This is a genomic window from Streptomyces sp. TBY4, assembly GCF_024213195.1.
In the GTDB taxonomy this organism is placed as follows: Bacteria; Actinomycetota; Actinomycetes; order Streptomycetales; family Streptomycetaceae; genus Streptomyces.
This window is the reverse complement of the sequence record NZ_JANAVF010000026.1, coordinates 1-56644: the sequence shown is the minus strand read 5'-3', so window position 1 is coordinate 56644 and position 56644 is coordinate 1. Positions and strand designations below refer to the sequence as shown.

The window sequence follows — 56644 nt, the reverse complement described above, 5'->3', positions numbered from 1 at the left end:
TCACCGGGGGCTCCGGAGCGTGTCGGTCGGGCTCGGTCAGAGGGCTTCGATCACGTAGTCCACGCAGGCGGTGAGCGCCTGCACGTCCGCCGGGTCGATCGACGGGAACATCGCGATGCGGAGCTGGTTGCGGCCGAGCTTGCGGTAGGGCTCGGTGTCCACGATGCCGTTGGCGCGCAGCACCTTGGCGACCGCGGCCGCGTCGATGTCGTCCGAGAAGTCGATCGTGCCGATGACGGCCGAGCGCTTGGCGGCGTCCACGACGAACGGGCTGGCGTACTTCGACGCCTCGGCCCAGCCGTACAGGTGGGCCGCGCTGGCCGACGTACGGCCGGTCGTGAACTCCAGACCGCCCTGGCTGTTCATCCACTCCAGCTGCTGGTCCAGCAGGAAGAGGGTGGAGAGCGCCGGGGTGTTGTACGTCTGGTTCTTCAGGGAGTTGTCGATCGCCGTCGGCAGCGAGAAGAACTCCGGGATGTGCCGGCCCGAGGCGTGCACGCGGGCCGCGCGCTCCAGGGCCGCCGGGGAGAACGCCGCCAGCCACAGGCCGCCGTCGGAGGCGAAGGACTTCTGCGGGGCGAAGTAGTAGACGTCGGTCTCGGTGATGTCCACCGGCAGACCGCCGGCGCCCGAGGTCGCGTCCACCAGGACGAGGGAACCCTCGTCGGCGCCCGCGACGCGCTTGATCGGCGCCGCGACACCCGTCGAGGTCTCGTTGTGGGTGTACGCGTACACGTCCACGCCCGCCTCGGCCACCGGGTCCGGGTGGGTGCCCGGGTCGGAGGAGATCACCGACGGGGCGTCCAGCCACGGCGCGGACTTCGCGGCGCTGGCGAACTTGGAGGAGAACTCACCGAAGGTGAGGTGCTGCGACTTCCGCTCGATGAGACCGGCGGTCGCGATGTCCCAGAAGGCGGTGGAGCCGCCGTTGCCCAGGATCACCTCGTAGCCCTCGGGGAGGGAGAAGAGGTCCCGGAGGCCCTGGCGAACCGATCCGACCAGGTTCTTGACCGGAGCCTGGCGGTGGGAGGTTCCGAGCAGGGAGGTACCGGTGGCGGCGAGGGCGTCCAGCGCCTCGGTCCGCACCTTGGAGGGGCCCGCGCCGAAGCGTCCGTCGGCGGGCTTGATGTCAGCGGGAATCTGGATCTCGGCCACAAGCGGAGCGTATCCGGTCCGGGTCCACGCCTTGGAGCCGCGTCCACCCGATGAGATGACGCGCGTAGAGCCGGGAGCTGCTCGGAGCGGCCGGGAGCCGGTGGCCGGGAGCCGGTGGGACGCTGTCCGTCGTGACCTCACCCGGTGAACGCGAAGAACTCGAACGGACCCTGCGGAAGAACCTGCGCGGAGAGGTCGACTTCGGCGCCGCCGCCCGGGCTTTGATGACGATGGACGCCTCGAACTACCGCCGCGTCCCCGTCGGCGTGGTCGCCCCGCGCGACGCCGAGGACGTGGCCGCCGCCCTCGCGGTGTGCGCGGAGGCCGGGGTCCCGGTCGTCCCGCGCGGCGGCGGCACCTCCATCGCAGGCCAGGCCACCGGGACCGGCGTGGTGCTGGACCTCACCCGCCACATGGACTCCCTCGTCTCCCTGGACCCGGCCGCCCGCACCGCCGTCGTCCAGCCCGGCCTGGTCCTCGACCGGCTCCGGGACGCGGCCCGCCCGCACGGGCTGACCTTCGGGCCGGACCCCTCCACGCACTCCCGCTGCACCCTCGGCGGGATGATCGGCAACAACGCCTGCGGGGCCCACTCCGTGGCCTGGGGCACCACCGCCGACAACGTCGCCGAGCTGGCGGTGACCACGTACGGCGGCTCCGCCCACCGGCTCGGCACCGGCTGGGAGGGCGCCCCCGACGGGCTGCGGGAGCTGGTCTCGGCGAACCTGGCCGTCCTGCGCACCGGCATGGCCGGCGGCTTCTCGCGGCGGATCTCCGGCTACGGCGGACTGGACGCGCTGCTCCCCGAGCGGGGCGTGCAGGTGGCCCGGGCCTTCTGCGGGAGCGAGGGCACGCTCGGGGTGGTCACCGAGGCGGCGGTACGGCTGGTGGAACTGCCCGCCGCCCCCGCGCTGGCCGTGCTCGGGTACGCCGACGAGAGCGCGGCCGCGCAGGCCGCGGCGGGGCTGCTCGGGTACGGGCCGCTGACGGTGGAGGGGATGGCGGCCGACCTCGTGGGCGATGCCGCCTCCGGCCTGCCCCGGGGCGGGGCCTGGCTGTTCGCGGAGATGCGCGACGAGGGCGCGGCACGGGCCCTGATCCGTGCCTCCGACGCCGTCGACGCCCTCCTCCTCACCGACCCGGCGGCGCAGCGCGCCCTGTGGCGGATCCGCGAGGACGCGGCGGGCACGGCGACCCGGATGCCCGACGGCACCATGGCCTGGCCGGGCTGGGAGGACTGCGCGGTACCGCCCGCCCGGCTCGGCGCCTACCTGCCGGAATTCCGGGCCCTGCTGGCGCAGCACGGGCTGCGCGGATCCCCGTACGGCCACTTCGGCGAGGGCTGCGTGCACGTACGGATCGACTTCGACCTGGTGACGCCGGAGGGCGTGGCCCGCTTCCGCGCCTTCTCCTACGACCTCGCCGACCTGGTCGTAGCGCACGGCGGCTCCCTGTCCGGGGAGCACGGGGACGGGCAGGCGCGGGCGGAGCTGCTGCCGCGGATGTACGGGCCTTCGGTGATCGATCTCTTCGAGTCCGCCAAGCGGGTCTGGGACCCGGCGGGCGGCATGAACCCCGGCATCCTCGTCCGCCCGGCACGGCTCGACGAGAACCTCCGCTTCGCGGTGCTGCCGAGCCTGCCCTTCGCGGGGGAGGTGGCGCGGTGCGTCGGCGTCGCGAAGTGCCGGTCGACGGAGGTCGGGGGCCCGGGGGTGATGTGCCCGTCGTACCGGGCCACGGGGGAGGAACGCCACTCCACGCGGGGGCGGGCGCGGCTGCTGCACGAGATGCTGGCGGGGGAGGTGCTGCGGGACGGCTGGCGGTCGGCGGAGGTCGCCGGGGCGCTGGATCTGTGCCTCGGCTGCAAGGGGTGCCGCAGCGACTGCCCGGTGGGGGTGGACATGGCCGCCTACAAGGCGGAGTTCCTCCACCGCCACTGGGCGGGCCGGCTGCGGCCGCTGTCCCACTACGCCCTGGGCGGGCTGCCGTTCTGGCTCCGCCTGATCGCCGGGCTGCGGCTGGCCGGGCCCCTGAACCTGGTGTCCCGCGTCCTCCGCATCCCGGGCCTGGAGCGGGCCCGGGCCCTGCCCCGGGTGGCCCGGACCCCGTTCACGCGTGCGTGGCGCGCGGCATCCCGCTCCGCGGGGGGAGGTCCCCTACCCGCCCTTCGCCCGTTCCCCGGGCTGCGCCCGGACCCCTCCCGGGGCTCCGCCCCGGACCCCGCGCCTCAAACGCCGGCGGGGCTGGATTCGGCCGCCTCCGGCGAAAACCCAGCCCCTCCGGCGTTTGAGGCGCGGGGGTCCGGGGGCTGGCCCCCGGGAACGGGTCCGGGCGGCGCCCGGGGAACGGTGGAAGGGCGGGTAGGGGACGGCCGCCCGCAGGGCACGCCCGGGACAGTCGTCACGGTGTGGCCCGACACGTTCACGGAGTACCTCGCTCCCGAGGCCGGCCACGCCGCCGTGCGGGTGCTGCGGGCCGCCGGCCTGGAGCCCGTGGTGCAGCCGGGCCGGGTGTGCTGCGGGCTGACGTACATCTCCACGGGCCGCCTGGACACCGCCCGCAGGGTGCTCCGCCGCACCCTGGACGCCGTAGGCGACCCGCAGGGGCCCGTCACCGTCCTCGAACCGAGCTGCGCGGCAGCGCTGCGCACCGATCTGCCCGCTCTGCTCCCGGAGGACCCCCGCGCACCCCGCCTCGCAGCGGCCGTCCGAACCTTCGCCGAGACCCTGGAGGAGTACGCCCCCGACTGGCAGCCGCCCCGCCTGGACCGGCCGGTCGCCGGCCAGACCCACTGCCACCAGCACGCCGTCCTCGGCGACGGCCCCGACCGGCGGCTGCGCGAGCGCGCCGGGCTGACGGGAGGGCTCAGCGGCGGCTGCTGCGGCCTCGCGGGCAACTTCGGCTTCGAGCCCGGGCACCACGAGGTCTCCGTGGCCTGCGCCGAGGAACAGCTCCTGCCGTCGCTGCGGGCCGCCGCGCCGGGTACGGAGGTGCTGGCGGACGGGTTCTCCTGCCGGACCCAGATCGCGCAGCTGGCCGGCGGCCGGGCCCGCCACCTGGCGGAGGTACTGGCGGAGGGCCTGCCGGAACCGGGCGTACACCGGATGTAAGGCAAAACACGGACGCACGCTCCTTACTCACCCCCTAATCTGGATAAATGCCCGCACCTTCCTCCCACGCCCCCACGAGCACCGCGCCCGCCCAAGCGAAGCCGGTGGCGACCGCCCCCGCCGACGGCTCCTTCCGGGCCCGCTTCGGCCCCGTCGCCCTGGTGGTCACGGCGGGCGTCTCGGTGCAGTTCGGTGCCGCCCTCGCGGTGATGCTCATGCCGCGGGCGGGCGCGGCCGGCGTGGTCACGCTGCGCCTCGCCGCGGCCGCGCTGGTGCTGCTCCTCGTCTGCCGGCCCAAGGTGCGCGGCTACTCCCGCGCGGACTGGTCGACCGTGGTGTGGTTCGGCGTGGCCATGGCCGGCATGAACGGGTTCATCTACCAGGCCATCGACCGGATCCCCCTCGGCCCCGCCGTCACCCTGGAGGTGCTGGGCCCGCTGGTGCTCTCCGTCGTGGTCTCCCGCCGCCTGCTGAACCTGCTGTGGGCCGGGCTGGCGCTGGCCGGGGTCGTCCTGCTGTCCACCCACGGCGGGGGCGGCCTCGGCGGGCTCGACCCGCTGGGCGTGGCCTTCGCCCTCGCGGCGGGCGGCATGTGGGCGGCGTACATCGTGTTCAGCGCGCGGACCGGCCGTCGGTTCCCGCAGGCGGACGGGCTGGCGCTGGCGATGGCCGTGGCCGCCGTACTGTCCCTGCCGCTCGGCGTGATCGAGGCCGGCTCGGCCCTGCTGCACCCCAGCACCCTGCTCCTGGGCGTCGGCGTGGCCGTACTGTCCTCGGTCCTGCCGTACACGCTGGAACTGCTGGCCCTGCGCAGGCTCCCGGCGCCGACCTTCGCGATCCTGATGAGCCTGGAGCCCGCGATCGCCGCGACGGCCGGGTTCCTGATCCTGAACCAGGCGCTGTCGGCGCTCGACGCGGCGGCGATCTCGCTGGTCATCGTGGCGAGCATGGGCGCGGTCCGCTCGCAGACCCGGCCGCGCGAGCCTCAGCTCCAGCCTCAGCCTCAGCCTCAGCCGAACTGATCGTAGAAGGCGGTCTTGAGCTGGAGCGCCCGTTCCTCGGTCTCCTTGAAGCCGGCCGTCCTGTCCGCCCAGTCCGCCCCGTCCGTCCGGCCGAGGAGCTCGGTCACCCGCGCGGCCAGCCGGTCCGAGTGGGTGTCGGACAGCAGGGAGACGGTCGCGAGCGAATGCGTCTTCGCGTCGTGGACCAGGTGCGGGTGGTAGAACCGCGAACGGTTCCGGCCGCCGTCGCTCCCGTCGGCGAACAGCGGCCCCATGCGTTCCCACAGCCGTCCGTACTCGACGGAGACCAGCACCTCGCCCCAGAAGCGCAGGAAGGTCAGCAACCGCAGGTCGGCGTCGTCGCGGCCACCCGCGTCCGCGATCAGTTCGAGGGTGTCGGTGATGGCGCGCAGCGTCGCGGCCGTGGGCCTCGACGCGACCAGGGCCTCCCTGGACACTCCGAGCCGGCGCAGGTCCTGCGTCATGTCCTCGCGGTGCGAGGGGGTGTGCCCCTGGCCGCCCGGGTACTCCTCGCGCAGGATGATCCGGGCGATCCGCAGCCCTTCCCCGTCCCGCAGCAGGTCGATGGCCAGGTCGTAGGACGGGGTGAACGCGAGCGACACGAACCGCCGCTGGAGCAGGAGCGCGGCGAAGTCCTCGTCGGGCAGCCGGGTGACGCCCGCCAGGACGGGATGCTCCTCGAAGCGCGCGATCAGCCCGTTCTCGAACCCGTCGAGCTCGTGCAGCTCGTGCAGCTCGCCCAGCTCGTGCATGGCCGTACCTTTCCGTGGATCTGGATCTGGATCACCAGGTGATGTTTCGGAGGGACTCCCGCCAGTCGGGCAGCGCCACGTCGCGGCCGATCTCCCACAGCGTGTCCAGCTCCTTCTGGACCTGCCGCCCCATCGTCGTGTCACTGCCGTCGATCTCGGTCTGGGCGGAGTTGATCGCGAGCTGGCGGTGCAGGAACGAACTGACCAGAAAGTGCTCGTCGGCCTTGTGCACGGCGATGGACGGCAAGGAGTTGTACACCCGCACCCTGAGCAGGGCCCGGGCCGCGGGCCCGACCCCGCTGTGCAGCTCCGCGAGACCGGCCAGGCACATCTCCACCCGGGCCTTCACGTCCAGCGCGAGAGCGGGATCCCGTACGGAGCGCAGCGCCTCGTCGCGCAGTCCCGCCACCGGGGAGGACGGGTAGAGGAGCATGATGCGCACCGGGACGCCGTGGTCCACCAGCGCCTTCTCCAGCGCGGGCTGGAGGTGTTCCAGGTTGGGGATGAAGGTCTGCAGGATGGCCACCTCCTGGGTGGCCCCCTCCACGAACGCGTTGAAGTGCACGTCGGGGAACTCCGCGTGCACCCGGATCACGCCGAGGTAGTTCTCCTGCTTGAGCTGCTGCGCGACGGTGTCGATGTCCAGCTTGGCCAGCTGTGACTGGAAGCTGCTGTCGAGCCGGGCGACCTGCGTCCTGAGGGTCTCGTCGAGGCGGGTGACCTGCGCCTCGACCACGTCGAGCTTGCGCAGCCGGTCGATCTCCAGGAGGAGGAACACGGTGACCGTGCTCAGGATGAGCAGCGTGACCTTGGGGAGCGCGCCGCCGGGTGCGAGCGCGTCGAGCCACCCGAGGAGGTCCGCGATCAGGACCACGACGCCCGATGTGGACATCAGGGCCAGCGCGATCCGTTCCACCCGATAGCGAACGTCGACGACACTCATCTCGCTCCAGCCCCCGTGCCCCGTACTGTCCCGTGCCCGTCGTGGTCGGCGCTGACGCTATACCGACTCCCGTTGTTCCAGGGAGGTTTGAGGTGTTGTCGGGGGAGTGGGCGGGGCGAGTTCAGGCCAAGCGGTCCTCCCCGCCCACCGTCCCGTAGCGGGCCGCCGTCGCGGCGGCGGCCACTCCGATGCGCCGGCGCAGGGCCGGTGGGGCGAGTACCTCCGCCTCGGCGCCGAGTGCCAGGAACTGTGCCTCCGCCTGTTCCTGGGACTCGATCGGCAGGACCGCCCGGGTCCACCCGGGCAGTTCGGGATCCGGGGTCCCGGTGGCGGCCAGGGCCCTGGCCTGGGCGCCGGTCAGCCGGGCGGCCGCGCGCGCGGAGACCCGTACCTCCGCCTCCTCCGGGTAGAGCCGCTCGTGGAACTCGGCCTGGGTGCGCTGCCAGTGGGCGGCCAGCTCGAAGCCCTCGGGGAGCGCGCACTCCTCGCCGGTCTCCCGCACCGCCAGGATCTGGTCCACGCGGTAGGTGTACGGGGGGCCGGCGGGGCCGGCCGTGTCGGGTGCGGTGGCCGTGGCCGCGACCAGGTACCAGCGGCCCGCCTTCAGGACCAGGCCGTACGGGGCCAGCCGCCGGTCCACCTCGTGGGGCGCCTTCCAGCGCCGGTACCGGACCTCGACCACCCGGCCCCGCCACACCGCGTCGGCGACCCGCGCCAGGTGCGGGGTCTCCTCGTGCTCCGCGTACCAGCCGGGCGCGTCCAGGTGGAAGCGCAGTCGCATCCGGTCGGCCTGCGCGCGCAGCTCCGCGGGCAGGGCGGCGCGCAGCTTGAGCTGGGCGGTGGACAGGGCCCGGCCGAGGCCGAGTTCGGCGGCCGGGCCGGGCAGGGAGGTGAGGAAGAGGGCTTCCGCCTCGCCCGCGGCCAGGCCGGTGAGGCGGGTTCGGTAGCCGTCGAGGAGCTGGTAGCCGCCGCTGTGCCCGGCGTCGCCGTACAGCGGCACGCCGGCGGCGGCCAGCGCCTCCGCGTCGCGGTAGACCGTACGGACCGACACCTCCAGCTCCTCGGCGAGCTGGGCGGCGGTCATCCGGCCCCGGGTCTGGAGCAGCAGCAGGATCGAGAGCAGTCGGCTGGACTTCACGTGCACTTCACTGCCACAGGATGTCAGTGGAGTGCTCCTACGGTTCCCCCATCAGCACGGAGAAAAGCTCTTGGGGAGACCGCACATGTACGACTTCGACTTCTTCGCCGGTACCTGGGACGTCACCAACCGCTGGCTCACCGACTTCCTGGACGCGGACAGCGGGTGGGAGGTGTTCCCGGCGGTGTCCCGGGCCACCCGCCACTTCGACGGTGCCGCGAGCATCGACGAGATCGAGTTCCCGACGAAGGGCTTCGCGGGACTGACCCTGCGGCTCTACGACCCCGAGTCCGAGCGGTGGAGCCTCAACTGGGCCAGCCGCCGCACCGGAACGCTCTTCCCGCCGGTCACCGGATCCTTCGACGCGGCCTCGGGCACGGGCGTCTTCGAGGGCGAGGACACCTACGGGGACAAGGCGGTCCGGGTGCGGTTCGTGTGGTCGCGGACGGAGACGGACTCCCCGCGCTGGGAGCAGTACTTCTCGGCCGACGGGGGCACGAGCTGGATCCACAACTGGACGATGAACTTCAGCCGCCGAGCGGCGGTGCCCGCCGGCGCCTGACGGCGCGGGGCGGCGAGGCGGGCCGACGGGGGAGGTCTGCCGGGGCCGGCCTGCGGGGCGGTTGGGCGGGGCGGGCCGGGCCGGGCGGGGTGACGGGCCGGTCGGCGGGGCGGGCCGACGGGGGAGGTCCGTCGGCGCCGGCCTGCGGGGCGGTTGGGCGGGGCAGGCCGGGCGGGGCGAGCAGCCCGAGCGCTGTGCTCAGCCCGCGCGACCGGCACGTGCTCGACCAGCTGGCCCGGGCACGACAGCACCGCGACCCCAGCCCGGCCGGGGGTGTGGGCGGGACAGGCCGGGCCGGGCGGGGTGACGGGCCGGTCGGCGAGGCGGCGGGGCGGCGAGGCGGGCCGACGGGGGAGGTCTGCCGGCGCCGGCCTGCGGGGTGGTTGGGCGGGGCGGGGCGAGCAGCCCGGGCAGCCCGAGCGCTGTGCTCAGCCCGCTCGACCGGCACGTGCTCGACCAGCAGGCCGGGGCACGACAGCGCCGCGACCCCAGCCCGGCCGGGGGTGTGGGCGGGGCGGGCATGTGGTCGTCAGTGCAGCCCGAGTGCTGTGCTCAGTGCGTGGGGCCGCTGCTCGACCGGCAGGTGTTCGACCAGCCGGACCGGGCATCCCAGCGCCGCGGCCCCCGCGTCCGCGACGGCGTCGTCGCCGACCATGAGCACGTCCGCGGGCGCCGCCCCGAGCGCCTCGCAGGCGACCCGGAACAGGCGCGGGTCGGGCTTCTGGACCCCGTGCTCGAAGGAGAGCACGTACGCGTCGACGAACCGGTCCATCCCGTGGGCGCGGAAGACGGGGCGCAGGTCCCAGCCGATGTTGCTGACGACGGCGACGGGCACGCCCAGGTCGCGCAGGGCGGCGAGCGTGGCCGCCGTATCGGGGTAGGGCCGCCAGGCCGCGGGGATCCGGTGCCGCTCGTAGAGGGCGTCGGCCAGCTCCGCCGAGGGCAGCGGCACCTCCCGGGTGAGGGCGGTATAGGCGGCCCGGTGCTGCTCGGGGCTCAGATCCCGCTCCCGCCACAGCGGCTCCAGCCGGTCCGGCACCCGCCGAGGCGAGGCCCCACCGGGCAGCGCGCCCGCCTCCTCGAGCAGCGCGGCGCAGGCAATGATCTCGGCCTCGGGCAGCCCGATCCCGGCCTCCGTCAGGACCGCACGCAGCCAGTCCGCGGTGGGCTCCACGCGAAAGAGCGTCCCGGAGAAGTCGAACATCACCCCTTTGACATCCCGACCGACCACGCCGCCACCTCCGCCTCCACCTCTGCTGCCGCTGCCGCTGCGCCGGTTCTGGACCTCTACCCCGTTCCCGTTCCCGGCTCGGTCCTCGGCCTCATCCCCGGCCCCGTTCCAGGCTCCAGCCTCAGCCCTGGCCCCAGCCTCGGCCCCGGAGGCAGCCCCGGCTGCGGCTCCGTTCCCTGCTCCAGCCTCAACCCTGGGCCCAGCTTCGGCCCCGGCCCCGGCGCCGACCCCGTTCTCGGCCCTGTCCCTGGCGCCGGCCTCAGCCCCGTTCCCGGCCTCCGCCGCGTTCCCGGTCCCGGCCGTAGCTCGACCTCCGGCCCGAGCCTCTGCCGCAGCTCCGTTCCCGGCCCCGGCTCTGGCTTCAGCCCCGGCCCCGTTCCCAGCGCCCGCGTCAGCCCTGGCCCCGGTCTCAGCTCCGGCCCCGGCCCCGGCCTCAGCCCCGTTCCCGGCCCCGGCCCTGGCTCTGGCTCCGGCTTCGGCCCTGGCCCCGGCCTCGGCTCCGGCTCCGGCTCCGGCCCCGGCTCCGGCCTCAGCGCCGGCTCCGGCCCCGGCTCCGGCCTCAGCGCCGGCTCCGGCCCCGGCTCCGGCCTCAGCTCCGGCCCCGCCCCCGTTCCCGCCCCCGTTCGTGTTCATCGTCCCGTCCCTGTCCTGGTGTCCGGCCCTGGGGTGGATCCTCGTCGTGGGCGCGTGGCTCGCGCAAGGCCCGCCGAGCCCGCCTCGGGGCGGATCAAGTCCTGGATCAGGCAGCCCCGTTCGGCTCCCTCCCGTCTCCCGAAATAAAAATGCAAGCACGCTTGATTGTTTTCGTGGCGGCTGCCACGCTTCCCCTCACGCCGAGAAGGGGAGCGCACCCGTGCCCGATCCGTCCGCTGTCGAGAACGTCTTCGCCGTCTTCGCCGATCTCCGCGAGGAGGGCCGGGAGCTCGACTCCCTGGTCGGGGAACTGCCCGCCGCCGACTGGGCGAAGCCCACCCCCGCGCCCGGCTGGAGCCTCGCCCACCAGATCGCCCACCTGCACTGGACCGACCGCGCCTCGCTGCTCGCCCTCACGGACGCCGCCGCCTTCGCGGGGCTCGTCGAGGAGGCCCTGAAGGCCCCCGACTCCTTCGTCGACGCGGGCGCCGAGGAGGGCGCCGCCCTGGCCCCCGCCGAGCTGCTCGCCCGCTGGCGGGAGGGCCGCGCCGCACTCGACGGGGCCCTCGCCGCGGCCTCGCCCGACGCCAAGTTCCCTTGGTACGGGCCGCCGATGAAGGCCGCGTCGATGGCGAGCGCCCGCCTCATGGAGACCTGGGCGCACGGCCAGGACGTGGCCGACGCGCTCGGAGTGCGCCGCGTACCGACGGCCCGGCTGCGGCACGTGGCACGGATCGGCGTACGGGCGCGCGACTACGCGTACGCGGTACGGGGACTGCCTGCTCCGGCGGGGGAGTTCCGGGTGGAGCTGACGGCTCCGGGGGACGCCGCCGAGGTGTGGGCGTACGGCCCCGAGGACGCGCCGCAGCGGATCACCGGCCCGGCGCTCGGCTTCTGCCTGCTGGTGACCCAGCGCGCCCACCGCGCCGACCTGGCCCTGACGGCGTCCGGCGCCGACGCCGACCGCTGGCTCGACATCGCCCAGGCCTTCGCCGGCCCCGCGGGCCCGGGCCGTACGCCGGGGGCCTCGCGGTGACCCGGCGCCCCCTGCTGATCGGCAACGCCTCGGGCTTCTACGGGGACCGCTTCGACGCCCTGCGCGAGATGCTGACGGACGGCCCCCTCGACGTGCTGACCGGGGACTACCTGGCCGAGCTGACCATGCTGATCCTCGGCCGCGACCGCCTGAAGAACCCGGAACTCGGCTACGCCAAAACCTTCCTGCGCCAGCTGGAGGAGTGCCTCGGCCTGGCCCACGAGCGGGGCGTACGGATCGTCGTGAACGCGGGCGGCCTGAACCCGGCGGGACTCGCCGGAGCGGTCCGCGCGCTCGCCGCGAAGCTCTCCGTGCCCGTCTCGGTGGCACACGTGGAGGGCGACGACCTGATGCCGTACGCCCTGCCGTCCGGGGAGGGCGCACTCACCGCGAACGCCTACCTCGGCGGCGCCGGGATCACCGCCTGCCTGCGGGCGGGCGCGGAGGTGGTGGTGACCGGCCGGGTCACGGACGCGGCGCTGGTGAGCGGGCCCGCGGCCTGGTGGTTCGACTGGGCGCCGGACGCGCACGACCGGCTGGCCGGGGCGGTGGTGGCGGGCCACGTACTGGAGTGCGGCACCCAGGCCACGGGCGGCAACTACGCCTTCTTCACCCGGCACGACGTCACCCGGCCGGGCTTCCCGCTGGCGGAGATCGCGGAGGACGGCTCCTCGGTCATCACGAAGCACCCGGGCACGGGCGGGGTCGTCTCCGTCGGTACGGTCACGGCCCAGCTCCTCTACGAAACCCAGGGCGTCCGCTACCTCGGCCCCGACGTGACGGCCCGCCTGGACACGGTCCGGCTGACCCAGGCGGGCCCCGACCGGGTGGCCGTCACGGGCACCCGCGGGGAGGCGCCGCCCGAGACCCTCAAGGTGGGCGTGACCCGCATCGGGGGCTGGCGCAACGAGGTCGTCTTCGTCCTGACCGGCCTGGACGTCGACGCGAAGGCGGCGCTGGTGCGGGAGCAGCTGTCCGCGCTGCTCGCACCGGTGGAGTCGGTCTCCTGGACCCTGTCCCGCACGGACCACGAGGACGCCCCGATCGAGGAGACCGCGAGCGCACTGCTCCGCCTGGTCGTCCGCGACCCGTCCCCCGACCGGGTGGGCCGGGCCCTCACCGGGGCCGCGATCGAGCTCGCGCTCGCCAGCTACCCGGGCTTCCACGTCACGGCCCCGCCGTCCCCGGCCCAGCCGTACGGGGTCTTCACCGCGACCACCGTCCCCGCGGGCGAGGCCCCCCACACGGCAGTCCTCGCGGACGGCACGAGGTTGCGGGTGGCTGCGGACGCCGTCCCTGCGGGGCTGGTCCCCTACCCGCCCTTCCCCCGTTCCCCGGGCTCCGCCCAGACCCGGGCGGTGCCTCCGGCGTTCGAGGAGCGGGTGCCCGGGGGCGGAGCCCCCGAAGGGGCCGGGGCGGAGCCCCGCCCCGGGGGTCCGGGGGCGCAGCCCCCGGTTTCGGGAAGGGGCGGGGTGGGGGAGAGCCCCGCAGGGCCCACCGCCCCCGAGCCACCGGCTCCCACCGCCCCCGAGCCACCGGCTCCGGCCGGCCCGGGGGAGCAAGGGGGGGCCACACCCACCCGGCGGGTGCCGCTGGGCCTGCTGGCCGGAGCCCGCAGCGGCGACAAGGGCGGCGACGCCAACGTCGGCGTCTGGGCCGAGAGCGACCCCGCCTGGGACTGGCTCCACCGCACCCTGACCGTCGACGCCTTCAAGGCGCTGCTCCCCGAGACGGCCCCGCTCCAGGTGACCCGCCACGAACTCCCCAACCTCCGCTCCCTCAACTTCACCGTCACCGGGATCCTCGGCGAGGGCGTCGCCTCCGGCCACCGCTTCGACCCCCAGGCCAAGGCCCTGGGCGAATGGCTCCGCTCCCGGCACGTGGACATCCCTGAAGCCCTGCTGCCCCGCCCCGCGGCGGCCTCCGCACCCGAGCCGCTCCCGCCCGCGGAGCCGCCCGCGGAGCCCCCCGTACCCGCCACCACCCCGGAGGGGACCCCGTGACCCGCCTCAAGAGTGCCGTCGACCCGCTCGCCCCCGAGCACGCGCAGGCCCGTAGCGCCGCCCTGGAACGCCTCGCCGAGCTCGATGCCGCGCACGCCGCCGCCCTCGCCGGCGGCGGCGAGAAGTACACGGCCCGGCACCGGACCCGCGGCAAGCTCCTCGCCCGGGAGCGCGTCGAGCTGCTGCTCGATCCGGACACCCCGTTCCTGGAGCTGTCCCCGCTCGCCGCCTGGGGCAGCGACTACCCGGTCGGCGCCTCCATGGTCACCGGTATCGGCACCGTCGAGGGCGTCGAATGCCTGGTCACCGCCAACGACCCCACCGTCCGCGGCGGCGCCTCGAACCCCTGGACGCTGAAGAAGGCGCTCCGGGCCAACGAGATCGCCCGCCAGAACCGGCTCCCCTGCATCAGCCTCGTGGAGTCCGGGGGCGCCGATCTCCCCTCCCAGAAGGAGATCTTCATCCCGGGCGGCGCCATCTTCCGCGACCTGACCCGGCTTTCGGCCGACGGCGTCCCGACCATCGCCGTCGTCTTCGGCAACTCCACCGCCGGAGGCGCGTACATCCCCGGCATGTCCGACCACACCATCATGATCAAGGACCGCTCCAAGGTGTTCCTGGGAGGCCCGCCGCTCGTCAAGATGGCCACCGGCGAGGAGAGCGACGACGAGTCCCTCGGCGGAGCCGACATGCACGCCCGGACCTCCGGCCTCGCCGACTACTACGCCCTCGACGAGCACGACGCCATCCGCCGGGCCCGCCGCGTCGTCGCCCGCCTCAACCACCGCAGGGCCCGGCCCGAGCCTCCGCGTGCGCAAGAGCCGCTCCACGACCCCGAGGAGCTCCTCGGCATCGTGCCCGCCGACCTCAAAACCCCCTTCGACCCCCGCGAGGTCATCGCCCGGATCGTCGACGCCTCCGACTTCGACGAGTTCAAGCCCCTCTACGGCACCAGCCTGGTCACCGGCTGGGCCACCCTCCACGGCTATCCGGTCGGCATCCTCGCCAACGCCCAGGGCGTGCTGTTCAGCGCGGAATCGCAGAAGGCGGCGCAGTTCATCCAGCTCGCCAACCAGCGCGACATCCCGCTCCTCTTCCTCCACAACACGACCGGCTACATGGTCGGCAAGGAGTACGAGCAGGGCGGCATCATCAAGCACGGCTCGATGATGATCAACGCGGTCTCGAACTCGAAGGTCCCCCACCTCTCCGTCCTGATCGGCGCCAGCTACGGAGCCGGCCACTACGGGATGTGCGGCCGCGCCTACGAGCCCCGCTTCCTCTTCGCCTGGCCCAGCGCCAAATCGGCCGTCATGGGCCCCGCCCAGCTCGCCGGGGTGCTCTCCATCGTGGCCCGGCAGTCCGCCGCCGCGAAGGGCGCCCCGTACGACGAGGAGCAGGACGCCGGGATGCGCGCCTTCGTGGAGGCGCAGATCGAGTCCGAGTCCCTGCCGATGTTCCTGTCCGGACGGCTGTACGACGACGGGGTCATCGACCCGCGCGACACCCGCACCGTCCTCGGCCTGTGCCTGTCGGCCGTCCACAACGCCCCCGTCGAGGGCGCCCGTGGCGGCTTCGGCGTCTTCCGGATGTGAGCCCGCACATGACTCTGAACACGCACCAGAACCCCCAGACCTCCCAGACCCCCCTCGCCTCCCTCCTGGTGGCCAACCGCGGCGAGATCGCCGTCCGCGTCTTCCGCACGGCCCGCGCGCTGGGCCTGGCCACCGTCGCCGTCCACTCCGATCCCGACGCTGACGCCCTGCACGTCCGGGCGGCCGACGCGGCCGTACGGCTGCCCGGCGCCGCCCCCGCCGACACCTACCTGCGCGGCGACCTGGTCATCGCGGCCGCCCTCGCGGCGGGCGCCGACGCCGTCCACCCCGGCTACGGGTTCCTCTCCGAGAACGCCGACTTCGCCCGCGCCGTCCGCGCCGCCGGGCTCACCTGGGTCGGCCCGCCGCCCGAGGCGATGGAGGCCATGGCCTCCAAGACCCGGGCCAAGGAGCTGATGCACGCCGCCGGGGTCCCGCTGCTCGACCCCGTCGACCCGCACGCGGCCACGGCCGCCGACCTCCCGCTGCTCCTCAAGGCGGCCGCGGGCGGCGGCGGCCGCGGGATGCGGGTGGTCCGCGACCTCGACTCCCTCAAGGAATCCCTCGAAGCAGCCTCCGCCGAGGCCCTGTCCGCCTTCGGCGACGGAGAGGTCTTCGCCGAGCCCTACGTGGAGCGCGGCCGCCACGTCGAGGTGCAGGTCCTCGCCGACTCCCACGGCACCGTCTGGGCGCTGGGCACCCGCGACTGCTCCCTCCAGCGGCGCCACCAGAAGGTCATCGAGGAAGCCCCCGCGCCCGGTCTCCCCGAGGCCCTGCGCAGCGCCCTCCACGAGGCCGCCGTGGCCGCCGCCCGCGCGGTCTCGTACGAGGGCGCGGGCACGGTGGAGTTCCTCGTCACCGCCGACGGCCGCCCGTACTTCCTGGAGATGAACACCCGCCTCCAGGTGGAACACCCCGTCACCGAAGCGGTCTTCGGGCTCGACCTCGTCGCCCTGCAACTGCGGATCGCCGAGGGCGCCGCCCTGCCCCTGCAGCCCCCCGTGGCCGCCGGACACGCCGTCGAGGCCCGCCTCTACGCCGAGGACCCGGCCGCCGACTGGCGTCCGCAGACCGGGACCCTGCACACCCTCGACGTCCCCTCCACGGTCCGCGTGGACACCGGTTTCACCGACGGGGACACCGTCTCCATCCACTACGACGCCATGCTGGCCAAGGTCGTCGCCCACGCCCCGACCCGTGCCGAGGCGGTCCGCGCCCTGGCCCACGCCCTCGCCGGAGCCCGGATCCACGGACTGACCACCAACCGCGAGCTCCTCGTACGGTCCCTGCGGCACCCGGAGTTCGCCTCGGCCCGGCTCGACACCGGCTTCTACGAGCGCCACCTGCCGGCCCTCACCGAGGCGGCCCCGGACGACCCGGCCCCCGCGCTCTGCGCGCTCGCCGCCGCCCTCGCCGAGTCCGCGCCCGGTCCGGACGCCCCGCTCGCCACCCGGCTCGGGGGCTGGCGCAACCTCCGCTCCCAGCCCCAGAGCCGCCGCTACACGGCCGGCGGGACCGCGTACGAAGTCCGCTACCAGCCGTCCCGCAGCGGCCCGCCGCAGCTCCTCGACCACCCCGGCGTGCGGGTGCTGTCCGCCGCACGCGATCTGGTGACCCTCGAAGTGGACGGCGTGCGGCGGCTGTTCCACGTGAAACAAAAATCGAACACGGCGTACGTGGACTCCGTGCTCGGCTCCCACGCCCTGACCGCCGTCCCCCGGTTCGAGGACCCCCAGGACCGCACCGAGCCCGGCTCCCTGCTCGCCCCCATGCCCGGCACCGTCGTCCGCGTCGCCGAGGGCCTCGCCCCCGGCAGCCCCGTCACCGCCGGGCAGCCCCTGCTCTGGCTGGAGGCCATGAAGATGGAACACCGCATCCTCGCGCCCGCCTCCGGCACGCTCACCGCGCTCCACGCCGTCACCGGCCAACAGGTCGAATTCGGCGCCCTGCTCGCCGTAGTCCAGGAGGAAGCATGAGCTCCACCCCCGGCACCACGACCACGACCCTCGAAACCGAAGAGCACCGGGCCCTGCGGGCGGCGGTCGCCGCGCTCGGCCGGAAGTACGGCCGCGAGTACCTCGCGCGCATCGCCCGGGAGGGCGGCCACCCCGACGAACTGTGGGCGGACGCGGCCAAGCTGGGCTACCTCGGGGTCAACCTCCCCGAGGAGTACGGGGGCGGAGGCGGCGGCATCGCCGAACTCTCCATCGTCCTGGAGGAGCTCGGCGCCGCCGGCTGCCCGCTCCTCATGATGGTCGTCTCGCCCGCCATCTGCGGCACGGTCATCGCCCGCTTCGGCACCGGGGAACAGAAGCGGGACTGGCTCCCCGGGCTCGCCGACGGCAGCCGCACGATGGCCTTCGGCATCACCGAACCCGACGCCGGCTCCAACTCCCACCGCATCACCACCACGGCCCGGCGGGAGGGCGACGACTGGATCCTCAGCGGCCGCAAGGTCTTCATCTCCGGTGTGGACATCGCCGATGCCACCCTCATCGTGGGCCGTACGGAGGACGCCAGGACGGGCAGCCTCAAGCCCTGCCTCTTCATCGTCCCCCGCGAGGCGGAGGGCTTCGCGTACACCCCGATCGACATGGAACTCCAGGCGGCGGAGAAGCAGTTCGAGCTCGTCCTGGACGAGGTCCGGCTCCCCTCCGCGGCGCTGGTCGGGGACGAGGACGCGGGGCTCCTCCAGCTCTTCGCGGGGCTCAACCCCGAGCGCGTCATGACGGCCGCGTTCGCCATCGGGATGGGCCGCTACGCGCTGTCCCGGGCCGTGGACTACGCGAAGACCCGCCAGGTCTGGAAGGCCCCCATCGGCGCGCACCAGGCCATAGCTCACCCCCTGGCGGCCGCGCACATCGAGCTGGAGCTGGCCCGCCTGATGATGCAGAAGGCGGCCCACCTCTACGACGCCGGGGACGACATGGGTGCGGGGGAGGCGGCGAACATGGCGAAGTACGCCGCGGGGGAGGCGTGCGTCCGGGCGGTGGACCAGTCGGTCCACACCCTGGGCGGCAACGGCCTCACCCGCGAATACGGCCTGGCGGCGCTGATCGTCGCCTCCCGGGTGGCCCGCATAGCCCCGGTCAGCCGGGAGATGATCCTCAACTTCGTCTCCCACCAGACCCTGGGCCTCCCCAAGTCCTACTGATTCCTTCTTGACGCGCCGGTGGGCGGGTGCGGCTGGGTGGGCCCTGCGGGGGCTGTCCCCTACCCGCCCTTCCACCGTTCCCCGGGCTCCGCCCGGACCCGTTGCCGGGGTCCGGGGCGGAGCCCCGAAAGGGGTCCGGGCGCAGCCCGGTACCCCCAGCCCGTCCGGCGCTTGAGGACCGGGTCCGGGCAGCGCCCGGGGAACGGGCGAAGGGCGGGTAGGGGAACTCCGCCCCGCAGGGCGCCCGGCCCGGCCCCGCCCGCCGCAGGCGGCCCGCATACCCTCCCCGGAGGGGACCCCGACCGACCGCTCACCCCCTCCGGAGGAGACATGCCCCCACTGGTCCACGCCGCGCGAACGCCCGGCCTCACCACCCTCACCCTCGACTCCCCGGCCAACCGCAACGCCCTCTCCGCCCCCCTGGTCCAGGAACTCCGCACCGCCCTGGCCGCCGAGGCCGCCACCCCCGCGACCCGCGCCGTCGTCCTCACCCACACCGGCACCACCTTCTGCGCCGGCGCCGATCTCAAAACCCCCTGCGACCCGGCCGACTTCCTCTCCCTGCTCCGGGAGATCGCCGAACTGCCCCTGCCCGTCGTCGCCCGGGTCACCGGCCACGTCCGCGCGGGCGGCCTCGGGCTGCTCGGGGTCTGCGACATCGCCGCCGCCGCGCAGGAGTCCACGTACGCCTTCACCGAGACGCACCTCGGCGTGGTCCCGGCCGTGATCTCCGCGCCGCTGCTCCCGCGGCTGGACCCCCGCGCCGCCGCCCGGTACTTCCTGACCGCCGAGGTCTTCGGCGCCGCCGAGGCCACCCGCATCGGGCTGCTCACGCTCGACGCCAGGGGAGCCGAGGATCTGGACAAGCTCCTGGCCCCGGTCCTGGAGGGTCTCCTCAAGGCCGGCCCCGAGGCGCTCGCCGCGACGAAACGGCTGGTCACGGCCCCGGTACGGGCCGCCCTGGAGCGGGACGGAACCGCCCTCGCGGAGCTGTCCGCCCGGCACTTCGCCTCCGCCGAGGCCCGCGAGGGCATCAGCGCCCGCTTCGAACGACGGGCCCCGTCATGGCTGCGGTGAGCACGACCGACCCGACGGCCCCCAAGCAGGCCCGCAGCCGGGTGACCCGCCGCCACCTCCTGGAGGCCGCCGTCTCCTGCCTGGCCGAGCAGGGCTGGGCCGGTTCCACCGTCGCCGTGGTCGCGGAGCGGGCCGGTGTCTCGCGCGGGGCGGCCCAGCACCACTTCCGCACCCGCGAGGAGCTGTTCACGGCGGCCGTCGAGTACATGGCCGAAGTGCGCTCGACCGCCCTGCTGGACCTGTTCCCGCGCGGCGGCCCCGCGGCGGCCCGTGCCGACGTGGTCGGGGCGCTCATCGACCTGTACACCGGCCCGATGTTCCGCGCCGCCCTCCAGCTGTGGGTCGCGGCCTCCCACGAGGAGCAGCTGCGCCCGCGCGTGGCGGAGCTGGAGGCCCGGGTGGGCCGCGAGACCCACCGGATGGCCGTGGAGCTGCTGGGCGCGGACGAGTCCGTACCGGGCGTACGGGAGACCGTGCAGGGCCTGCTCGACATGGCCCGCGGCCTGGGCCTGGCCAACGTCCTCACGGACGACGCGGCCCGCCGGGCGCGGGTGGTCGCCCAGTGGGCCCGGATCCTGGACTCGGAGCTGGGCTGAGGCATCGCCGGAGCCCCCGGGAACGCGGCGGGCGCCGCACCCCGAGGGGTGCGGCGCCCGTCACCTGCGGCGGCCCTGTGCGGGGGCAGCCGACGCGGCCGCTCGCTCAGGCGGTCTCCGCCATGTCCGCGTAGCCGGCGATCTCGCGCGGGTTGCGCACGCCCGGCCCGGTGTAGCGGGCGGAAGGACGCACCAGACGGCCCGTGCGCTTCTGCTCCAGGATGTGCGCGGACCAGCCGGCGGTACGGGCACACGTGAACATCGAGGTGAACATGTGCGCCGGGACCTCCGCGAAGTCCAGCATGATCGCGGCCCAGAACTCCACGTTGGTCGCGAGCACCCGGTCGGGGCGGCGCGCGTGCAGCTCTTCCAGGGCGGCCTTCTCCAGTGCGGCGGCCACCTCGTAGCGCGGGGCGTCCAGCTCCTTGGCGGTGCGCCGCAGCACGCGGGCGCGCGGGTCCTCGGCGCGGTAGACGCGGTGGCCGAAGCCCATCAGCCGCTCGCCCTTGTCGAGGGCCTTCTTCACGTACGCCACGGCGTCGCCGCTGCGCTCGATCTCCTCGATCATGCCGAGGACGCGCGAGGGCGCCCCGCCGTGCAGCGGTCCGGACATGGCGCCGACCGCGCCGGACAGCGCGGCCGCGACATCGGCACCCGTCGAGGCGATGACGCGCGCGGTGAACGTGGAGGCGTTCATCCCGTGCTCGGCGGCCGAGGTCCAGTACGCGTCGACGGCCTTGACGTGGCGCGGGTCGGGCTCGCCCCGCCAGCGGATCATGAACCGCTCGACCACGGATCCGGCCTTGTCGATCTCGCGCTGCGGGACCATCGGCAGGCCCTGGCCGCGGGCGGACTGGGCCACGTACGACAGCGCCATCACGGCCGCCCGTGCCAGGTCGTCCCGCGCGGTCTGCTCGTCGATGTCGAGCAGCGGTTTCAGACCCCACACGGGGGCGAGCATGGCGAGCGCGGACTGCACGTCGACCCGGATGTCACCGGAGTGCACCGGGATCGGGAAGGGCTCGGCGGCCGGCAGGCCGGGGTTGAAGGCACCGTCGACCAGCAGGCCCCAGACGTTCCCGAAGGAGACGTGGCCCACGAGGTCTTCGATGTCGACGCCCCGGTACCGCAGCGACCCACCTTCCTTGTCGGGTTCGGCGATCTCCGTTTCGAACGCGACGACTCCCTCGAGACCGGGTACGAAGTCGGACATCAGGCGGCTCCTCAAATAGTGCGAACACGCGCGGCTCCCGGCGTGATTCGCGGTCCGGCGCGGTCATCCCCGTTGATGCCCGGCACGGCCGATGGTCATCCGTTCGGGACCGTCGGACCGGCCCCAAGATTTTGTACGTTCCGCTTGGCGCGGGGAAGCGTGACATACGGCACAGTCGCGGACGCGCCGCTGCGGCAGGATGGCGGCGTGACCGATCAGCACCTTGACCCTGCCGACATGCGCAAGCAGTACCGCTCCCACCTCGTCGACGAGGAGAGCCTCGCCGAGGAGCCGATGGGCCAGTTCGCGCGCTGGTTCCGCGACGCTGCGGAGGCGAACGTCTTCGAACCCAACGCGATGGTCGTCGCGACCGCAAGTCCGGACGGCCGCCCCAGTTCGCGCACGGTCCTGTTGAAGCAGTTCGACGACCGTGGCTTCGTCTTCTTCACGAACTACGACTCCCGCAAGGGCCGCGAACTGGCCGCGAACCCGTTCGTCTCCCTGCTCTTCCCCTGGCACCCCATCGCCCGCCAGGTCATCGTCACCGGCACCGCCTCCCGCATCGGCCGGGACGAGACGGCGGCGTACTTCCGCTCCCGCCCCCACGGCTCCCAGCTGGGCGCCTGGGCCAGCGAGCAGTCCACGGTGATCGGCTCGCGCGCGGAACTGGACCGCCGCTACGCGGAACTGGAAGCCCGCTACCCGGAGGGCGAACAGGTGCCGGTGCCCCCGCAGTGGGGCGGCATCCGCGTGGTCCCGGACGCGGTCGAATTCTGGCAGGGCCACGAGAACCGCCTCCACGACCGCCTCCGCTACGTCCTGGAGGACGGCAAATGGCGCGTGGAACGCCTCTGCCCGTAATCGGGGCGGCCCTGAAAACGCAGACGACCCGCGGGCTCGGGTTTCCCCCCTGCAGTGGGGGAAGCCGGCCGGACGTACCGGCGAGCCCGCGGGTCGGGTGACTGCTTGGGATTGGCGCCGGCGACTCCGCCGGGCACCGCACTGGGTGCGTGCGACAACGGGCGCTTTAGCCCGCAGCCACCTCACGCGTCCGGTTTCCGTACATTGCGGCAACCACCTCCCTTCTCGTGTGAGACAGAGCCTAGGCACGTCCCCCCGCCCCCACAACCGTTTATTTACGGCCGGGGGAGGCGACATCCGCGATCGTCTTCCTGACCGGCTCCTGACGGATTTCTTGCCCCAATCCACAGAAACCGGTGTGGGCTGCGTCACGTTCGAGTTCAATGCTGTGACGTGCCGCACACGCGAACACCTGCAGGGGCCCAGGTGACTGCATTCGGACGTAACGACACCGCCGACGATCTGCTCGCAGCGCTGCTGGACGGGATGGACGCGGCCTTGTGCGCGTTCGATGCCGACGGCGTGATCACCCACTGGAACCGTGAGGCCGAGCGGATCCTGGGGTGGTCGGCGGGGGAGGCCGTGGGGCGCAAGGGGTTCGCGGGGTGGGCCGTGCGGGCCGCCGACGCGCAGGACGTGCAGGACAGACTCATGGCCGCCCAGGAGGTGCCGGGGCGGCAGGTGCACGAGTTCGCGCTGCTGACCAAGGACGGCGGGCGGGTGCTCGTGCGGACCCAGTCCGCGGGGGTGCCGGGCGCCGGCGGGAAGCCGGCCGGGGTGTACTGCGCCTTCAGCGAGGTGCACGCGCAGATCGACCTGGAGCGGTCCATCGCCCTGAGCGAGGCGTTGATGGAGGACGCCTCCTGGGGGGTCGTGCTCGTGGATGTGGATCTGCGGCCAGCCGTGGTCAACGCCCATGCCGCCCGCGCCTTCGGCTCCGGCCGCACCGTGCTGCTCGGGCGGCCCCTGGGGGAGCTGCTGGCGCAGGGGGTGGAGGAGCTGGAGGGGGCCCTGCAGCACGTGCTGGCCGAGGGGGCGCCCCCGGCCCCCGCGGAGCTGTGGGTGTCCGTACGGGGCCCCGAGGGCGTGCGGCGGCGGTGCTGGCGGTGCGGGTTCCTGCGCCTCGCGTCGCCGCTCGCGGAGGAACCCGTACCGCTCGGGGTCGCGCTGCTGTTCCAGGACGTCACCGAGGCCCGGCAGGCGCAGCTGGACACGGCGCAGCTGCGCTTCCGGTCCCATCAGCTGTACCGGGCCGGGCGGGCCGCCGCCGAGTGCGAGGACCCCGCGGAGGCGGCGGCGGTGCGGCTGGAGTTCGCCCTGGCGGGCTTCGCCGAGCACGCGCTGGTCGACGTACTGGAGCCGCTACGGGAACCCGTACGGGAGCCCGCGCCCGCGCGGCTGCTGCGCTGGGCGGCGTCCCCGCCCGGCCTGCCGGGGCTGCCGGAGCCCGGGGCGATCCCCGTGCGCTACGGGGCGGGCCACCCGGCGCTGCAGGCGCTGGACCGGGCCGGGTCGGTGCGGACCAGCGCGCCGCGCGGGCAGGCCGACGCCGCGTGGGCGGGCTCCCGGCGCTGGCCCGAGGGCGCGGCGCACGCCCTGTGCACGGTCCTGCGCAGCCGGGGCCGGAGCCTGGGGACGCTGACCTTCCTGCGGGGGCCGTCCAGGCCCGCCTTCGAGCGCGCGGACGCGGCGTACGCGGAGGAGGTGGCGGCCCGTGTCGCGGCGGACCTGGACCTGGCGGGGCGGTGAGGTCACCCGGCGCACCCGCGGCGCCGCGGGCGCGGCTAGTGGCGGAAGAAGATGCGGTCGCCGTACTCCTGCATGACGCGGCCGTTCCACTCGTGGCCGCCGTCCACGTTGCCGGAGCGCAGGAGCGGCGGCTCCACCCCGCGGGCGACGAGCTCGCCGGCCGCGGCGGCCATGACCGCCTGCATGATCGCGCTGGTCACGACGGTGGAGGCGGGGGCGAAGGGGGCTTCGATGCCCTCGTGGGTGAGCTCGGCGTCGCCGACCGCGATCTTGCTGTCGAGGACGATGTCGCAGTGGTCCTTGAGGAAGGTGCCGGAGACGTGGCGGGACTTGGTGCCGGTCGCGTAGGCCACCGAGGTGACGCCGATGACCTTGAGGCCGATCGCGCGGGCGTTCATGGCCATCTCCACCGGCAGCGCGTTGCGCCCGGAGAGCGAGATGATCACGAGGACGTCGCCGTCGGAGGCCGGGCTGCTGTCCAGGACCGCCCCGGCGAGGCCGTCGACGCGCTCCAGGGCGCTGCCGAGGGTGGCGGGCATGACGTCGATGCCGGCGGTGCCGGGGACGGCGAGGAAGTTCATCAGGGCGAGTCCGCCGGCCCGGTAGACCACGTCCTGGGCGGGCAGGGAGGAGTGCCCGGCGCCGAAGGCGAAGAGCTTGTTCCCGGCGGCCACGGCCTCCGCGATGACGGTCCCGGCCTCGTTGATGCGGCCGGACTCCTCGTCCCGCACCCGCTCCAGCAGCCCGATCGCGGCATCGAAGAACTGACCGGCCAGCTTGCTCTCGCTCATACGCCGAAGGCCTTCCGGGGTGGGAGTGGGTGAGGTTGTCGTCCGTGTCCGCCGCTCACCGTGCGGTCTGGACCAAGGGCGTGTCAATACGGACGTAGATCCAAGGGGCGAAAGGCCCGGTGGGGGGCGTAATGAGAGGCGCCCGAGCGGTCCGGGGAAGTGTTCCGGGGCATTCCGGAACGGCCCTTGACGTCCTACACGGGACGGTTGTCGGCGTGATGGGTCAGAATTGGGGGCAGGGCCAGCGCACGCAATCCGAGGGGCACGAATGTCCGGACTGATCGATACCACGGAGATGTACCTCCGCACCATCCTCGAACTGGAAGAGGAAGGCGTGGTCCCCATGCGCGCCCGTATCGCCGAGCGGCTCGACCAGAGCGGCCCGACGGTGAGTCAGACGGTGGCGCGGATGGAGCGCGACGGCCTGGTGGCCGTCGCCAGTGACCGGCACCTGGAACTGACGGAGGAGGGGCGCCGGCTGGCGACGCGGGTGATGCGCAAGCACCGCCTCGCGGAGTGTCTGCTCGTCGACGTCATCGGCCTGGAGTGGGAGCAGGTGCACGCCGAGGCCTGCCGCTGGGAGCACGTGATGAGCGAGGCGGTGGAGCGGCGGGTGCTGGAGCTGCTGCGCCACCCGACCGAGTCGCCGTACGGGAACCCGATCCCGGGGCTCGAGGAACTGGGCGAGAAGGCGGAGGCCGACCCCTTCCTGGAGGAGGGCATGGTCAGCCTGGCGGAGCTGGACCCGGGCGTGGACGGCAAGACCGTGGTGATCCGCCGGATCGGTGAGCCGATCCAGACGGACGCGCAGCTGATGTACACACTGCGGCGGGCGGGCGTGCAGCCCGGCTCGGTGGTCAGCGTGACCGAGTCGCCGGGCGGTGTGCTGGTCGGCAGCGGGGGCGAGGCCGCGGAGCTGGAGGCGGACATCGCCTCCCACGTGTTCGTGGCGAAGCGCTGACGGGGGGCGCTGACGGGCGGCTGAGCGTACGGCGGGCGTACTGCCGGCCGGCGGGCAGGCGGTATCCGGCGGGCTGACGTACAGGCGTTCGATCGGGTCGCCAGTGCGAGCGAAACCGGCTGGTGTCGGTCGATGTGGACCGGTGCGGATCTGTATGGATGGTCCCGGCGCCTTGCGGCGCCGGGACCAGTCCTCCCCTGTTCGACCTGGAGCCCCGAGCTCTCAAGGTCACCCCTTCGGACCGTCTTCCCCGAGCGGCCCGCCTCCCTGTTGAAAGGATCTCCATCGGCAGCGGCGGTCAATCCTTGAGCAAGGTCACTCGAAAGAGCGGTGTTGTAGGCGAGAACCCCGTTTTCGAATACGGGTTCGATACTGTGGCCGGGAGCGAAGGGGGTGCATCTGCGGTGGTACGACGCCTCGATGTGACGGGGGCCGACGGCGTACGCCTGGCGGCCTGGGAGTTCCGCGCAGCGGCCGCGGAGCCGGCGTCCGATCCGGAGCCGGCATCGGATTCGGCATCGGATTCGGCGCAGCTGCCGCCGTCGGGTGAGCCCGCGGCCCTCTTACTACACGGCCTGATGGGCCGCGCCTTCCACTGGGCGGGCACCGCCCGCTGGCTCGGGGCGAGCCGCCGCGTCGTGGCCCTCGACCAGCGCGGCCACGGCCAGAGCGAACGCCCTGCGACCACCGGCCCCGGCAGCTCCGTCGCCTACGGCCGCGAGGCCTTCGTGGCCGACGCCGAAGCGGCCGTCGAGCAGCTCGGCCTCGCACCGGTGACGCTGATCGGCCATTCCATGGGCGCCCTCACCGCCTGGCAGCTGGCGGCCCGCCGCCCCGACCTCGTAGCGGCCCTGGTCATCTGCGACATGCGGGCGTCCGCGCTGGGGGAGGCCTCGCAGCAGGAGTGGGAGGAATGGTTCCGGCACTGGCCGCTGCCGTTCCCCACCCAGGACGCCGCGCGCCGCTGGTTCGGCGAGGACGATCCGCGGGTGGAGCGCCCGGACCCGGGCCGGGGCGAGTTCTTCGCCGAGGTGATGCACGAGGCAGCCGACGGCTGGCGCCCGCTGTTCTCGCGCCGCCAGATGCTGAGCGCGCGCGAGACGTGGGTGCACGACGCGCACTGGGAGGAACTCGCCCAGGTCCGCTGCCCGACGCTGGTCGTGCGCGGCCTGGACGGCGAGCTGGGCCGCGCGGAGGCCCAGGAGATGGTCCGCGTCCTCCCGGCCGGCCAGTACGCGGAGATCCCGGACGCCGGCCACTACCTCCACTACGACCACCCGGCGGCGTGGCGGGCCGCGGTGGAGCCGTTCCTGGAGGGAATCAAGGCCTCGGCGTGAGGGGCGGGGCCGGGCGGGGGCGGGGTGGGGCTCGCGGGGCACGGTGAGCCGGACTGGGGCCGCTGTGGGCCCGGGCGGGGCGGTGAGCCCGACTGGGGCCGGCCGGGCCGACTGACGCCGCTGCGGGGGCCGTCACGGGGCAACACCGGCAAGATGCTCGTCCGCCTCGGCCGGGCCGACGGGTGACCGGCGGCACGACAGCGCGAAGCCCCCGGGTGCCGCCTCGTCACGAGGCGGCACCCGGGGGCTTTTCGCTGCGAAGGCCCCGCCGGTCAGCCCTTGCTGACCGCCAGCAGGATCTCGGGGAGCTTGCGCGCCACCGCCGGTGCCGCGATGCGCAGGCCGGCCCAGGTGGCCAGCGTGCCCCAGGCCACGCCCAGCGGGAGCAGGATCCAGGCCGCGGACTGCTGGTCCGTGGCGCTGAAATAGATGGCCAGGGCGATCAGCGGAGAGCTGATCAGTGCCGAGGCGAGCATGCCGAGGAGGAGGCTCGTCCACGCCAGGGCGCCCTGGCCCGGGGCGACGTTCTTGAAGGCGCCGTCGGTCGGGATCGAGTACGCGAAGTAGGCGGACGACAGGGCTCCCGTGCACAGCATCGAGCCGAGCAGGGCCAGGGCCAGGCCCAAGCCGGCGGGCAGACCGGACCAGTTGCCGACCAGCCCGGCGGTGACCGCCGCGACCAGCACGGTGAAGGGCACGGTGACCAGCGCGAGGGCCAGGGCGCGGGCGCGCAGCTCCACGTACGCGTCCCGGGTGCTGGAGATGGTCTGCGCGACCATCCAGAACGCCGAGGTGTCCTGCCCGAACTGGTTGTACATCTGGAGGCCGAGCATGCCCGAGGCGAAGCAGGCCAGGTACACCGAGCCGCCCCCCTGGACGGCGTTGACGACCGGGATGATCAGACCGAGCGCCAGGGCCGACACCGACGCCGACTTCGTCTTCGGATCGCGCACCATGTAGCGCAGCGAGCGCTGGGCGGCCGCGCCCGTACGGTTGTCCGGCAGGAGCGACCGGCCGCCGCCGGCCGGCTTCTTCTTGTGGTCCTTGGCGGCCACGATCGTCGAACCGTCCGGGGTGACCATCAGCTTGGTCAGGCCGCGCTCCCAGTACCAGAGCAGCAGCCCGAGGGCCGCGACCGTGATGAGGAGCTGGGCTGCCGCGATCCCGTACGAACCCTCGCTCGCGGAGTCCACCATCCCGACGGCCGTCGCGGGCGGCAGCCAGCGCAGGACCGCCCCGGCCGGCTCCAGCCGGTCCAGGCCGCCCGGTTCGGCCAGCCGCGCGATGGCGAGGTTCGCCACCTGCGCGCCGATCGCGATCAGCAGGCCGCTGAGCAGCGCGAGGTCGCGCCCCTTGCGGCTGGTCAGGAGCCGTACGTTGGCGGTCGCGACCGCCCGGGCCAGCGTCACGCAGCCGACGAGCAGCAGCGGTACGGCCAGGACGGCGGCCACCAGGCCCGCGGCGCCCCGTGCGACGGCGATCACGGAGCCGACGGCCAGGCAGAGCGTGAACAGCGGCCCGATGCCGATGAGCGAGGAGGCCAGCAGGGCCTGGATGAGCGGACGCGGGCGCAGCGGCAGCATGACCAGCCGGCTCGGGTCGAGCGTCTCGTCGCCGGTGGCGAAGAACAGCGGGACGAAGGCCCAGCAGAGGGCCATGATCGCCGCCAGCAGGGCGACGACCGTGCCGGCCTGCGCGTTGCCGCGCAGCGCGATGAGGCCGAGCACGGCGAGGAAGGCGACGAAGAGCGCGAAGGCGAGGGCGCCGAAGTAGGCGGCCTTGCGCGCCGGGGAGCCCTTGAGGCCGTTGCGCAGGAGCGACAGCTTGAGCCGGATGAAGACCGGGGTGATGCCGGCGGACGCGGCGGGTGCGGCGAGCGTGGCCGGTGCGGCCGGCGCCGCGGGAGCGGCGGAGGTGCTCATCGGACGCCCGCCCCGCTGCCCGCCCCGTTGCCCGCGGCCCCGCCGCCGAGCCAGTCCAGGGACTCGCCCGTGGCCCGGCCCTGCGCACCGACCAGCTCCAGGAACGCGGCCTGCAGCGAGGGCGCGTCGCCCCGTACCTCGGCCAGCGTGCCCGCGGCCCGGATCCGGCCGGCGGCCATGACGGCCACCCAGTCGCACAGCGACTCGACGAGCTCCATGACGTGGGAGGAGAAGACGACCGTGGCCCCGGAGGAGGTGTAACGTTCCAGCACTCCGCGGATGGTCTGCGCGGACACCGGGTCCACCCCCTCGAACGGCTCGTCCAGGAAGAGCACTTCGGGGTTGTGGAGCAGCGCGGCCGCCAGGCCGATCTTCTTCCGCATGCCCGTCGAGTAGTCGACGATCAGCTTGTGCTGCGAACCGGCCAGGTCGAGGATGTCCAGCAGCTGGGTGGCCCGGCTGTCCGTCTCCTTGCCCGGCAGCCCCCGCAGCCGGCCCATGTAGCCGAGCAGTTCCCGCCCGGAGAGCCGCTCGAAGAGCCGCAGCCCCTCCGGCAGTACGCCGATCCGGGACTTCACCTGCACCGGGTCCGCCCACACGTCGTGCCCGGCGACGATCACCCGGCCCATGTCCGGGCGCAGCAGCCCGGTCACCATCGACAGCGTCGTCGTCTTGCCCGCGCCGTTCGGCCCGACCAGTCCCACGAACTGCCCGGCGGGCAGCTCCAGATCGATCCCGGACACGGCCACCTGCTCGCCGAACCGCTTCCACAAACCCTCTACCCGCACGGCGGGTGCGGCGGACGGCGCGGGTCGCGCACCGCCGCCCGTTCCGTCCGTCCCGCCCGTCGCAACGCCCTGGTCCGGCATGCGCCTGCCTCTCGTTCTGTTCCCCGTGTCCTGCTTTTCTCACCATAGGAGGAGGGGGAGAGGCTGAGCAGTTACTTATGTCATGAGTTTCCCCACGTAGATCTCCGCTGGTCAGAGCCCGGTGAGCTGGACCGGCGGGCCCGGATCACGGTGTGCGCCGGGCCCGTTCCGCCGCCGCCTCGCGCCCGCAGGCGTAGGCCAGGGCGTCGATCAGCTCCTCCACGTCCGGCAGCCACCGGTTCGCGGCCGTCGGGGGCTGCGCCCACTGCACGCTGCCGCGCCCGCCGATGCGGGTCGGCGGCGCGGCCACGTACTCGCCCTCGCCCCGTGCGACCAGGTCGAGTTGGGACGGCTGCCAGCCGATCTTGCGCAGCAGGTCGGGCACCTTCGCCCCGGCGCCGGGCAGGACGAGGAACAGCATCCGGCCCGACGGGTTGGCGAGGACCGGTCCGAGGGTGCGCTGCATGCGCTGGAGCCGGGCCAGCGCCAGGAATCCGGCCGCGTCCGGGACGTCGAGGGCGTCGAAGGTCCGGCCGGTGGGCAGCAGGATGGCGGCCTTCGGGTTCTTCCCCCAGAGTCGCCTGACCTGCACGGCGCTCCCCGAGGCCTGCGAGGCCCAGTCCTTCCCCGCCGCGTGCGCGCCGGGTGCCGGGCACTCCGCGGCGCCGCACGAGCACTGTTCCCGCCCTTCGCAGGACTCCAGCCAGGTGCCGGCGAAGACATCCCAGTGCCGTTCTTCCGTGTACCGCACGGCATGGTCCAGCAGCGGCTCACTGCGCTGCAGGGGGATGGGCGCGGTCTCCGTGACTCCGATGGTCTCTTCCACGTGCAACACAACTCTTGCGGTCACCGGGGGTTACGGGCGTAAACCGGCCGGGCTCCGGAGCATCGATCCTGCACGCGGGGCGCATCGGTGCATCGCAGGGGGCGCGTGGGAGGCCGGGGCGCCGGAGGTGGGTAGCGACAGGACGCAATGGGGAAGATTCCCCGCACATCAGGCGGGAAGTGATCATTCCAGCGATCACCCGCGGCCCCTGGGGGTTTTCATGGCAGCCAGGCCTCTCGTCGCACGTCAGCCGAACGAACGGCTGCAGGCGCTCATCCAGGAAGCCGGGTGCTCCAATGCCGGGCTCGCCCGGCGCGTCAACATGTGCGGGGCCGAGCACGGCCTCGACCTCCGCTACGACAAGACCTCCGTGGCCCGCTGGCTGCGCGGCCAGCAGCCGCGCGGCCGGGCCCCCGGGATCATCGCCGAGGCGCTGGGCCGCAAACTCGGCCGGACCGTCACCATCGACGAGATCGGCATGGCCAACGGCAAGAACCTCGCCTCGGGCGTCGGCCTGCAATTCTCCCCGACCGTCATCGGCGCGATCGAGCAGGTCAGCGAGTTGTGGCGGAGCGACGTGGGCCGGCGCGACTTCCTGTCGGGGTCGAGCGTGGCCTCCTCGGCGCTGGTCGAGCCCAGCCGCGACTGGCTCATCACCGGGGCCGACGCGCAGGTCGCGCGCAGCGGCGGCTCACGGGTGGGGATGTCGGACGTGGAGGCGGTACGGGCCACCACGCAGGCGCTGAAGGAGCTCGACCACCGCTTCGGCAGCGGGCACGTGCGCCCGGTGGTGGTGCACTACCTCAACTCGGTGGTCTCCGGCCTGATCGGCGGCTCGTACCGGGAGCCGGTCGGCCGGGCGCTGTTCGCGGCGGTGGCCCGCCTCACCGAGCTGGCGGGCTACATGGCGGTGGACACCGGCCAGCCGGGCCTGGCCCAGCGCTACTACATCCAGGCCCTGCGGCTCGCGCAGGCGGCCGGCGACCGGGCGTACGGGGGGTACGTGCTGGCGGCTTCGATGAGCCACCTCGCCGCCGAGTTGGGCAATCCGAGGGAGATCGCGCAGCTGGCCAGAGCGGCGCAGGAGGGCACGCGCGGCCAGGTCACCCCCCGGGTGGAGGCGATGTTCTACGCGGCGGAGGCGCGGGGGCACGCGCTGCTCGGCGACGCGCGGTCCACGGCGGTGCTGTCCTCGCGGGCACTGACGGCGCTGGAGCGGGCGGAGCCGGAGTCGGGGGACGACCCGGAGTGGATCCGGCACTTCGACCAGGCTTACCTCGCGGACGAACTGGCGCACTGTCACCGGGACCTGGGCCAGGCCGACGCGGCGGCCAAGCGCGCGGAGGAGGTCCTGCGGGACCTCCCGGCGGGCAAGGCGCGGCGCCGGGCCATCGGCCTGCTCCTGCTGGCGGCGGCCCGGGTGCAGCAGCGCGAGGTGGAAGCCGCCTGCCAGACGGCGACGCGGGCGGCGGAGCTCCTGTCGGGGCTCCGCTCCCACCGCGGGGCGGTGTACCTGGAGGACTTCCGGACCCGCCTGGACCCGTACCGGGAGGAGCCGGCCGCCCGGGAGTTCACCGCCCGCCTGGAGCCGGTCGGCTGAGCGACGGCTCCCGTGCTCCACGTGTGACCGACCGCACGCGCCGGAGTGCCGGACGGCCCCGGGGCCGTACGGACTCCGGGGCGACCCTGTCAAACTCTTCGGGGACCGGTAGCGTGAGCCGACGGTTCCGTGGACGCGGACAGGTCGGAGAGGGAGTTCCGGTGACGGAGAGCGGACAGGGCGGCAGCCCGCAGGGAGGCGAGCCGTGGGGCCCGCACGTGCCCCCGCAGCCGCCCGCGGCGCCGTACGGGCAGCCCGGCGCCGAGCCGGAGTACCTGCACGGCGAGCCCGCCTACGGTCAGGCTCCGTACGGCGAGGCCTCGCACGGCCGGCCCTCCTACGGCTACCCCGCACCCGGGGGCCCCTCCTACGGCTACCCGCAGGGGCACGTGGTCGGCCCCGGCTACGAGGGCCCCGGCGACCCCCACGGCTACGGCTACCCGCCGCTGCCGGAGGCCGCCACCCAGTACATCCCGCCGGTCCCGGCCGCCCCCGCGCACGAGGAGGCCGCGACGCAGTACATCGCGCCGATCCCCGCGGGCCCGGCGCACGACGAGGCCGCGACCCAGTACATACCGCCGGTCCCGGCCGCCCCCTCGTACGACGAGGCCGCCACGCAGTACATCCCGCCGGTGCCGGCCGCGCCGGCCGATCCCGCCGCCGGGTTCGACGGGCTGTTCCGCGGGGAGGGGCAGCAGGAGATGCAGCACACGCAGCAGCTGCCCCCCATCCAGGAGCCGGTGCTCCGCCGGCAGCCTCCGCCGCCGCACCGCCCCCACCCGCAGCAGCACCAGCAGCACCAGCAGCAGCAGTACGCGCAGCAGCCGTACCCGCAGCACCAGCAGCAGTACGCGCCTGCGCACTACCAGGGCCAGCCGGAGGCCCCCGCCCCCCGCAAGGTCTCGCCCGCGATCGTCGCCGCCGTCGTCATCGGCCTGGCCGTCGTCGGTCTCGGGGTCGGCGCGCTGCTCAGCGACGGCAAGGCGCAGAGCAACGACCCGGCCGCCGTGGCGGCCACCCCCAGCGCCGGCAGCTCCGCCGCGGACAAGGGCGAGGCTCCGCTGGACCCCGCGCAGCCGCAGGCGGTCCAGCTCGACAAGCTCCTCGCGGACAGCAACGACAGCCGGGCCGCGGTGATCAAGGCCGTCGATGACATCAAGGGCTGCAGCAACCTGGACCAGGCGGCCGGCGATCTGCGCGACGCGGCCCGGCAGCGGGAGGAGCTGGTGACCCGGCTCCAGGAACTCAAGGTGGACCAGCTCCCGAACCACGCGAAGCTGACCGCGGCCCTGACCAAGGCGTGGAAGTCCTCCGCCGAGGCCGACAACAGCTACGCGGCGTGGGCCGACGACATCAAGTCCGACGAGGACAAGTGCAAGGACGGCAAGGCCAAGTCGACCGGCAACGCCTCGGACGGGAACAAGGCGAGCGGCGACGCCACCCGGGCGAAGGAGTCCGCCGCGGGGATGTGGAACGGCATCGCCGGCAAGTACGGGCTCACCAAGCGCGACAAGACCCAGCTCTAGGCCTTCCCGCCGACGGCCCACGGCCGTTGGCGGGCCCTAGCTCGAACGGGGCGCCTGCTCCAGGGTCTTGGTCATGTCCATGGACTGCTCGCCGCCCTGCTGGGCCACCAGGCGTCCCTGCTGGACGACCTGGAAGGTGACCCGGCCGTTGACCATGCGGGGGAAGCCGGAGACGGCGCGCATGTCCTGGTAGCGCCAGCTGAGATCGGGGGTCAGGCCGCCGGTCTTCACGGGTTCGGCCTGGTTGAGCTTGCGGGTGAGGGCGCGCCCGGTGAGGTCCTCGTCCTCCTTGAACCGCTTCACCATCTCGCCGAGCACGGTGTACGCGATCCAGGTGGTCTGGGCGCCGCTGTCGTCGGGGTCCACGGCGTTGTCGCCGAAGGCGTGGTCGGAGATCACGTTGCGCATCTGCGTCCAGAGCGGGTCCGCGGCGACCGGGTACCAGCTCGTGACGTACGCGCCCTCGAAGGGGCTCTCCTTGCCGCCGGTGCGGTCGACCAGGGCCTGGCTGACCGAGCCGAGCACCGAGGAGATCTGCGGCTTGCGGTTCTGGGAGTCGGCGCGGCGGAAGGCGTCGAAGAAGGTCTCGGTGCGGGCGCCGAGCACGGCGGCCACACAGCCCTTCTCCTTCCCGTCCTTCGCGGAGCTCGCGCCGCCCTTGGAGGAGGTGCCGGGGGAGGAGGCGGCCAGTGCCTCGCCGGCCTGGACGGAGAGGTCGGCGGAGTCCTCGGCGGCCCGGATGTCGCTGGCCTCGCCCATCTGGTTGGCCTTGAGCCCGGCGTTGAGCTGGATGGGCAGGGAGTCGCCGGCGAGGGTGTCCGGGCGGACCAGGGCCACCTTGCCGCAGCTGCGCCCCAGCTGGTGGCCGGCGCCGGCCAGCAGGGCGGGCTGGCCGCCGTTGACGGGGAAGGAGAGCGGGGACTGGAACTCCTCGGGGGAGACCCCGTACCCGCCGATGAAGGGGATGCCCTCGGCCTCCAGCGGGGCCAGGAAGGCGCGTCCGTGCTGGCTGTAGGAGCCGACGACGGCGACGGCCTTCTCGGCGACCGCCTTGCGGGCGCAGTCGGCGGCGCCGGAGGCCGTGTTGCGTTCGTTGCAGGTCAGGACGCGCAGCTTGCGGCCGTTGATGCCGCCCTTGGAGTTGACCCAGCGCTCGTACGCCTTGGCCATGCCCGGCATGCCGGGCATGTTGGTCGCCTTGGAGTCCTCCGGGGCGAAGGTCATGACGGTGAGGGTGTCGGCGCCCCCGGAGCCCCCCGAGCCTCCGGGGAGCGCCCCGCAGCCGGCGACGAGACACGCGCCCATCGCCATGGCCGTGGTCCGGGCCAGAAGGGTGCGGGAGAGTGCTGATGCGCGTCGCCGGGTGGTCATGTGCATGCACCATTCCGCGTCAGGGGTAACTGAGGTGTGAGGTGTGCGCAACATCGGGTGACGTCGAGGTGAATTACGAGTGTCGTGCACACGCTGAGTGAGCACCGGCCCGGGTCCGGCCTCCGGCTCCGGGCGCCTCAAGATCACGCTGACCAGGAACGTACGATCGAAAGCGTGACATTCGCCCAAGGTTCGAAGAACTCTTCCCGCCGCGGCGGCCGCTCCTCCACCATGGGCGGCATGCCCCTCAACGACATGCCGTGGTGGCGCTGGCGCAGCAACGTGCGCTCGGCGCTGCACATGCTTTCCGACCCCGCCTTCCAGGAGGACACCTGGCTGGCCGGCGCCGAAGGGTACGGGGACGTCACCGACGCCGTGTACCGGCTCGTCGAGGACACCTGGCTCGACAGCTGGTCCGCGGAGAAGTACGTCGGCACGATCTTCCGCGACTCGCAGGAGGCGGCCCTGGTCGACCTCGCCGTGCTGCGGGTGCTGCGGATCATGCACCAGATAGGCCCCGACGCCCCCGTCTCCGGCTACCTGGAGCACCACGCCTGGCCGGAGGCGGTACGGGCCGCGCGCGAGGCCCACGTACGGCTGGCGACCGCGGACGGGGACGACCCGGACGCGCGTCCGCGCTCACTGGACGTCCTGAGGATCCTCACGCGCGCGGTGTGATGTGGAAGGCTGTGGGGTCATGAGCGACGACCCGCAGCCCCAGGCCACGCAGCAGTACGTACTGACCCTCTCATGCCCGGACAAGCAGGGCATCGTGCACGCCGTGTCCAGCTATCTGTTCATGACCGGGTGCAACATCGAGGACAGCCAGCAGTTCGGCGACCGCGACACCGGCCTGTTCTTCATGCGGGTCCACTTCGCGGCCGACGCCCCGGTGACGGTGGAGAAGCTGCGGGCGAGCTTCGCCGCGATCGGCGACACCTTCCGGATGGACTGGCAGATCCACCGCTCCGACGAGCGCATGCGGATCGTGCTGATGGTCTCGAAGTTCGGGCACTGCCTCAACGACCTGCTCTTCCGCCACCGGATCGGCGCGCTGCCGGTGGAGATCGCGGCGGTGGTCTCGAACCACACCGACTTCGAGGAACTGGTCGGCTCCTACGGGGTCCCGTTCGTGCACATCCCGGTGACGAAGGACACGAAGGCGGCGGCGGAGGCGCAGCTGCTGGAGCTGGTGCGGGCCGAGGACGTGGACCTCGTGGTCCTCGCGCGGTACATGCAGGTGCTGTCGGACACCCTGTGCAAGGAGCTGAGCGGGCGGATCATCAACATCCACCACTCGTTCCTGCCGAGCTTCAAGGGCGCGAAGCCGTACCACCAGGCCCACGCCCGGGGCGTGAAGCTGATCGGCGCGACCGCGCACTACGTGACGGCGGACCTCGACGAGGGCCCGATCATCGAGCAGGAGGTCGAGCGGGTGGGCCACGAGGTCACCCCGGACCAGCTCGTGGCGATCGGGCGGGACGTGGAGTGCCAGGCGCTGGCGCGGGCCGTGAAGTGGCACAGCGAGCACCGGGTCCTGCTCAACGGGACCCGGACGGTCGTCTTCACGTAGACCCGGCGGGGCCTACATCCGGCTGAGCGAGGCCGCCGCGAAGAGGACGTCGCGGATGGCCTCCCGGTCGCCGTTCTGGCCGACCGCGGCCTCCTCCGGGGAGATGTGACCGGCTGCGAGCTGGCAGAATTCGGCGCCGTCCAGGGCGATCCGGGCCACCGTGTGGTCCGGCGACGGCTTCGCCGCCGGGGAGTCCAGGGCGATGTCCCAGCCGCCGCCACCCGCACCCTCGATCTCCAGGTGCAGGGTCCGGCCCGGCGCCCCCGCCGCGACCAGCCCGCGCGGCGGCGCCGCCAGCCCCGCGCGCCGGCGCCCGGCCAGGGCCGCCGGCAGGAGCCGGGCCGCCAGGTCGATCATCCGGTTCAGGTGGGGCGCGGACGGCGGCTCGTACGGATAGTCCACCGCCTCCGCGATGTCCACGGCGTGCACCCAGCACTCGAAGGCCCGCTCCAGGAAGGCGTCCCCGAGGGGCAGGGCGAAGGCGCCGTAGTCCACGTCCAGTTCGGCCACGCCGCGGCCGGCGAAGGACACCGTACGGACCAGGGTGTGGCCCTGCTCCCGCCACGGTTCGCGGACCCGGCGGGTGGTCGGGTACGGGGAGTCCTCCCAGAACCGCTCCGTCCGCTCGGCCGGGGTTCCCGGGGACGCCTCGCGGCCCAGGGGGTCGTCCAGGCCCAGCGCGGCCGCCACGAGGCCGTCCACCGCCAGGAGGTGGCCGATGACCCCGGCCACCGTGGTCCGGCGGGTCTGGCGGCGTTCCTCCTCGAACCACTTCAGCCGGACCGGGGTGTGCCACTCCGAGTCCCCGAAGTCCCGCAGCAGGGCGTCGAGCCGGGCCGTCTCCGTGTCGTACGGGCTCGCCCACAACGGGATCGGGATGCGGGCCGGGCGCTTGCCGAGGCAGTCCTCCAGTACGCGCGAGCGCAGCAGCGGCTTGAGGTCGAGGCTCTCCTCCGGGCGCAGCAGCCCCACGGCGTCGCGCAGCCGCAGCGCCTCCTCGGCGCAGGGCGCGCACTCGGTGAGGTGGTCCTCGACGGCCTGGGTCTCGTCCGCGGAGCAGGCCGCCAGGGCCCAGGCGCCGAGCAGGGACTTCAGTACGGCGTGGCTGGGCGGCGGCGCGGCGGGGACGGGAGCGGGCTCGGGCTCGGCGGGCAGCGGTGCGACGTACCCGGTGACCACCGGGTACGAGGTGTACTCGGAGTCGTCGAGGTCGGCCAGGTCGGTCAGGCCGTCCAACTCGGTCAGGTCGGTCAGGTCCTCGGCATCGAGGTCGTCGGCCGCCCCGCGCGGGCCCGGTATGCGTGCGGGGCCGCCGGGCTTCGGGAGGGGTTCGTACTCTTCCCCTTCGCTTTCGTCTTCACCGAAGGGGCTCGGCGGCATCGTCATCGGGCATTTCCATAATTGGAGGGACCGTATCCGGAGGGGCCGTATTCGGAGGAGCCGTATCCCGGCCGGACCGTGTCCTCGCGCGGGACGGCGTTGGCCGTGGACAGGAGTTGCAGGCCCAGGCGCAGCCGGCGCCGGGCCTCGTCCTCGCTGATCTGCAGGTCGGCGGCGGCCTGGCGGTAGTCGCGGCGCTTGAAGTAGGCGAGTTCGAGCGCGGCCCGCAGGGGTGCGGGCATGGAGGTGACGATGAAGTCGGCGCGGGCCGCCGCGTTGGCCCTGCGCACCTTCTGTTCCAGTTCCTCGCGGGAGCCGTTGCCCAGTTCGGCCTGGCGCAGGCGGGCCACGGCCTGTCCCTGGGTGATGCGGGCGACCCAGGAGCGCATGGAGCCCTGCTTGGGGTCGTAGGCGTCCGGGTTCTCCCAGATGTAGCCGAAGACCTCGCGGGTGACCCGGTCGGCGGCCTTCTCGTCGCCGAGGACCCGGTGGGCGAGGCTGTGCACGAGCGAGGCGAACCGGTCGTACAGCTCGCCGAGCGCGGCGGCCTCACCGCGGGCCAGGCGTTGCTGCATGCGGCGGTCCCAGCGCGGTGGTGCGTCCTTCGGCATCGTGCCCCCAGCCGGTCTCCCGGTTTCGCAGCCGTGTGTCGACCACTCGAATGTAGTGGGCATGCAGCGGTGTGCGCCCGTTTTGCCAGAACCTCGTCCCGGAAGTGCGCCCTCCGTGATAGGTGCGTCGCGCGGTGTGAACGCCGATGTAGCGGCGGCTGCATGGGCACAGGCGTACGCGCCCCGCCGCGCTCCTCGTGCGCTGGTTCGATGCGGCCACCTCCTTGCCCGCTTCGCTTAACGCGCAGGCCACGTAGGCCTTACGCTCCTGTCCTGTCTTGAACTGCACCCCACCGCATACGTGAAGGCGGAACGCCGAATATGGACAGCGCAGAATACGAGCGCAAGATCGCCGCCCGCTTCGCCACCTTTGACCAGGACGGGTCCGGGTACATCGACCGGGAGGACTTCAGTACGGCGGCCAGGGCGGTCCTGGCCGAATTCGCCGTGGCTGCCCGCTCCGACAGGGGCCAGGCCGTCTTCGCGGGCGCGGAGGCCTTCTGGCAGGGCATGGCCGGCATCGCGGACGTGGACGGGGACCAGCGGGTGTCCCGCGAGGAGTTCGTCACGGGCGCGGCGAAGCGGCTGCGGGACAACCCGCACCGGTTCGCGGAGATCGCGCGGCCGTTCCTGCGCGCGGTGATCGCGGCGGCGGACGCCGATGGGGCCGCCGGCGGCGGTGCGACCCCGGAGGCCACGGCCCGCGTCCTGCGCGTGCTGGGCACCCCGGAGGAACTGGCGGGCCCGCTCGCGGCGGCCCTGGACGCGGACGGCGACGGCCGCATCACGGAGGACGAGATCCTGGCGGCCTTCGCCGGGTACTGCGGAGTGGCGGCCCCGGACGCGTAGGCCCTGGCCGGGCGGGAGCGGGGTGGCGGGGCACTGACCCCGCGGCCCCGCGTGCGCCCTGATGGTGGCCGGTGCGTGCCGCGCCGTACTGCGGCCGTGCCCGGCCGTACCGCGCCGGCTCCTATGCGAAGCGTTCGCGGAGCTTGTACTTGAGGACCTTGCGCAGGGCGTCGTTGCGGGGCAGGGCCTCGACCAGTTCCAGTTGTTCCGGGAGCTTGTGGGTGGAGAGGCCCTCCGTGCGCAGGTGTGCGGTCACCTCGGCCAGGGTCAGCGGGGCCGCGCCCGGGGGCTGTTCGACGACCGCGCAGACGCGTTCGCCGCGTTCCGGGTCGGGGAGGCCTATGACGGCGACGTCGGCCACGGCGGGGAGCAGGTGGAGCAGGTCCTCGATCTCCTTCGCCGAGATGTTCTCGCCCTTGCGGATGATGACGTCCTTGCTGCGGCCCGTGAGGACCAGGTAGCCGTCCTTCGTGAGGTGGCCGAGGTCGCCGGTGACGAGGTAGCCGTCGGGGTCGAAGACGCCGGCGTTCTGCTCCTGGTTCAGGTACCCCTGGCAGACCGCCTCCCCGCGCAGGCGGACCTCCCCGTCGGTGTCCGGGGGGAGGGGCGTCCCGTCCGGGGTGGTGATGCGGATGGACATGCCCTGCGGGGGCCGGCCCTCGGTGGTGGCGAGGTTCTCCGCGGTGTCGTCCGGGGCGCCCATCGTGATCATGGGGACCTCGGTCATGCCGTAGCCGTGGGTGAGCTGGCAGCCCAGCTCGCGGACGACCGCGTGGTAGATCTCCGGGGGCTTGGGGGCGCCGCCGCCCGCGAGGAGGCGGAGGCTGGGGATGAGCCGGGTGGAGGGGGCCTTGCGCTGCTCGGTGAGGAACATCGAGTAGAAGGCGGTGGAGCCGCCGGCGACGGTGACCCCGTGGCGGCGGTAGCCGTCCAGGGCGTCGGGCATCGCGAACTTCTCGAAGAGGACCGCCGGGAACCCGTAGAGCAGGAGCATCACCGTGTAGTCGGGGCCGGCGATGTGGGCGAACGGGAAGGCCATCGAGCCGACGTCGTCCGGTGACAGGTGCAGGGCGTGGGCCAGGCACGAGCCGCCGGCGATCAGGGAGCGGTCCGTGTGCAGGACGCCCTTGGGGTCCGAGGTGGTGCCCGAGGTCCAGTAGATCCACCGGACCGAGACGCCCTCCCCGGGGGGCGGGGGGAGCACCGCGGGGTCGCCGTCGGGGAGGGAGTCGTAGGCCTCGAAGATGCCGCGGGCGCCGAGGCGGTGCGCCATCGCCGTGTGGTCGAAGCCGCGCCAGGTGCCGGGGACGGCGAAGAACTCCGCCTTCGACTCGCGCAGCGCGAAGCCGACCTCGCGGTCCCGGTAGAAGGGGATGACGGGGGTCTGGACGGCGCCGAGGCGGGCGAGGGCGACCGAGAGCAGCACGGTCTCGATGCGGGTGGGGAGCTGCCAGGCGACCACCGTGCCGGGGCGCACGCCCATGCCGTACAGGCCGGCCGCGACCCGCTCCGAGCGGCCCTGCAGCTCGGCGAAGGTCAGCCGGCGGTCCTGTGCGGGGTCCTCGGCGGCCTCGATGAGGACGGGGGCGTCGGGGGTCATGGCGGCCCGGCGGGTGATCAGGTCCCAGAGCGTGCGGGACCGGCTGAGTTCGACTGCGGTGCTGGTGTCCGTCATCTCGGGCCCGCCCTTCCCTCGGTCTGCGCGGCGACCTGACGGCTAGTCAGATCAAGCGCAGAGCGTAGAGCGCGGACGCTTGTCGGTCCAGGGGTGGGGAGCTAGCTTGGTTCCAGATTTCTGACGCTCCATCAGATTCGCGTCAGCGTCGCATCGGATTCAGCGAGGGGACACCATGGAACTGCCTCGGATCATCAGCGTCGACGACCACGTCATCGAACCGGCCCACCTCTTCGACGTGTGGCTGCCGGCCAAGTACCGCGACCGCGGACCCAAGGCGCTCACCGCCGGCATCGGCGAGCTCGCCTACACCGGCGGCAAGTACGTGATCACCATGGACCCCGACGGCCCGCCCACCGACTGGTGGATCTACGAGGACCTGAAGTTCCCGTACAAGCGCAACATCGCCGCCGTCGGCTTCGACCGGGACGAGATGACCCTGGAGGGCATCACCCGCGAGGAGATGCGGCGCGGCTGCTGGGACCCCAAGGCGCGCCTCCTCGACATGGACCTCAACCACGTCGAGGCCTCCCTGTGCTTCCCGACCTTCCCGCGCTTCTGCGGGCAGACCTTCGCCGAGGCCAAGGACAAGGAGGTGGCCCTGGCCTGCGTGCGCGCCTACAACGACTGGATGGTCGAGGAGTGGTGCGGGGACAGCGGCGGCCGGCTCATCCCGCTCTGCATCATCCCGCTGTGGGACATCGACCTCGCCGTCGCCGAGATCCGCCGCAACGCCGCGCGCGGGGTGCGGGCGGTGACCTTCTCCGAGATCCCGACCTACCTCGGCCTGCCGTCCATCCACTCCGGCTACTGGGACCCCTTCTTCGCCGTCTGCCAGGAGACCGGCACCGTCGTCAACATGCACATCGGGTCCAGCTCCCAGATGCCCGCCGCCTCCCCCGACGCCCCGCCCGCCGTGCAGGCCGCGCTCAGCTTCAACAACGCCATGGCCTCGATGATGGACTTCCTGTTCAGCGGGGTGCTCGTCAAGTTCCCGACGCTGAAACTGGCGTACAGCGAAGGCCAGATGGGCTGGATCCCGTACGCCCTGGAGCGCGCCGACGACGTGTGGCAGGAGCACCGCGCCTGGGGCGGGGTCAAGGACCTGATCCCCGAGCCGCCGTCCACGTACTACTACCGGCAGATGTTCTGCTGCTTCTTCCGCGACAAGCACGGCATCGCCTCGCTGGACGTCGTCGGCCGCGACAACGCCACCTTCGAGACCGACTACCCGCACGTGGACTCGACCTTCCCGCACACCAAGGAGGTCGCCCTCGACCACGTTAAGGGCCTCGACGAGGAGACCGTCTACAAGCTCATGCGCGGAAACGCCATCCGTATGCTCGGACTCGACTTCGACAAGGACCGGCGGACGGGACGGTAGGCGCAGTGGACCTCACCTACACCGAGGAGGAGCGCGAGTTCAGGGCCCGGCTGCGGGCCTGGCTCGCCCACGTGCTCCCCGACCTGCCCCCCAAGCCCTCGCCCGACGACTGGCCGGGCCGCCGCGCCTACGACGCCGGCTGGCAGCGCAGGCTGTACGACGCCGGGTACGCGGGACTCCACTGGCCGGTGGACGCGGGCGGCCGCGGCGCCACCCCCACGCAGCACCTGATCTACCTGGAGGAGACCGAGCGCGCCGGAGCCCCGTACGTCGGCGCGAACTTCGTCGGGCTGCTGCACGCCGGGCCCACCATCGCCGCCGAGGGCACCGCGGAGCAGCGGGCGCGCTGGCTGCCGCCCGTCCTGCGCGGGGACGAGGTGTGGTGCCAGGGCTTCAGCGAGCCGGACGCCGGCTCCGACCTGGCCTCGCTGCGCACCCGCGCCGTCCGCGACGGCGACGAGTACGTGATCACCGGCTCGAAGATATGGACCTCGCACGCGGAGGTCGCCGACTGGTGCGAGCTGCTGGTCCGCACCGATCCGGATGCCCCCAAGCACCGCGGGATCTCCTGGCTGGCCATGCCGATGGACGCGCCCGGGGTGACGATCCGGCCGCTGCGCACCCTCGCCGGGTCCACCGAGTTCGCGGAGATGTTCCTCGACGAGGTACGGGTCCCGGTCGCCGACCGGGTCGGCGCCGAGAACGACGGCTGGCGGGTCACGATGGTGACCCTGTCCTTCGAGCGCGGCACCGCCTTCGTCGGCGAGGTCGTCGCCTGCCGCCGCACCCTGGGGGAGCTGGCGCGCACCGCGAAGGCCAACGGCCGCTGGGACGACCCGGTGCTGCGGCGCCGGCTGGGCCGGCTGTACGGGGAGTTCGGCGCCCTGTGGCGGCTCACCCAGTGGAACGTCAGCGAGTCCGAGCGCTCGGGCGGGGTCCCGGGCATCGGCGGCAGCGTCTTCAAGCTGGCGTACTCGCACGCGCGCCAGGAGATGTACGAGGTCGCCGCCGAGGTGCTGGGTGCGGAGGCGCTCTCCCTGGACCAGGAATGGACCCTGGACCGGCTCTCCTCGCTGTCTTACACGATCGCGGCGGGCACCTCGCAGATCCAGCAGAACATCGTGGCCGAGCGCATCCTCGGCCTTCCGAAGGGCAGGTGAGCGTTCCGTGGACTTCCAGCCGACGCAGGACCAGCGGGACCTGCGGGCAGGCGTACGGGACCTCCTGGCGGGCCGGTACGGACGCGAGGAGCTGCGGGCCTCGGTCGACGCGGCGGCCGCCACGGGCCGGTCGGTGGACCGGGCGCTGTGGCGGGAGCTCGGCGAGGCCGGGTTCTTCGCGCTGCGGCTCCCGGAGGACGAGGGCGGGGTCGGGCTCGGGCTGCCGGAGGCCGTCCTCGTCTTCGAGGAGGCCGGGCGGGCGCTGCTGCCCGGCCCGCTGGTCGCCACCCACCTGGCCGCCGGGCTGGTCGCGGGCGCCGCGGAGGGCGAGTCGGTGGTGACGGCCTTCGACCTGGAGGGCCCGCTCGTGTCCCACCTCGGCGAGGCCGACGCGGTGCTCGGCGCGGACGGGGAGCCGGTCGAGGTCCATGCGGGGGAGCCGGTGCGCTCCGCGGACCCGCTGACCCCGCTGGCACGGGTCTCCGTACCGGGGCCTCCGGTGGCGGCCGGTCCGTACCGGGACGCCGGGGCGCTGCTGACGGCGGCCCTGCAGCTCGGCAGCGCGCTGCGCACGGTGGAACTGGCCGTGCGCTACGCCAAGGAGCGCGAGCAGTTCGGGCAGCCGATCGGGGGGTTCCAGGCGGTCAAGCACCTGTGTGCGCAGATGCTGGTGCGCGCGGAGGTGGCCCGTACGGCGGTCTACGCGGCCGCCGTGACGGCCGATCCGGCGGAGGTGGCCGGAGCCAAGCTGCTCGCCGACGAGGCGGCCGTGCGCAACGCCCGGGACTGCCTGCAGGTGCACGGCGGGATGGGCTTCACCTGGGAGGCGGATGTGCACCTGCACCTGAAGCGGGCCTGGGTGCGGGCGGAGCAGTGGCGGACGGCGGCGCAGGCGGAGGAGGCGCTGGCGGCGGAGCTGCTGGCGGCGGCGGAGTAGCTCGCGCACAGTGACAGCCGGGCACGGGAGGGACGGCGCGGGACGCATGTCCGATTACAGAGAGTTGATATCGGTTTGTGTCCTTCGCCCGACTCATTGCGGCCCGGGGGCAGGGGGCCGCTCCGGTACGCTCCCGGGAATGCGAGCGGTTGAGCGGCGCGAGCGCCGCACAGTATGCACCACGCCCACTCCTTCACGCTGGAATATGCCCAAAGCGCTTGTTGTCGTGACTGTATGTCAACCATGCTGCTCCGCAAGGGGGTCACGCGCTGTGACCCCGTCGTCCCCTCGCGAGGCGAAGTGTCCGCCGGTTCGGATGGTGTGAGCGGTGCAGGTGCTTCAGGTGCAGCTGGAGGTAGGAGCGGACCCCGCCGAGGTCGGCCGGGCCCGCCGATGGGCCCGCTCCCGGCTCGCGGGCTGCGGCATAGGGGATGACGAACCGCTCGCCGAGACCCTGATCCTGCTCATCTCCGAGCTGGTCACCAACGCCGTCGTGCACACCGGCTGTCCGGCCGTACTGCGCATGCTCTTCGGGGAGCCGGGGGTGCGGGTGGAGGTCGCGGACGCGAGCGACCGGGCGCCGTCCCCGCGGCAGGCGGCCGGGGACGACACGGGCGGCCGCGGGCTGGAACTGGTGGACGGGCTGGCGGACCGCTGGGGCTGGCAGCGCGAGGGCGCCGGGAAGCGGATCTGGTGCGAGATCGACCGCGAGGAGAAGGCCGCGGACGCGTTCGCGGAGACCGCCGCGCCCGCCCCGTCCGCTGCCCCGGGCGGACCGGAAATCCACGACCCGATCCGGGAACCGCGCGTGTACCTCTAACGAGGTGTTGACGGTTCGTCAACTGGTGATCACTCTTGTCTTGAACGATTCGTCGCGAGGGGACGCCAAGGGTCAGTCCTGCCTTGACGAGTGCGGGTCGTGGGGTGGCGGCCGCCGTGCCGCGCTCGGGGCGTGCATACGCGCCGCCGCCACCCGCAGAAGTTCGCTACCTCCGCCCTGCAATGCGATGGCCCCGCCGGGTCGTCTTGGAGGGTGAGGGGGTGTGGCCGGGTGGAGCCATCCGAAGAAACCTTTGCCGAGTTCGTCGAGGCGGCGGGACTCCCGCTGCTGCGCACCGCACGGCTGCTGACGGGCGACTGGCACCTGGGGCAGGACTTGGTCCAGGTGACGCTGGCCAAGGTCTACGACCGCTGGGACCGCGCCGGCCGCTACGACGCGCCGATCGGCTACGCGCACAAGGTCATGGTCACCACGTACTGCACCTGGCGCCGCAGGCGCTGGCACCACGAGCTCCCCCACGCGGCCCTGCCCGATTCCGCCGGCGGCTCCGCCCCGCCCACCGCGGAGGCGGTCGCCGCCACGGACCTGCTCGAACGCGCCCTGCTCGGCCTGCCCCGCCGGCAGCGGGCCGTCCTGGTGCTGCGGTACTACCAGGACCTGACCGTCGAGCAGACGGCGGAGCTCCTGGGCTGCCCGAACGGCACGGTGACCAGTCTGGCGGCGAGGGCGCTGACCCGCTTGCGGGCCTGCCCCGACCTCTGGCCCGGCGGCGGTACGACCGATGCGGAGGTTCGATGAACGGGTTCCCCGAAGAAGAGCTGCGCCACGCCTTGCGCGCGCTGGCGGACGGGCCGGCGGTCCCGGTCCCGGCGCCCGCACCGCACGCCGTCGTCCGGGCCGCCGCCCGCGCCCGCCGGCGCAGGCGGGCGACGGGAGCGGGCCTGCTGGCGGCCGCCGCGGTGGCGGCCTTCCTCGCCGCGCCCCGGCTCCCGGCCGACGGGCCCCGCCTGCCGGGCCCGCCCGCCGCCTCCACGGGCCGGACGACCGCACCGGCCCCGCCGCCGCCCGATCCGGCCGGCCCCGCGCTCGGGGTCCCGTACCCGCACGAGCTGTACGTGCACTGCGGGATCCGCTCCACGCACTTCGACGGCCGCTGGTGGCGCGCCGACCCGGAGGTCCGCGAGGACGCCCTGGACCCGGCCGTCTGGGAGGACCCGTACACGAAGGGCACGATGCTCCTCGTCTCCCCGACCGAGGCCCGCTTCGTCCACCCGGGCTCGGCCCCCCCGATCACCTTCCGCCCCCTGGCGGCCGAGCCGGAACCCTGCCGCTGAGGGTTGGCGGGCGGGTCAGAGGATGGCGATCGGGGCCACCGGGGTGCCGACTGCGCCGACGAAGGGTTCCGGCATGGCCGAGAGGAGGAAGGAGTAGCGGGATTCTTCCGCACAGGCTGTGGACAACTTTTCGAGGTTCCAGTTCTGGCCCTGGTGCATGCCCATCTCGACCAGGTCCAGCGCGTGCACCGGCAGCCAGAGGTTGTCGATCTCGGGCGGGAAGATCTCGAAGGTCAGGGTGTCGTTCGCGACGGCCGCCACGTCCCGGGCGTGGAACCACTCGGGCGTACGGACGGACAGGCCGGGCGACGGGTAGCCGTAGCCGTGCTTGTCGCCCGCCAGGTAGACCTGCACCTGGCCGGTGCGGACCAGGACGATGTCCCCCGCGCGGACGGTGACCCCGCCGAACTCCTGCGCCTCCTCCAGGTCCTCCGGGGTGACCGCGTGGCCGCCGGGGAGCCGGTCCAGACCCTTGGCGCGGGCCACGTCCAGCAGGACCCCTCGCGAGACGATGTGCCCGGCCTTGTCGATGCCGCTGAACTCGGCGCGGCCGTGCGCCGTGATGGTGCCGGCCGGGCGGCCGTTGTAGATCTTCCCCGAGTGCGAGACGTGGGTGAGGGCGTCCCAGTGGGTGCCGGCCTGGAGGCCGAAGGTCACCGCGTCGTCGCTGCAGGCCACCGTGCCCGGGCCGAAGAGCTCCTGGTTGATCTGCACCATCGTGTGCAGCGGGTTGATGCGGCCGGGGATCATGCCGGACTGCACCCCGTCCTCCTTGAGGGGGAGGGCCAGGGGGATGCGGCGGCCGGTACGGATCTCGGCGGCGGCCGCCCGGACCACCTCGTCGGTGATGAGGTTGATGGTGCCGATCTCGTCCTCGGCGCCCCACCGGCCCCAGTTGTTGACGCGCTTGGCGATGTCGTGGAACTCGGCGGGCATGGACATCGATCTCATCAGCTCCTCGGAGTGAAATGAATCGTGGTGGCCAACTGGGGCTTGTGCTCGTGCATCTGACTGCCCATAGAATCTAACGGACCGTCAGAAAACGCGGGAAGGGGCCGGACGTGGGGAACTTCTTGGCAGGCAAAGTCGTCGCCGTCACAGGCGCCGGCCGGGGCATCGGACGGGCCGTGGCGCTCGCCGCGGCCGCCGAGGGCGCCAGGGTCGTCGTCAACGACTACGGCGTGGGGATGGAGGGCAACGAGCCCACCAGCGAGATCGCCGAAGCGGTGGTGAAGGAGATCGTCGCCGCCGGCGGGGAGGCCGTCGCCGTCGCCGACGACATCTCGACCATGGCGGGCGGGCAGCGCATCGTCGACACCGCGCTCGCCCAGTACGGACGCATCGACGGAGTCGTGTGCGTCGCCGGCATCCTGCGCGAGCGGATGCTGTTCAACATGTCCGAGGAGGAGTGGGACCCGGTGGTCGCCACCCACCTCAAGGGCACCTTCACCGTCTTCCGCGCGGCCTCCGCCGTCATGCGCCGCCAGGGCACCGGCACGCTGATCGGCTTCACCAGCGGCAACCACCAGGGCTCCGTGGCCCAGGCCAACTACAGCGCGGCCAAGGGCGGGATCATCTCGCTCGTCCGCTCCGCCGCCCTGGGGCTGGCCAAGTACGGGGTCACCGCCAACGCGGTGGCGCCCGTGGCGCGCACCCGGATGTCGGCCAACGTGCCGATGGAGCTCAAGGAGATCGGCGAGCCCGAGGACGTGGCCGCGCTCGTGACCTACCTGCTCTCCGACAAGGCCGTGGCCGTCGGCGGCGAGAAGATCACCGGGCAGGTCTACACGATCGCCGGCCCGAAGATCGCCGTCTGGGCCCAGCCCCGCGAACTGCGCGCCGGCTACGCCGAGGGCTCCTGGACCCCCGAGAAGATCGCCGACTTCCTGCCCGGGACGGTCGGCACCGACCCGATGCCGATGCTGGCCCAGCTCGAGGCCATGGCCAAGGCGGCGGCCGCCAAGGAACGCCCCAACGCGTGAGCCCTGGCAGGGCGTTCAGGGTGGATCGGCAAGACCCGAAAGAGCGGCCCTGCGGCCGGACAGCACCCGAGGGGGCACTGACCATGGACTTCGGCTTCGACGAGGAGGACGAGGAGCTGCGCGGCCGCGCGCGGGCGTGGCTCGCCGAGCACCTCACCGGCCCGTACGAGGCGGCGCGCGGCCTCGGCGGGCCCGGCAGCGAGCACGAGGGGGTCGAGATCCGGCGTGCGTGGGAGCGCGAGCTGGGCCGGGGCGGGTGGATCGGCCAGGGCTGGGAGACGGGCCCCGGGGACGCCTACGGGAACCGGCGGCTCTCCCTCACCGGGCAGGTGGTGTGGGCCGAGGAGTACGCGGCCGCGCGCGCCCCGGCCCGGGTCGGCCACATCGGCGAGAACCTCCTCGCGCCGACCCTGATCGCCTACGGCTCCCCGGAGCAGCGCGCCCGCTTCCTCCCCGGCATCGCCCGCGGCGAGGAGCTGTGGTGCCAGGGGTACTCCGAACCGGGCGCCGGCTCCGACCTCGCGGGAATCCGTACGACCGCCGAACGGGACCCTGCCGACGGGCTGCTGCGCGTCACCGGGCAGAAGATCTGGACCTCGCTCGCCCAGGACGCCGACTGGTGCTTCGTCCTGGCCCGCACCGAAGCCGGATCCCGGCGCCACCGCGGGCTGTCCTTCCTCCTGGTCCGCATGGATCAGCCGGGCCGGGTCGAGGTCCGGCCCATCCGGCAGATGTCGGGGACCTCCGAGTTCAACGAGGTGTTCTTCGACGGGGCCGTCGCCGCCGAGGTGGTGGGCGGGGAGGGCAACGGCTGGACCGTGGCCATGGGACTGCTCGCCCTGGAGCGCGGGGTCTCCACGCTGGTCCAGCAGATCGGCTTCGCGGCCGAACTGGAGCGGGTGGTCCGCGCGTACGTGGCCGCCGGCTCGGGCGACCCGGTCCTGCGCGAACGCCTCGTACGGCAGTGGGCCGAGCTGCGCACGATGCGGTGGAACGCGCTGCGGACGCTGGGCGCCGCAGGCGGGGATCCCGGTGCGCCCAGCGTGGCCAAACTGCTGTGGGGCGGCTGGCACCGGCGGCTCGGGGAGCTGGCGGTGCAGGTCCGGGGCGCGGTGGCCACGGCCGGGCCGGGGCACTGGTCGCCCGGGACCCCGTACGAACTCGGACTCGACGAGGAGCAGCGGCTGTTCCTGTTCACCCGCGCCGACACCATCTACGGCGGCTCGGACGAGATCCAGCGCAACATCATCGCCGAGCGCGTGCTCGGCCTGCCTAAGGAGTCCAGGTGAGAGGCGTCGTATTCGACGGCAAGCAGGCCCAGGTGGTCGACGATCTGGAGATCCGGGACCCGGGGCCGGGGGAGGTGCTGGTCGCGATAGCGGCGGCCGGGCTGTGCCACAGCGATCTGTCGGTGATCGACGGGACGATCCCGTTCCCGCCGCCGGTGGTGCTCGGGCACGAGGGCGCGGGCGTGGTGGAGGCGGTCGGGTCCGGGGTCACGCACGTGGTGCCCGGTGATCACGTCTCGCTGTCCACGCTCGCCAACTGCGGGGCGTGCGCCGACTGTGACCGCGGCCGGCCGACCATGTGCCGCAAGGCGATCGGGATGCCGGGGCAGCCGTTCTCGCGGGGCGGCAAGCCGATCTTCCAGTTCGCCTCCAACTCGGCCTTCGCGGAGCGGACCCTCGTCAAGGCCGTCCAGGCCGTGAAGATCCCCCAGGACATCCCGCTGACCTCGGCCGCCCTCATCGGGTGCGGGGTACTGACGGGCGTGGGCGCCGTACTGAACCGGGCCAAGGTGGACCGGGGCGAGAGCGTGGTCGTCATCGGCACCGGCGGCATCGGACTCAACGTGCTCCAGGGCGCCCGGATCGCGGGCGCGACGACCATCGTGGCGATCGACGCGAACCCGGCGAAGGAGGCGGTGGCCCGGCAGTTCGGCGCCACGCACTTCATCGACGCCTCGGCGGTGGCGGACTCCTCGGCGGCCGTGAAGGAGATCCTGCCCACGGGCGCCGACCACGCCTTCGAGTGCGTGGGCAACGTCAAGCTGATCCGGCAGGCGATCGACCTGCTGGACCGGCACGGACAGGCGGTGCTGCTCGGCGTGCCCGGCTTCAAGGAGGAGGCGGCCTTCCAGGTCTCGTCCATGTACCTGGACAAGACGATCATGGGCTGCCGGTACGGATCCTCGCGCCCGCAGCGGGACATCGCGCTCTACGCGGAGCTCTACCGCCAGGGCAAGCTGCTGCTGGACGAGCTGGTCACCGAGGTCTACCCGGTCGAGGACTTCGCCAAGGCCGTGGACGACGCCCACCACGGTCGGGTGGCGCGGGGGGTGCTCACGTTCTGACCCGCCGGTTCCACTGGACCGTGGCCGGCCCCGCTCTCCGGAGCAGGGCCGGCCGCGGCGTGTTTCAGTACCTCCGCCGGACCACCCAGGTGAGGGCCAGCACCGGCGTCAGGCTCGCGAGGAGGGCGGACAGCCGGTGGAACCCGGCCACCGGGAACTCGAGGGAAACCGGCAGCAGCAGGACGAGGCCGCACAGCAGGATCGCGAGGGCCGGGAGGTGGGTGCCGGGGCGGAAGCGGCGCAGGTTCTCCATGTCCGACGGGTCCATGAACGACTTGGTGATGGCGGCGGCGCCGCCGAAGATCAGCAGGCCGAAGAAGGCGGCGATGGGGTCCCCGAGCCAGGCTCGGGTCATGAAGGGGCGTTCGGCCACGCCCTCCTCGGGGTGGGCGGGCGCGAAATGGGCGGTGACCCGCATGCCCGGCTCGGGGGACCGAGAGGTTTCGAACCCCTTGAGGAGGGCCTCCCGGGGGCCGCTGTCGAAGGCGGCGCGGACGACGAGGTCGGTGTTGTACCAGCCGTGGACGTCCTCCCTGGGCGGCGTGAACGCCGGCTCGCCGGCCAGCCGGACGATCTCGACCTTGCGCTCGGCGTACCCGACGCGATCGAGCCGCTCGATCTCCTTGCCGTTCGCGCTGGAGCCGGTGCACAGCACCACGAGGGCGGCGGCCACGGCGAAGGGCACGCCGATGGCGAAGAGGTAGGCCAGCCGCTCGTCCCCGGCGCGGTAGCCGGCCGGTGGCGGCGGCTTGTCCAGCGGGCCGGTCCGGGCGCGGTACGAGGCCACGACCCAGCAGGCGGCGAAGACGGCGGAGGCGCCGGCGAAGACGAGCTCGGCGGTCAGCGGCGGGTACGGGGACACCGGGGTCAGCGCGCAGCCGATCGCGGCGCTCGCACTGCCCACCATCAGCCAGCCGGTGATGCCGGTCCACTTGCTGCGACCCGGCTCGTACGTGTTTCCCATGGCCCCCCGCCTGTTCGAGATCCGCAGGATAGCGGTGGGGCGCGCGTGCTTCAGCTGCGCTTGACGACCCAGGTCAGGGCGAGCACCGGGGTCAGGCTCGCGAGGAAGGCGGGCAGCCGGTTGTAGCCGTAGACCTCGAACTCGAGGGCGGCCGGCAGGAGCAGGACGAGCCCGAACAGCAGGATCGCGAGGGCCGGCAGGTGGACGCCGGGGCGGAAGCGGCGCAGGTACTCCATGTCCGACGGGTCCATGTGCGACTTGGCGATGGCGGCGGCGCCGCCGAAGAGCGGCACGGCGAAGCACAGGGCGAAGAGGATGATGACGACCCGGGCCCGGCCCATGTCGGTGTACTCGGCCACGCCCTCCTCGGGGTGGGCCGGGGCGAAATAGGCCTCCACCCGCATCCCGGGCTCGGGGGATCGGGTGGTCTCGTACCCCTTCAGGAGGACCTCCCGGTCCCCGCTGTCGAAGGGGACGCGGAGGACGAGGTCGGTGTCGTACCAGCCGTCGCTGTCCTCGGAGGGGGGTGTACGCACGGGGTCGCCGGCCAACCGGGCGATCTCCACCGTGCGGTTGTCGTAGCCGGCCCGCTCCAGGCGTTCGATCCTCTTGCCGTCCTCGCTGGAGCCGGTGCACAGCACCATGAGGGCGCCCGCCACCGCGAGCGGCATGCCCAGGGCGAAGATCCAGGACAGGACGTGGTCCCCGGTGCGGCTGCCGGTCGGCGGCGACGGCTTGTCCAGCGGTCCGGTCCGGGCGCGGTACGAGGCCACGACCCAGCAGGCGGCGAAGACGGCGGAGGCGCCGGCGAGGACCAGCTCGGCCGTCAGCGGCGGGTACGCGGACACCGGTGTCAGGGCGCAGAGGACCGCGCCGATCGCACTGGCCACCATCAGCCAGCCGGTGATGCCGGTCCACCTGCTGCGACCCGGCTCGTACGTGTTCCCCATGGCCCCCGCCCGTTCGAGATCCGCAGGATAGCGGGGGCGTGGCGGGTGCGGCCCGGGGGCTGCGTCAGCCGGTTCCGTCAGCCGGTGAAGCGGCCGAAGCGGCCCTTGTGAAAGAGGAGTGGATCGCCCTCGCCGGACGCGCCCATGGCCTCGACCCGGCCCACGACGATGAGGTGGTCGCCGCCGGTGTGCACGGCGTGGATGCGGCAGTCGATCCAGGCGGGCACCGCGTCGAGCTGCGGCGAGCCGGTGGCGGGGGCCGGGGTGTGGGCGACGCCGGCGAACTTGTCGGCGCCGCTGACGGCGAAGGCCCGGCACAGCTCGCCCTGTTCCGCGCCGAGGATGTTCACGCAGAACACCCCGGTGCGCGCGATGCGGGGCCAGGTGGTCGACGTACGGGCCACCATGAAGGTGACCAGCGGCGGGTCGAGGGAGAGCGAGGCGAAGGACTGGCAGGCGAAGCCGGCCGGTCCGTCCTCGTCCTCGCCGGGCGGCGAGGTGATGATCGTGACCCCGCTGGCGAAGTTCCCGAGGACGGCCCGGAACTCGGCGGGGCTGACGGGCGCGCGCTCGTCCTCGCCGACGGCCCGCAGCTCGGGGCGGGGCAGTGCTTCGACGGGTTCGGCCCCGGGCTCCGCGGCGGCGGAGGGGAGGGAGCCGACTGATCTGAGGTATCGGACGACGGTGGCCGCCATCCCTGCGTGTCCCATCACCTTCCCGATTGAAGCTGACGGTGCGTCAGATGGGAAGGGGGGTGTAGGGTCCACCCGTGGATTGAACGTGTTCAATTAGCGGCTGGGGGGTCGGCGTGGCGACTGGTGTGGGCAACGGTGCGGATGTGGCGCGGCCGGGGCGTCAGGACTGGAGCGCGATCGCGCCCGGTGCGGAGACCGTCGCCGCGGGGCAGTTCGCGGTCGCGGCGGTGTTCTGGCAGACCACCTCCTTCGCGGAAGCGGTGGACGACCCCTACGGCCGGGGCTTCGGCGGCGGCATCGGCCTGCTCTTCGGGCTGGCCTTCACGTGCCTCGTCCTGCCCCTGCTGGCCTTCGCGGCGGGCTGGGTGCACAGCACGCTCGTCACCGTCCCCGTGATGGAGCTCTCGCACGCGGCCGGCGTCCGCACCCGGATCCCGGCCCCCGTCTGGTCCCTGCCGGCGCTCGCCGCGCTCGGCGCCCTGTACGCCGCGCCGGTGGCCCTGCTGACCCCGGCCCCGTACGCCGCCACCTGGGGCTGGCTCACGGCCGCCGGGGTGCTCCCGGTGGCGGTGGCCGTCCACGCGCGGATGCGGCAGCGGAACAAGGCCTCCGTGCGGCGCCGGGCGCGCGGGACCGCCGCGGTCGCCGTCGTGGCGGCCTTCGCCGCCGGCATCGCCTGGTCGTCGCAGTCGGCGGGGCCGTACCGGCCGCCGGTCCTGGCGCACGCCGAGTACGTCGGGGAGTGGACCGGCGACGGCGTCCGCCTGGAGCTGGACGCGCGGGGGACGGTGATGGCGGAGAAGCTGCCGGTGCACGACGGCTTCGAGGTGGTCGACCGGTGCTCGGGGCGCGGCACATGGGAGTCCCGGGAGGCGGACGAACTCCACCGGGCGGGCGTGGTCCTGGCCGTTCCGGAGTGCGGGGACGCTTCGCTGGTGTGGGCGGTGGCGGGTACGGCGGAGGAGCCGGAGCTGTTCGTGCTGATCGGTGACCCGGATGGTGGGGACGTGCGGGTGCTGCGGAAGCGGGAGGGGTAGGTGCCGCGGGAGCTCCTGCCGGTCGCGCGGGCTGGGGGTGGGCCGCCGTTCGGGTGATTCCGCTGCCGTGGGGGGCTCCCTGGGGCGCGGGCTCCTTACGGGCTCGGCATCGTGGCGGGGGACCGGGGGGCGGGGCCGGCGCCGCCCCGCCCCGCCCCGCAGTGGCGCTGCACACAGGAGGAAGCTCATGCTCGGCACCGAGTTCCGCAAGGGATCGCCCAACTGGCTCGACCTCGGGAGCCCCGACACCGACGGGGCCATCTCGTTCTACACCGGTGTCTTCGGCTGGGAGTACGTCTCCCTCGGCCCGGAGGCCGGCGGCTACGGCTTCTTCCAGGTGGACGGCAAGACCGTCGGCGCCCTCGGGCCGCTCACCGAGGAGGGCGCCACCCCGGCGTGGATGCTGCACTTCAACACCCCCGACATCCAGGAGACGGCGGCCGCCGTCAGGGCGGGCGGCGGAGTGGTGCGCATGGAGCCCGGCGACGTCATGGGGGAGGGCTGGCTGGCGCAGTTCACCGACCCGCAGGGTGCGGAGTTCGCGTGCTGGCAGCCGGGGAAGACCGCCGGCCTGGGGCGGGCCTCCGAGGTGAGCACCCTGGTCTGGGCGGAACTGCACGTACCCGACCCCGTCGCGGCCGTCGAGTTCTACGGCGGGCTCTTCGGGTGGCGCTCGGCGGAGATGGAGGCACCCGGGATGACCTACCGGGTGCTGAGCATCGCCGACGGGGACCAGGAGGACGGCTCCTTCGGCGGGGTCGCGCCGCTGGGCGACGGGGCGGGGGAAGTCCCGCGCTGGGTGCCGTACTTCAACGTGGCTGATGTGGATGCGACCGTGGCCGCGGTGCGGGGTGGCGGGGGGTCGGTCCTGATGCCCGCCGCGGATGTTCCGGAGGTCGGGCGGATGGCTTGGACCGCGGATCCGACGGGAGCGGTGTTTGCTCTGCTGGCGCCGGATCCGCGGATGTAGGCCTACCGCCTAGCGGCCCAGGTACTTCGGGGTGCGGCGCTCCACGAAGCTTGCGACGCCTTCGTTGGCGTCGGCCGTGGTCATGTTGAGTTCCTGGGCGGTGGCCTCGGCGGCGAGTGCTGTCGCCCGGTCGCTGTCCAGGGAGGCGTTGACCAGCTGCTTCGTCAGGGCCAGGGCGCGGGTGGGGCCCTGCGCGAGGCGCTCCGCCCACTCCCGGGCGGTGTCCTCGAGTGCCTCGGCGGGCACGACCCGGTTCACCAGGCCCAGCCGCTCGGCCTCGGCGGCGGGGACGGCGTCCCCGAAGAACATCAGCTCCTTCGCCTTCTGCGGGCCGAGGAGGCGGGGGAGGAGGTAGGCGCCTCCGCCGTCGGGGACCAGGCCGCGGCGGACGAACACCTCGATGAAACGGGCCGGTTCGGCGGCGATGACCAGGTCGCAGGCGAGGGCGAGGTGGGCGCCGATGCCGGCGGCGGTGCCGTTCACTGCGGCGATGACCGGCTTTTCGCAGTCGAGCACTGCTGTGATCAGGCGTTGGGCGCCGAGGCGGATCATGCGGGCTACGTCGCCGGCGACGCGCTCCTTGGGGGTGGCGGGGGTGCCGCGGAGGTCTGCGCCTGCGCAGAAACCCTTGCCGGTGGCGGTGATGACGACGGCCCGGATGGCGGGGTCGGCGGAGGCTTCGGTGAGCAGCGCGATGACGCGTTCGCGTTGGTCCCAGGTGACGGCGTTCATGGCCTCCGGGCGGTTGAGGGTGATCCAGGAGACGCCGCTCTCGAAGCGGTGGAGGACTTCGTCCTCGGGGGTGGGGGTCATGGAACTCCGTTCGGGGTGGATGGCTGTGCGGCGCCGTTGCCGGGGGCGCTGCCCCCGGACCCCTGCGCCTCAAACGCCGGCGGGGCTGGGTGTTGGCTGGCGTCCGGCTGCACGGGTGGGGTTGGCTGCGGGTGGGGCGGTGCCGGGGGCGGGGGGGGGGGGG

Annotated in this window: 49 protein-coding genes; 30 read left to right on the top strand and 19 right to left on the bottom strand. The window is 73.5% G+C overall.

Annotated features, from left to right (window positions below):
* Nucleotides 1-36: 36 nt before the first annotated feature.
* Nucleotides 37-1155 carry a phosphoserine transaminase gene (gene serC / locus NLX94_RS37135; protein WP_254387691.1) on the bottom strand — a complete coding sequence of 373 codons (1119 nt, stop codon included), beginning with the start codon at nt 1153-1155 and terminating at the stop codon, nt 37-39.
* Nucleotides 1156-1385: 230 nt separating this feature from the next.
* Here serC and NLX94_RS37130 point away from each other — a divergent pair, with 230 nt between their 5' ends.
* Both NLX94_RS37130 and NLX94_RS37125 read left to right on the top strand, forming a co-directional pair.
* Nucleotides 1386-4265 carry an FAD-binding and (Fe-S)-binding domain-containing protein gene (locus tag NLX94_RS37130; protein WP_254387728.1) on the top strand — a complete coding sequence of 960 codons (2880 nt, stop codon included), beginning with the start codon at nt 1386-1388 and terminating at the stop codon, nt 4263-4265.
* A gap of 47 nt (nt 4266-4312) precedes the next feature.
* Complete coding sequence (locus tag NLX94_RS37125; RefSeq protein WP_254387690.1) at nt 4313-5287, top strand: DMT family transporter; 975 nt, start codon at nt 4313-4315, stop codon at nt 5285-5287.
* On the opposite strand, the gene NLX94_RS37120 is transcribed toward NLX94_RS37125, so the two are convergent.
* The 3 genes from NLX94_RS37120 to NLX94_RS37110 form a co-directional block, all read right to left on the bottom strand.
* Nucleotides 5275-6039 carry a hypothetical protein gene (locus NLX94_RS37120; protein ID WP_254387689.1) on the bottom strand — a complete coding sequence of 255 codons (765 nt, stop codon included), beginning with the start codon at nt 6037-6039 and terminating at the stop codon, nt 5275-5277. The genes NLX94_RS37125 and NLX94_RS37120 overlap by 13 nt on opposite strands.
* Nucleotides 6040-6070: 31 nt before the next feature.
* Nucleotides 6071-6982 (bottom strand): hypothetical protein, encoded by a 912-nt coding sequence (locus NLX94_RS37115; protein ID WP_254387688.1) that lies wholly within the window; start codon nt 6980-6982, stop codon nt 6071-6073.
* Between the two features lie 121 nt (nt 6983-7103).
* Nucleotides 7104-8120, bottom strand: a complete 1017-nt coding sequence (locus tag NLX94_RS37110) for a YafY family protein (RefSeq protein WP_254387687.1) — start codon at nt 8118-8120, stop codon at nt 7104-7106.
* An 85-nt stretch (nt 8121-8205) separates the two neighbouring features.
* Here NLX94_RS37110 and NLX94_RS37105 point away from each other — a divergent pair, with 85 nt between their 5' ends.
* Nucleotides 8206-8682 (top strand): hypothetical protein, encoded by a 477-nt coding sequence (locus tag NLX94_RS37105; protein ID WP_254387686.1) that lies wholly within the window; start codon nt 8206-8208, stop codon nt 8680-8682.
* Nucleotides 8683-9211: 529 nt separating this feature from the next.
* On the opposite strand, the gene NLX94_RS37095 is transcribed toward NLX94_RS37105, so the two are convergent.
* Nucleotides 9212-9886, bottom strand: a complete 675-nt coding sequence (locus tag NLX94_RS37095; protein ID WP_254387727.1) for an HAD family hydrolase — start codon at nt 9884-9886, stop codon at nt 9212-9214.
* Between the two features lie 880 nt (nt 9887-10766).
* Between NLX94_RS37095 and NLX94_RS37090 the strand changes: the two genes are divergently transcribed.
* The 7 genes from NLX94_RS37090 to NLX94_RS37060 all read left to right on the top strand — a co-directional run bounded on the left by NLX94_RS37090 (nt 10767) and on the right by NLX94_RS37060 (nt 20007).
* Entirely contained in the window at nt 10767-11582 is an 816-nt protein-coding gene (locus tag NLX94_RS37090) for a TIGR03084 family metal-binding protein (protein WP_254387685.1), read from the top strand.
* A 68-nt stretch (nt 11583-11650) separates the two neighbouring features.
* A complete protein-coding gene (locus NLX94_RS37085; RefSeq protein WP_254387726.1) occupies nt 11651-13585 on the top strand; it encodes an acyclic terpene utilization AtuA family protein in 1935 nt (644 codons plus the stop codon).
* The gene (locus tag NLX94_RS37080) at nt 13582-15180 is read left to right on the top strand and encodes a carboxyl transferase domain-containing protein (RefSeq protein ID WP_254387684.1); all 1599 of its coding nucleotides are present in this window, start codon (nt 13582-13584) and stop codon (nt 15178-15180) included. Before NLX94_RS37085 ends, NLX94_RS37080 begins: the two co-directional genes overlap by 4 nt.
* Before the next feature lie 8 nt (nt 15181-15188).
* Nucleotides 15189-17156, top strand: a complete 1968-nt coding sequence (locus NLX94_RS37075; protein ID WP_254387683.1) for a biotin carboxylase N-terminal domain-containing protein — start codon at nt 15189-15191, stop codon at nt 17154-17156.
* Entirely contained in the window at nt 17153-18334 is a 1182-nt protein-coding gene (locus tag NLX94_RS37070) for an acyl-CoA dehydrogenase family protein (RefSeq protein ID WP_254387682.1), read from the top strand. Before NLX94_RS37075 ends, NLX94_RS37070 begins: the two co-directional genes overlap by 4 nt.
* A gap of 330 nt (nt 18335-18664) precedes the next feature.
* Complete coding sequence (locus NLX94_RS37065; RefSeq protein WP_254387681.1) at nt 18665-19411, top strand: enoyl-CoA hydratase family protein; 747 nt, start codon at nt 18665-18667, stop codon at nt 19409-19411.
* On the top strand, nt 19399-20007 hold the full coding sequence (locus NLX94_RS37060; RefSeq protein WP_254387680.1) for a TetR/AcrR family transcriptional regulator: 609 nt from the start codon (nt 19399-19401) through the stop codon (nt 20005-20007). The genes NLX94_RS37065 and NLX94_RS37060 overlap by 13 nt, the downstream gene beginning before the upstream one ends.
* A gap of 106 nt (nt 20008-20113) precedes the next feature.
* Here NLX94_RS37060 and NLX94_RS37055 read toward each other — a convergent pair whose 3' ends face one another.
* Entirely contained in the window at nt 20114-21220 is a 1107-nt protein-coding gene (locus tag NLX94_RS37055; RefSeq protein WP_254387679.1) for a citrate synthase 2, read from the bottom strand.
* Between the two features lie 237 nt (nt 21221-21457).
* Here NLX94_RS37055 and pdxH point away from each other — a divergent pair, with 237 nt between their 5' ends.
* Both pdxH and NLX94_RS37045 read left to right on the top strand, forming a co-directional pair.
* Entirely contained in the window at nt 21458-22081 is a 624-nt protein-coding gene (gene pdxH / locus NLX94_RS37050) for a pyridoxamine 5'-phosphate oxidase (protein WP_254387725.1), read from the top strand.
* Nucleotides 22082-22507: 426 nt separating this feature from the next.
* On the top strand, nt 22508-23830 hold the full coding sequence (locus tag NLX94_RS37045) for a PAS domain-containing protein (RefSeq protein ID WP_254387678.1): 1323 nt from the start codon (nt 22508-22510) through the stop codon (nt 23828-23830).
* A 35-nt stretch (nt 23831-23865) separates the two neighbouring features.
* On the opposite strand, the gene NLX94_RS37040 is transcribed toward NLX94_RS37045, so the two are convergent.
* Nucleotides 23866-24621 (bottom strand): SIS domain-containing protein, encoded by a 756-nt coding sequence (locus NLX94_RS37040; RefSeq protein ID WP_254387677.1) that lies wholly within the window; start codon nt 24619-24621, stop codon nt 23866-23868.
* Between the two features lie 268 nt (nt 24622-24889).
* Between NLX94_RS37040 and NLX94_RS37035 the strand changes: the two genes are divergently transcribed.
* Both NLX94_RS37035 and NLX94_RS37030 read left to right on the top strand, forming a co-directional pair.
* On the top strand, nt 24890-25582 hold the full coding sequence (locus NLX94_RS37035) for a metal-dependent transcriptional regulator (protein ID WP_254387676.1): 693 nt from the start codon (nt 24890-24892) through the stop codon (nt 25580-25582).
* Nucleotides 25583-25986: 404 nt separating this feature from the next.
* Nucleotides 25987-26919 carry an alpha/beta fold hydrolase gene (locus tag NLX94_RS37030; RefSeq protein ID WP_254387675.1) on the top strand — a complete coding sequence of 311 codons (933 nt, stop codon included), beginning with the start codon at nt 25987-25989 and terminating at the stop codon, nt 26917-26919.
* 272 nt (nt 26920-27191) lie between these two features.
* Here NLX94_RS37030 and NLX94_RS37025 read toward each other — a convergent pair whose 3' ends face one another.
* The 3 genes from NLX94_RS37025 to NLX94_RS37015 form a co-directional block, all read right to left on the bottom strand.
* Entirely contained in the window at nt 27192-28841 is a 1650-nt protein-coding gene (locus NLX94_RS37025) for a transporter (protein WP_254387674.1), read from the bottom strand.
* On the bottom strand, nt 28838-29710 hold the full coding sequence (locus NLX94_RS37020) for an ABC transporter ATP-binding protein (protein WP_254387673.1): 873 nt from the start codon (nt 29708-29710) through the stop codon (nt 28838-28840). Before NLX94_RS37020 ends, NLX94_RS37025 begins: the two co-directional genes overlap by 4 nt.
* Before the next feature lie 145 nt (nt 29711-29855).
* On the bottom strand, nt 29856-30536 hold the full coding sequence (locus tag NLX94_RS37015) for a bifunctional DNA primase/polymerase (RefSeq protein WP_254387672.1): 681 nt from the start codon (nt 30534-30536) through the stop codon (nt 29856-29858).
* Nucleotides 30537-30756: 220 nt separating this feature from the next.
* Between NLX94_RS37015 and NLX94_RS37010 the strand changes: the two genes are divergently transcribed.
* Together NLX94_RS37010 and NLX94_RS37005 are read left to right on the top strand one after the other, a co-directional pair.
* The gene (locus NLX94_RS37010) at nt 30757-32136 is read left to right on the top strand and encodes a transcriptional regulator (protein WP_254387671.1); all 1380 of its coding nucleotides are present in this window, start codon (nt 30757-30759) and stop codon (nt 32134-32136) included.
* Between the two features lie 161 nt (nt 32137-32297).
* A complete protein-coding gene (locus NLX94_RS37005) occupies nt 32298-33662 on the top strand; it encodes a hypothetical protein (protein WP_254387670.1) in 1365 nt (454 codons plus the stop codon).
* 36 nt (nt 33663-33698) lie between these two features.
* Here the strand turns inward: NLX94_RS37005 and NLX94_RS37000 are convergent, their stop codons facing one another.
* Nucleotides 33699-35033 (bottom strand): ABC transporter substrate-binding protein, encoded by a 1335-nt coding sequence (locus tag NLX94_RS37000; RefSeq protein WP_254387669.1) that lies wholly within the window; start codon nt 35031-35033, stop codon nt 33699-33701.
* Between the two features lie 231 nt (nt 35034-35264).
* Between NLX94_RS37000 and NLX94_RS36995 the strand changes: the two genes are divergently transcribed.
* Nucleotides 35265-35711, top strand: coding sequence for a hypothetical protein (locus tag NLX94_RS36995; protein ID WP_254387724.1), 447 nt, complete (start codon nt 35265-35267; stop codon nt 35709-35711).
* Nucleotides 35712-35730: 19 nt separating this feature from the next.
* Nucleotides 35731-36606, top strand: a complete 876-nt coding sequence (gene purU, locus NLX94_RS36990) for a formyltetrahydrofolate deformylase (RefSeq protein WP_254387668.1) — start codon at nt 35731-35733, stop codon at nt 36604-36606.
* A gap of 12 nt (nt 36607-36618) precedes the next feature.
* On the opposite strand, the gene NLX94_RS36985 is transcribed toward purU, so the two are convergent.
* Both NLX94_RS36985 and NLX94_RS36980 read right to left on the bottom strand, forming a co-directional pair.
* Entirely contained in the window at nt 36619-37992 is a 1374-nt protein-coding gene (locus NLX94_RS36985; protein ID WP_254387667.1) for a maleylpyruvate isomerase N-terminal domain-containing protein, read from the bottom strand.
* Nucleotides 37989-38597 carry a sigma-70 family RNA polymerase sigma factor gene (locus NLX94_RS36980; protein WP_254387666.1) on the bottom strand — a complete coding sequence of 203 codons (609 nt, stop codon included), beginning with the start codon at nt 38595-38597 and terminating at the stop codon, nt 37989-37991. Before NLX94_RS36980 ends, NLX94_RS36985 begins: the two co-directional genes overlap by 4 nt.
* 321 nt (nt 38598-38918) lie before the next feature.
* Between NLX94_RS36980 and NLX94_RS36975 the strand changes: the two genes are divergently transcribed.
* Nucleotides 38919-39446, top strand: a complete 528-nt coding sequence (locus tag NLX94_RS36975; protein WP_254387665.1) for an EF-hand domain-containing protein — start codon at nt 38919-38921, stop codon at nt 39444-39446.
* Nucleotides 39447-39567: 121 nt separating this feature from the next.
* Here NLX94_RS36975 and NLX94_RS36970 read toward each other — a convergent pair whose 3' ends face one another.
* A complete protein-coding gene (locus NLX94_RS36970; protein ID WP_254387664.1) occupies nt 39568-41121 on the bottom strand; it encodes a class I adenylate-forming enzyme family protein in 1554 nt (517 codons plus the stop codon).
* 175 nt (nt 41122-41296) lie between these two features.
* Between NLX94_RS36970 and NLX94_RS36965 the strand changes: the two genes are divergently transcribed.
* From NLX94_RS36965 to NLX94_RS36940, 6 genes are all read left to right on the top strand, one after another.
* Nucleotides 41297-42505: an amidohydrolase family protein gene (locus NLX94_RS36965; RefSeq protein ID WP_250742735.1), complete on the top strand. Its 1209-nt coding sequence runs from the start codon at nt 41297-41299 to the stop codon at nt 42503-42505.
* A 5-nt stretch (nt 42506-42510) separates the two neighbouring features.
* Entirely contained in the window at nt 42511-43665 is a 1155-nt protein-coding gene (locus NLX94_RS36960) for an acyl-CoA dehydrogenase (protein WP_254387663.1), read from the top strand.
* A gap of 7 nt (nt 43666-43672) precedes the next feature.
* Nucleotides 43673-44602 carry an acyl-CoA dehydrogenase family protein gene (locus NLX94_RS36955; RefSeq protein ID WP_254387662.1) on the top strand — a complete coding sequence of 310 codons (930 nt, stop codon included), beginning with the start codon at nt 43673-43675 and terminating at the stop codon, nt 44600-44602.
* 328 nt (nt 44603-44930) lie between these two features.
* Entirely contained in the window at nt 44931-45422 is a 492-nt protein-coding gene (locus NLX94_RS36950; RefSeq protein ID WP_254387661.1) for an ATP-binding protein, read from the top strand.
* A gap of 231 nt (nt 45423-45653) precedes the next feature.
* The gene (locus tag NLX94_RS36945) at nt 45654-46181 is read left to right on the top strand and encodes a SigE family RNA polymerase sigma factor (RefSeq protein WP_254387660.1); all 528 of its coding nucleotides are present in this window, start codon (nt 45654-45656) and stop codon (nt 46179-46181) included.
* Complete coding sequence (locus NLX94_RS36940) at nt 46178-46717, top strand: hypothetical protein (protein WP_254387659.1); 540 nt, start codon at nt 46178-46180, stop codon at nt 46715-46717. The genes NLX94_RS36945 and NLX94_RS36940 overlap by 4 nt, the downstream gene beginning before the upstream one ends.
* A gap of 15 nt (nt 46718-46732) precedes the next feature.
* Here the strand turns inward: NLX94_RS36940 and NLX94_RS36935 are convergent, their stop codons facing one another.
* Nucleotides 46733-47659: a cyclase family protein gene (locus NLX94_RS36935; RefSeq protein ID WP_254387723.1), complete on the bottom strand. Its 927-nt coding sequence runs from the start codon at nt 47657-47659 to the stop codon at nt 46733-46735.
* A 119-nt stretch (nt 47660-47778) separates the two neighbouring features.
* Here NLX94_RS36935 and NLX94_RS36930 point away from each other — a divergent pair, with 119 nt between their 5' ends.
* From NLX94_RS36930 to NLX94_RS36920, 3 genes are all read left to right on the top strand, one after another.
* Entirely contained in the window at nt 47779-48699 is a 921-nt protein-coding gene (locus tag NLX94_RS36930) for an SDR family NAD(P)-dependent oxidoreductase (RefSeq protein WP_254387658.1), read from the top strand.
* Nucleotides 48700-48782: 83 nt separating this feature from the next.
* A complete protein-coding gene (locus NLX94_RS36925) occupies nt 48783-49988 on the top strand; it encodes an acyl-CoA dehydrogenase family protein (protein ID WP_254387657.1) in 1206 nt (401 codons plus the stop codon).
* Entirely contained in the window at nt 49985-51052 is a 1068-nt protein-coding gene (locus NLX94_RS36920; protein ID WP_254387656.1) for a Zn-dependent alcohol dehydrogenase, read from the top strand. Before NLX94_RS36925 ends, NLX94_RS36920 begins: the two co-directional genes overlap by 4 nt.
* 64 nt (nt 51053-51116) lie before the next feature.
* Here the strand turns inward: NLX94_RS36920 and NLX94_RS36915 are convergent, their stop codons facing one another.
* From NLX94_RS36915 to NLX94_RS36905, 3 genes are all read right to left on the bottom strand, one after another.
* Nucleotides 51117-52016 (bottom strand): hypothetical protein, encoded by a 900-nt coding sequence (locus NLX94_RS36915; RefSeq protein ID WP_254387655.1) that lies wholly within the window; start codon nt 52014-52016, stop codon nt 51117-51119.
* A 50-nt stretch (nt 52017-52066) separates the two neighbouring features.
* Nucleotides 52067-52966, bottom strand: coding sequence for a hypothetical protein (locus NLX94_RS36910; RefSeq protein WP_254387654.1), 900 nt, complete (start codon nt 52964-52966; stop codon nt 52067-52069).
* A gap of 77 nt (nt 52967-53043) precedes the next feature.
* Complete coding sequence (locus NLX94_RS36905) at nt 53044-53661, bottom strand: flavin reductase family protein (protein WP_254387722.1); 618 nt, start codon at nt 53659-53661, stop codon at nt 53044-53046.
* Between the two features lie 113 nt (nt 53662-53774).
* On the opposite strand from NLX94_RS36905, the gene NLX94_RS36900 reads away from it, so the two are divergent.
* Both NLX94_RS36900 and NLX94_RS36895 read left to right on the top strand, forming a co-directional pair.
* Complete coding sequence (locus NLX94_RS36900; RefSeq protein ID WP_254387653.1) at nt 53775-54698, top strand: hypothetical protein; 924 nt, start codon at nt 53775-53777, stop codon at nt 54696-54698.
* Between the two features lie 187 nt (nt 54699-54885).
* Nucleotides 54886-55668 (top strand): VOC family protein, encoded by a 783-nt coding sequence (locus NLX94_RS36895; protein ID WP_254387652.1) that lies wholly within the window; start codon nt 54886-54888, stop codon nt 55666-55668.
* A gap of 9 nt (nt 55669-55677) precedes the next feature.
* Here NLX94_RS36895 and NLX94_RS36890 read toward each other — a convergent pair whose 3' ends face one another.
* Entirely contained in the window at nt 55678-56481 is an 804-nt protein-coding gene (locus NLX94_RS36890; RefSeq protein ID WP_254387651.1) for an enoyl-CoA hydratase/isomerase family protein, read from the bottom strand.
* Nucleotides 56482-56644 lie beyond the last annotated feature (163 nt).

Excerpts from the sequence above, each read along its gene's own strand:
- NLX94_RS37010 (WP_254387671.1), top strand. The coding sequence starts at position 30,757 with ATGGCAGCCAGGCCTCTCGTCGCACGTCAGCCGAACGAACGGCTGCAG.
- NLX94_RS37095 (WP_254387727.1), bottom strand. The coding sequence starts at position 9,886 with ATGTTCGACTTCTCCGGGACGCTCTTTCGCGTGGAGCCCACCGCGGAC.
- NLX94_RS36975 (WP_254387665.1), top strand. The coding sequence starts at position 38,919 with ATGGACAGCGCAGAATACGAGCGCAAGATCGCCGCCCGCTTCGCCACC.
- NLX94_RS36980 (WP_254387666.1), bottom strand. The coding sequence starts at position 38,597 with ATGCCGAAGGACGCACCACCGCGCTGGGACCGCCGCATGCAGCAACGC.
- NLX94_RS36995 (WP_254387724.1), top strand. The coding sequence starts at position 35,265 with ATGGGCGGCATGCCCCTCAACGACATGCCGTGGTGGCGCTGGCGCAGC.
- NLX94_RS37075 (WP_254387683.1), top strand. The coding sequence starts at position 15,189 with ATGACTCTGAACACGCACCAGAACCCCCAGACCTCCCAGACCCCCCTC.
- NLX94_RS37035 (WP_254387676.1), top strand. The coding sequence starts at position 24,890 with ATGTCCGGACTGATCGATACCACGGAGATGTACCTCCGCACCATCCTC.
- NLX94_RS37085 (WP_254387726.1), top strand. The coding sequence starts at position 11,651 with ATGCTGACGGACGGCCCCCTCGACGTGCTGACCGGGGACTACCTGGCC.
- NLX94_RS36970 (WP_254387664.1), bottom strand. The coding sequence starts at position 41,121 with ATGACGGACACCAGCACCGCAGTCGAACTCAGCCGGTCCCGCACGCTC.
- NLX94_RS37060 (WP_254387680.1), top strand. The coding sequence starts at position 19,399 with ATGGCTGCGGTGAGCACGACCGACCCGACGGCCCCCAAGCAGGCCCGC.
- NLX94_RS36985 (WP_254387667.1), bottom strand. The coding sequence starts at position 37,992 with ATGACGATGCCGCCGAGCCCCTTCGGTGAAGACGAAAGCGAAGGGGAA.
- NLX94_RS37040 (WP_254387677.1), bottom strand. The coding sequence starts at position 24,621 with ATGAGCGAGAGCAAGCTGGCCGGTCAGTTCTTCGATGCCGCGATCGGG.
- NLX94_RS36890 (WP_254387651.1), bottom strand. The coding sequence starts at position 56,481 with ATGACCCCCACCCCCGAGGACGAAGTCCTCCACCGCTTCGAGAGCGGC.
- NLX94_RS37115 (WP_254387688.1), bottom strand. The coding sequence starts at position 6,982 with ATGAGTGTCGTCGACGTTCGCTATCGGGTGGAACGGATCGCGCTGGCC.
- NLX94_RS37120 (WP_254387689.1), bottom strand. The coding sequence starts at position 6,039 with ATGCACGAGCTGGGCGAGCTGCACGAGCTGCACGAGCTCGACGGGTTC.
- NLX94_RS37065 (WP_254387681.1), top strand. The coding sequence starts at position 18,665 with ATGCCCCCACTGGTCCACGCCGCGCGAACGCCCGGCCTCACCACCCTC.
- NLX94_RS37055 (WP_254387679.1), bottom strand. The coding sequence starts at position 21,220 with ATGTCCGACTTCGTACCCGGTCTCGAGGGAGTCGTCGCGTTCGAAACG.
- NLX94_RS37130 (WP_254387728.1), top strand. The coding sequence starts at position 1,386 with ATGGACGCCTCGAACTACCGCCGCGTCCCCGTCGGCGTGGTCGCCCCG.
- NLX94_RS37070 (WP_254387682.1), top strand. The coding sequence starts at position 17,153 with ATGAGCTCCACCCCCGGCACCACGACCACGACCCTCGAAACCGAAGAG.
- NLX94_RS36940 (WP_254387659.1), top strand. The coding sequence starts at position 46,178 with ATGAACGGGTTCCCCGAAGAAGAGCTGCGCCACGCCTTGCGCGCGCTG.
- NLX94_RS37000 (WP_254387669.1), bottom strand. The coding sequence starts at position 35,033 with ATGACCACCCGGCGACGCGCATCAGCACTCTCCCGCACCCTTCTGGCC.
- pdxH (WP_254387725.1), top strand. The coding sequence starts at position 21,458 with ATGCGCAAGCAGTACCGCTCCCACCTCGTCGACGAGGAGAGCCTCGCC.
- NLX94_RS36915 (WP_254387655.1), bottom strand. The coding sequence starts at position 52,016 with ATGGGAAACACGTACGAGCCGGGTCGCAGCAAGTGGACCGGCATCACC.
- NLX94_RS36925 (WP_254387657.1), top strand. The coding sequence starts at position 48,783 with ATGGACTTCGGCTTCGACGAGGAGGACGAGGAGCTGCGCGGCCGCGCG.
- NLX94_RS36910 (WP_254387654.1), bottom strand. The coding sequence starts at position 52,966 with ATGGGGAACACGTACGAGCCGGGTCGCAGCAGGTGGACCGGCATCACC.
- NLX94_RS36895 (WP_254387652.1), top strand. The coding sequence starts at position 54,886 with ATGCTCGGCACCGAGTTCCGCAAGGGATCGCCCAACTGGCTCGACCTC.
- NLX94_RS37020 (WP_254387673.1), bottom strand. The coding sequence starts at position 29,710 with ATGCCGGACCAGGGCGTTGCGACGGGCGGGACGGACGGAACGGGCGGC.
- purU (WP_254387668.1), top strand. The coding sequence starts at position 35,731 with ATGAGCGACGACCCGCAGCCCCAGGCCACGCAGCAGTACGTACTGACC.
- NLX94_RS36905 (WP_254387722.1), bottom strand. The coding sequence starts at position 53,661 with ATGGCGGCCACCGTCGTCCGATACCTCAGATCAGTCGGCTCCCTCCCC.
- NLX94_RS36935 (WP_254387723.1), bottom strand. The coding sequence starts at position 47,659 with ATGTCCATGCCCGCCGAGTTCCACGACATCGCCAAGCGCGTCAACAAC.
- NLX94_RS37105 (WP_254387686.1), top strand. The coding sequence starts at position 8,206 with ATGTACGACTTCGACTTCTTCGCCGGTACCTGGGACGTCACCAACCGC.
- NLX94_RS37025 (WP_254387674.1), bottom strand. The coding sequence starts at position 28,841 with ATGAGCACCTCCGCCGCTCCCGCGGCGCCGGCCGCACCGGCCACGCTC.
- NLX94_RS36965 (WP_250742735.1), top strand. The coding sequence starts at position 41,297 with ATGGAACTGCCTCGGATCATCAGCGTCGACGACCACGTCATCGAACCG.
- NLX94_RS37125 (WP_254387690.1), top strand. The coding sequence starts at position 4,313 with ATGCCCGCACCTTCCTCCCACGCCCCCACGAGCACCGCGCCCGCCCAA.